46 protein-coding genes and 1 riboswitch (1 of these 47 running past the window's edge) are annotated in these 57671 nt (G+C 37.5%); of the genes, 19 read left to right on the forward strand and 27 right to left on the reverse strand.

The window, feature by feature from the left end; all coding sequences use genetic code 11:
* Positions 1-124 precede the first annotated feature (124 nt).
* Positions 125-1564, reverse strand: coding sequence for a pyruvate kinase (pyk, locus tag JP36_RS00005; protein ID WP_039170679.1), 1440 nt, complete (start codon positions 1562-1564; stop codon positions 125-127).
* Between the two features lie 182 nt (positions 1565-1746).
* On the opposite strand from pyk, the gene sixA reads away from it, so the two are divergent.
* Complete coding sequence (gene sixA / locus JP36_RS00010) at positions 1747-2205, forward strand: phosphohistidine phosphatase SixA (protein ID WP_039170683.1); 459 nt, start codon at positions 1747-1749, stop codon at positions 2203-2205.
* 33 nt (positions 2206-2238) lie between these two features.
* Here the strand turns inward: sixA and glnD are convergent, their stop codons facing one another.
* The gene (gene glnD / locus JP36_RS00015; protein ID WP_039170685.1) at positions 2239-4869 is read right to left on the reverse strand and encodes a bifunctional uridylyltransferase/uridylyl-removing protein GlnD; all 2631 of its coding nucleotides are present in this window, start codon (positions 4867-4869) and stop codon (positions 2239-2241) included.
* 102 nt (positions 4870-4971) lie between these two features.
* On the reverse strand, positions 4972-5769 hold the full coding sequence (gene map / locus JP36_RS00020) for a type I methionyl aminopeptidase (RefSeq protein WP_039170687.1): 798 nt from the start codon (positions 5767-5769) through the stop codon (positions 4972-4974).
* Between the two features lie 198 nt (positions 5770-5967).
* Between map and erpA the strand changes: the two genes are divergently transcribed.
* From erpA to JP36_RS00040, 4 genes are all read left to right on the forward strand, one after another.
* Entirely contained in the window at positions 5968-6312 is a 345-nt protein-coding gene (gene erpA, locus JP36_RS00025; protein WP_013744856.1) for an iron-sulfur cluster insertion protein ErpA, read from the forward strand.
* Between the two features lie 52 nt (positions 6313-6364).
* Positions 6365-6739 (forward strand): YacL family protein, encoded by a 375-nt coding sequence (locus tag JP36_RS00030; protein ID WP_039170689.1) that lies wholly within the window; start codon positions 6365-6367, stop codon positions 6737-6739.
* Positions 6740-6926: 187 nt separating this feature from the next.
* Positions 6927-8219: an HAAAP family serine/threonine permease gene (locus tag JP36_RS00035; RefSeq protein ID WP_039170690.1), complete on the forward strand. Its 1293-nt coding sequence runs from the start codon at positions 6927-6929 to the stop codon at positions 8217-8219.
* A gap of 91 nt (positions 8220-8310) precedes the next feature.
* Positions 8311-9675, forward strand: a complete 1365-nt coding sequence (locus JP36_RS00040; protein WP_039170692.1) for an L-serine ammonia-lyase — start codon at positions 8311-8313, stop codon at positions 9673-9675.
* A 203-nt stretch (positions 9676-9878) separates the two neighbouring features.
* Here JP36_RS00040 and JP36_RS00045 read toward each other — a convergent pair whose 3' ends face one another.
* Entirely contained in the window at positions 9879-10196 is a 318-nt protein-coding gene (locus tag JP36_RS00045; RefSeq protein WP_039170694.1) for a hypothetical protein, read from the reverse strand.
* A 79-nt stretch (positions 10197-10275) separates the two neighbouring features.
* On the opposite strand from JP36_RS00045, the gene JP36_RS11465 reads away from it, so the two are divergent.
* Together JP36_RS11465 and JP36_RS00055 are read left to right on the forward strand one after the other, a co-directional pair.
* Positions 10276-10542, forward strand: coding sequence for a hypothetical protein (locus JP36_RS11465; protein WP_039170697.1), 267 nt, complete (start codon positions 10276-10278; stop codon positions 10540-10542).
* A gap of 5 nt (positions 10543-10547) precedes the next feature.
* Positions 10548-10787, forward strand: coding sequence for a helix-turn-helix domain-containing protein (locus tag JP36_RS00055; RefSeq protein WP_039170701.1), 240 nt, complete (start codon positions 10548-10550; stop codon positions 10785-10787).
* Between the two features lie 84 nt (positions 10788-10871).
* On the opposite strand, the gene ilvN is transcribed toward JP36_RS00055, so the two are convergent.
* The 3 genes from ilvN to JP36_RS00070 form a co-directional block, all read right to left on the reverse strand.
* A complete protein-coding gene (gene ilvN, locus JP36_RS00060) occupies positions 10872-11369 on the reverse strand; it encodes an acetolactate synthase small subunit (RefSeq protein ID WP_021461667.1) in 498 nt (165 codons plus the stop codon).
* Complete coding sequence (locus tag JP36_RS00065; protein WP_039132855.1) at positions 11369-13087, reverse strand: acetolactate synthase 3 large subunit; 1719 nt, start codon at positions 13085-13087, stop codon at positions 11369-11371. The genes ilvN and JP36_RS00065 overlap by 1 nt, the downstream gene beginning before the upstream one ends.
* A 216-nt stretch (positions 13088-13303) precedes the next feature.
* Positions 13304-14839, reverse strand: a complete 1536-nt coding sequence (locus JP36_RS00070; RefSeq protein ID WP_039132853.1) for a Na+/H+ antiporter NhaC family protein — start codon at positions 14837-14839, stop codon at positions 13304-13306.
* Between the two features lie 86 nt (positions 14840-14925).
* A riboswitch (Lysine riboswitch) is annotated at positions 14926-15105 on the reverse strand.
* A gap of 168 nt (positions 15106-15273) precedes the next feature.
* Between JP36_RS00070 and JP36_RS00075 the strand changes: the two genes are divergently transcribed.
* The gene (locus tag JP36_RS00075; protein WP_039132848.1) at positions 15274-15687 is read left to right on the forward strand and encodes an H-NS family nucleoid-associated regulatory protein; all 414 of its coding nucleotides are present in this window, start codon (positions 15274-15276) and stop codon (positions 15685-15687) included.
* Between the two features lie 625 nt (positions 15688-16312).
* Here the strand turns inward: JP36_RS00075 and glgA are convergent.
* The 4 genes from glgA to glgB form a co-directional block, all read right to left on the reverse strand.
* Entirely contained in the window at positions 16313-17743 is a 1431-nt protein-coding gene (glgA, locus tag JP36_RS00080; RefSeq protein ID WP_039134923.1) for a glycogen synthase GlgA, read from the reverse strand.
* A gap of 92 nt (positions 17744-17835) precedes the next feature.
* Entirely contained in the window at positions 17836-19176 is a 1341-nt protein-coding gene (glgC, locus tag JP36_RS00085; RefSeq protein WP_039093181.1) for a glucose-1-phosphate adenylyltransferase, read from the reverse strand.
* Between the two features lie 15 nt (positions 19177-19191).
* Positions 19192-21225, reverse strand: coding sequence for a glycogen debranching protein GlgX (gene glgX, locus JP36_RS00090; protein ID WP_039170703.1), 2034 nt, complete (start codon positions 21223-21225; stop codon positions 19192-19194).
* 29 nt (positions 21226-21254) lie between these two features.
* Positions 21255-25796 carry a 1,4-alpha-glucan branching protein GlgB gene (glgB, locus tag JP36_RS11925; RefSeq protein WP_039170706.1) on the reverse strand — a complete coding sequence of 1514 codons (4542 nt, stop codon included), beginning with the start codon at positions 25794-25796 and terminating at the stop codon, positions 21255-21257.
* A 518-nt stretch (positions 25797-26314) separates the two neighbouring features.
* Here glgB and JP36_RS00100 point away from each other — a divergent pair.
* The gene (locus tag JP36_RS00100) at positions 26315-27061 is read left to right on the forward strand and encodes a hypothetical protein (protein WP_039170707.1); all 747 of its coding nucleotides are present in this window, start codon (positions 26315-26317) and stop codon (positions 27059-27061) included.
* A gap of 18 nt (positions 27062-27079) precedes the next feature.
* Here JP36_RS00100 and smrB read toward each other — a convergent pair whose 3' ends face one another.
* Complete coding sequence (smrB, locus tag JP36_RS00105; protein WP_039160916.1) at positions 27080-27604, reverse strand: endonuclease SmrB; 525 nt, start codon at positions 27602-27604, stop codon at positions 27080-27082.
* A 102-nt stretch (positions 27605-27706) separates the two neighbouring features.
* On the opposite strand from smrB, the gene prmB reads away from it, so the two are divergent.
* Positions 27707-28669: a 50S ribosomal protein L3 N(5)-glutamine methyltransferase gene (gene prmB, locus JP36_RS00110; RefSeq protein ID WP_039170900.1), complete on the forward strand. Its 963-nt coding sequence runs from the start codon at positions 27707-27709 to the stop codon at positions 28667-28669.
* A 253-nt stretch (positions 28670-28922) separates the two neighbouring features.
* Positions 28923-30014, forward strand: coding sequence for an ElyC/SanA/YdcF family protein (locus JP36_RS00115; RefSeq protein WP_039170710.1), 1092 nt, complete (start codon positions 28923-28925; stop codon positions 30012-30014).
* A gap of 38 nt (positions 30015-30052) precedes the next feature.
* Here JP36_RS00115 and gloB read toward each other — a convergent pair whose 3' ends face one another.
* The 6 genes from gloB to JP36_RS00145 all read right to left on the reverse strand — a co-directional run bounded on the left by gloB (position 30053) and on the right by JP36_RS00145 (position 39730).
* Positions 30053-30751 carry a hydroxyacylglutathione hydrolase gene (gene gloB / locus JP36_RS00120; protein WP_039170713.1) on the reverse strand — a complete coding sequence of 233 codons (699 nt, stop codon included), beginning with the start codon at positions 30749-30751 and terminating at the stop codon, positions 30053-30055.
* 4 nt (positions 30752-30755) lie between these two features.
* Positions 30756-32681 carry an exodeoxyribonuclease V subunit alpha gene (gene recD, locus JP36_RS00125; protein ID WP_039170716.1) on the reverse strand — a complete coding sequence of 642 codons (1926 nt, stop codon included), beginning with the start codon at positions 32679-32681 and terminating at the stop codon, positions 30756-30758.
* Positions 32681-36280: an exodeoxyribonuclease V subunit beta gene (gene recB / locus JP36_RS00130; protein ID WP_039170719.1), complete on the reverse strand. Its 3600-nt coding sequence runs from the start codon at positions 36278-36280 to the stop codon at positions 32681-32683. Before recB ends, recD begins: the two co-directional genes overlap by 1 nt.
* A gap of 90 nt (positions 36281-36370) precedes the next feature.
* Positions 36371-36727 carry a DsrE/DsrF/TusD sulfur relay family protein gene (locus JP36_RS00135; protein ID WP_039170721.1) on the reverse strand — a complete coding sequence of 119 codons (357 nt, stop codon included), beginning with the start codon at positions 36725-36727 and terminating at the stop codon, positions 36371-36373.
* A 9-nt stretch (positions 36728-36736) separates the two neighbouring features.
* Positions 36737-38044 (reverse strand): NCS2 family permease, encoded by a 1308-nt coding sequence (locus JP36_RS00140; protein WP_039170723.1) that lies wholly within the window; start codon positions 38042-38044, stop codon positions 36737-36739.
* A 111-nt stretch (positions 38045-38155) separates the two neighbouring features.
* The gene (locus JP36_RS00145) at positions 38156-39730 is read right to left on the reverse strand and encodes a DUF2813 domain-containing protein (RefSeq protein ID WP_039170726.1); all 1575 of its coding nucleotides are present in this window, start codon (positions 39728-39730) and stop codon (positions 38156-38158) included.
* Positions 39731-39859: 129 nt separating this feature from the next.
* Between JP36_RS00145 and JP36_RS00150 the strand changes: the two genes are divergently transcribed.
* Complete coding sequence (locus JP36_RS00150) at positions 39860-40768, forward strand: lysine exporter LysO family protein (RefSeq protein ID WP_039170727.1); 909 nt, start codon at positions 39860-39862, stop codon at positions 40766-40768.
* 114 nt (positions 40769-40882) lie between these two features.
* On the opposite strand, the gene JP36_RS00155 is transcribed toward JP36_RS00150, so the two are convergent.
* A complete protein-coding gene (locus JP36_RS00155) occupies positions 40883-41512 on the reverse strand; it encodes a LysE family translocator (protein WP_039170732.1) in 630 nt (209 codons plus the stop codon).
* A gap of 60 nt (positions 41513-41572) precedes the next feature.
* A complete protein-coding gene (locus JP36_RS00160; RefSeq protein WP_039170735.1) occupies positions 41573-42616 on the reverse strand; it encodes an AI-2E family transporter in 1044 nt (347 codons plus the stop codon).
* Positions 42617-42687: 71 nt separating this feature from the next.
* On the opposite strand from JP36_RS00160, the gene folX reads away from it, so the two are divergent.
* Positions 42688-43056, forward strand: a complete 369-nt coding sequence (folX, locus tag JP36_RS00165) for a dihydroneopterin triphosphate 2'-epimerase (protein ID WP_039136584.1) — start codon at positions 42688-42690, stop codon at positions 43054-43056.
* Positions 43057-43113: 57 nt separating this feature from the next.
* On the opposite strand, the gene JP36_RS00170 is transcribed toward folX, so the two are convergent.
* The 5 genes from JP36_RS00170 to JP36_RS00190 all read right to left on the reverse strand — a co-directional run bounded on the left by JP36_RS00170 (position 43114) and on the right by JP36_RS00190 (position 48457).
* Positions 43114-43542, reverse strand: coding sequence for a universal stress protein (locus JP36_RS00170; RefSeq protein WP_039136586.1), 429 nt, complete (start codon positions 43540-43542; stop codon positions 43114-43116).
* Complete coding sequence (locus JP36_RS00175; protein ID WP_039170738.1) at positions 43543-46194, reverse strand: TRAP transporter permease; 2652 nt, start codon at positions 46192-46194, stop codon at positions 43543-43545.
* A gap of 87 nt (positions 46195-46281) precedes the next feature.
* A complete protein-coding gene (locus JP36_RS00180; protein ID WP_039170741.1) occupies positions 46282-47241 on the reverse strand; it encodes a TAXI family TRAP transporter solute-binding subunit in 960 nt (319 codons plus the stop codon).
* 156 nt (positions 47242-47397) lie between these two features.
* Positions 47398-48129, reverse strand: coding sequence for a tRNA pseudouridine(65) synthase TruC (truC, locus tag JP36_RS00185; protein WP_039170743.1), 732 nt, complete (start codon positions 48127-48129; stop codon positions 47398-47400).
* Between the two features lie 7 nt (positions 48130-48136).
* Positions 48137-48457 (reverse strand): YqcC family protein, encoded by a 321-nt coding sequence (locus JP36_RS00190; protein WP_039170747.1) that lies wholly within the window; start codon positions 48455-48457, stop codon positions 48137-48139.
* Between the two features lie 85 nt (positions 48458-48542).
* On the opposite strand from JP36_RS00190, the gene JP36_RS00195 reads away from it, so the two are divergent.
* From JP36_RS00195 to ppnN, 3 genes are read left to right on the forward strand one after another with little or no spacing between them, the layout of a single operon-like run.
* On the forward strand, positions 48543-49334 hold the full coding sequence (locus tag JP36_RS00195; RefSeq protein ID WP_039170750.1) for a Zn-ribbon-containing protein: 792 nt from the start codon (positions 48543-48545) through the stop codon (positions 49332-49334).
* Between the two features lie 25 nt (positions 49335-49359).
* A complete protein-coding gene (gene queF / locus JP36_RS00200) occupies positions 49360-50205 on the forward strand; it encodes an NADPH-dependent 7-cyano-7-deazaguanine reductase QueF (protein WP_039170901.1) in 846 nt (281 codons plus the stop codon).
* Between the two features lie 17 nt (positions 50206-50222).
* Positions 50223-51593: a nucleotide 5'-monophosphate nucleosidase PpnN gene (gene ppnN, locus JP36_RS00205; protein ID WP_039140926.1), complete on the forward strand. Its 1371-nt coding sequence runs from the start codon at positions 50223-50225 to the stop codon at positions 51591-51593.
* Positions 51594-51669: 76 nt separating this feature from the next.
* On the opposite strand, the gene bioD is transcribed toward ppnN, so the two are convergent.
* Entirely contained in the window at positions 51670-52404 is a 735-nt protein-coding gene (gene bioD / locus JP36_RS00210) for a dethiobiotin synthase (protein ID WP_039170753.1), read from the reverse strand.
* A gap of 227 nt (positions 52405-52631) precedes the next feature.
* Positions 52632-53711, reverse strand: a complete 1080-nt coding sequence (ompA, locus tag JP36_RS00215) for a porin OmpA (protein WP_039170756.1) — start codon at positions 53709-53711, stop codon at positions 52632-52634.
* A gap of 351 nt (positions 53712-54062) precedes the next feature.
* Here ompA and JP36_RS00225 point away from each other — a divergent pair, with 351 nt between their 5' ends.
* The 3 genes in view from JP36_RS00225 to hemH are tightly spaced (at most 1 nt apart) and all read left to right on the forward strand, a layout consistent with a single transcriptional unit that may run on beyond the window.
* Positions 54063-57131, forward strand: coding sequence for an FAD-binding and (Fe-S)-binding domain-containing protein (locus tag JP36_RS00225; RefSeq protein WP_039170759.1), 3069 nt, complete (start codon positions 54063-54065; stop codon positions 57129-57131).
* Positions 57131-57562, forward strand: a complete 432-nt coding sequence (locus JP36_RS00230) for a PaaI family thioesterase (protein WP_039170762.1) — start codon at positions 57131-57133, stop codon at positions 57560-57562. The genes JP36_RS00225 and JP36_RS00230 overlap by 1 nt, the downstream gene beginning before the upstream one ends.
* A 1-nt stretch (position 57563) precedes the next feature.
* On the forward strand, positions 57564-57671 hold the start of the coding sequence (gene hemH, locus JP36_RS00235; RefSeq protein WP_039170765.1) for a ferrochelatase. 867 nt of this gene lie beyond the right edge of the window; only the first 108 of its 975 coding nucleotides appear in the window; the start codon lies at positions 57564-57566; the stop codon falls past the right edge of the window.

Raw genomic sequence — 57671 nt, forward strand, 5'->3', positions numbered from 1 at the left:
AAGGCTTTAAGCCACTTTTTAGCAACAATTTTGTCTACTATGCCAAAAAATCCGTATCCCTTTATGTTAGAATGATTCCAGCTTATGGGATACAGATTAATTGTTTGAAGTTTTTATTAAAAAATTAGTCTACAACCAGAGTACGGCAAGTGTTGGTGCCGCCAGAAACGAATTCATCCCCTTGTGTTAATAATACTAGATCACCAGACACTAAATAACCTTTTTCTTTTAATAATTTTATTGCTATTCGTGCACCTTCAACAGTACGGCTCATCTCTTCAAAATAAACCGGCACTACACCACGATATAATGCACAAAGATTTAATGCACTTTGATTACGGGAAAGTGCAAAAATAGGTAAGCCGGAACTAATACGTGACATTAAACGTGCAGTACGTCCTGTACTAGTCATTGCAATAATGGCAGCGGTTCCTTTCATATGATTCGCTGCGTACATTGCAGACATAGCAACTGCTTCTTCAATTGAACCAAATTCAACGTCCATACGATGACGAGAAACATTAATACTTGGCATTTTTTCTGCGCCTAGGCATACCTTAGCCATTGCTGCAACGGTTTCTGATGGGTATTGCCCAGCTGCTGTTTCTGCAGACAGCATTACTGCATCGGTTCCATCCAATACTGCATTAGCAACGTCCATTACTTCTGCACGAGTCGGCATAGGATTACTGATCATTGATTCCATCATTTGAGTCGCAGTAATAACCACTTTATTTAATTGACGAGAACGGCGAATTAATTTTTTCTGTACGCCTACTAATTCAGGATCACCAATTTCAACCCCTAAGTCACCACGAGCAACCATAATAACATCTGAAGCTTTGATAATATCATCAATTGATTCTGCTGTTGCAACTGTTTCTGCACGCTCTACCTTTGCTACAATTTTTGCATTTAATCCCGCTTCAATTGCTAATTTACGTGCATATTCAATATCTTCTCCAGAGCGAGGGAATGAAACTGCTAGATAGTCCACACCAATTTTTGCAGCAGTTAAAATATCCGCTTTATCTTTTTCGGTTAGTGCATCTGCAGATAATCCACCACCTAATTTATTGATGCCTTTATTATTAGAAAGAGGCCCACCTACAGTTACTTCAGTATACACTTTTTCGCCTTCAGTTGATAAAACCTTCAACTGAACTCGCCCATCATCCAATAATAAAATATCGCCTGGGACAACATCTTTCGGTAAATTTTTATAATCTAAGCCAACAGATTCCTGAGTACCCTCACCTCTCGGTAATTCAGCATCCAGTACAAATTTATCACCAACATTTAGAAAGATTTTACCATCTTTAAAAGTAGAAACTCGAATTTTTGGTCCTTGTAAATCACCAAGAATGGCAACCTGTTTTCCCAATTTTTTCGCAACTTCACGTACTTTTGCGGCACGGTTAATATGATCTTCTGCAGTACCATGAGAAAAGTTCATTCGCACCACATTTGCTCCGGCAGCAATAATTTTTTCTAAATTATTACCTTTATCAGTCGCCGGACCTAAGGTTGTAACAATTTTCGTTCTTCTTAGTCTTCTAGACATGAATTGCTCCATAAGATAACAACATTACTTAAAAAATATAAAAAACTAATTTATTGAGGAATGGTGCTTTTTTTGTCAAACACCTATAATAAAACGGTCGTGCATTATACGCTGATTTTCTGTGTAATGCGAGATCAGGCTAAGTAAATTTTTCTTAATCACTTGATATAGGTAGGAAATTTATGCATATATTTATTATGCGTCACGGAGAAGCTAGTTTTTATGCCACCAGCGATAAAGAACGCCCCTTAACTACCCGGGGTGAAGAACAGGCGAAACAACAGGGGAAATGGTTACTGCAACAAGGGTGGATGCCGGATTTTATGTTGGTTAGTCCATATCTCCGCGCACAACAAACACATAAACAAATTTGTAGTGCATTAAAAATTATAGAACATAGTGAATGTTGGGATAATTTAACACCTTACGGTAATGCTTATGTAGTTGCAGATTATTTAGATATGTTAGCTAAAGATGGCATAAAAAATGTATTGATTATTTCTCATTTACCATTAGTTGATGAAATTGTACAAGCTTTAGGTATTACTCAACCAATTGCTTTTCATACTGCTACTCTAGTTGAGATTGCCTACAATAATGGGAAAGGCGTTTTGTTGCAAATTAAACAACCGGATATTTAGTCAAAATGATGGGTTTATTACCCATCATTAATATTAATTAAGTCCAGCTTCTAATTTTAGCTGTAATAGTCTTCTCTCCTCTACAGACAAAGCAACGCCTTTTTCATTGGTGAGAATAAAGAAATCTTCTACCCTTTCTCCATTTGTTGTAATTTTGGCATTGGATAGTATTAATTGCTGTTGTGTAAAAATATCACTGATAATCGCAAGCAATCCTGCACTATCCTTAGTAATTAATTCCAACTCGGTCTGCTCAATTTTTTCAATATTTAAGAAACGTATTTCAAGTGGTACACTAAAGTGTTGTAATTTACTGCTTCGACGTGCAGCCGCAGTTGGCACACGCTTTTCGCCTTTTAATACCGCTTTTAAAACCTGAGCAATTTCATCTCTTCTTGGTTTGCGTAATGCACTACCATCGTTTTCTGTAACAATAAAACTATCGAATACTTCTCCACTTTTTGCAGTGATAATCTGTGCATCATGAATACTTAAATTTTTTGCATCCAATGTTCTCACCACTTTATTAAACAGTTGTGGTTGATCAGCGCAATAAATGAAAATTTCTGTTGCGCCACGTGAAAATCGGCTACTCACTAAAACCACAATTTCATTGCTTAAATCTTCAATTTGGCAAAGATGCTCTGCGTGCCACGCTAGCTGTTTTGAAGTATTGCGTAAAAAATATTCTTGAGGACAACGTTGCCATAATTGATTCACATCATTCACTTTAATTTGATATTTTTCCAGCATCGGTTGCATTATATCAAGTGCTTTAATTCTATTCTGCAAGATTTGAATACTATAATTTAGAGGTACGGAAATGCCTTGTTCTAACTGCTGTCTAGTGTAATGATAAAGCGTTGTTAATAATGTTTTCTTCCAACTATTCCACAGAGTTTCATTAGTTGCACAAATATCCGCTACCGTTAAACAAAGTAGATAATCCAATCGTGTTTTATTATTAACAATTTTAGCAAAATGACTAATTTCCGCTGGATCGTGAATATCTCTTCTTTGTGCAACAATTGACATTTGTAGATGTGATAATACCAACCACGCCATAAACTCTGCATCTTGCTCACTAAAATTATGCTTAATCGCAAAATCATACATATCAATAGCTCCCAATTCTGTATGATCTCCGGAACGCCCCTTAGCGATATCGTGAAATAGGGCAGCCAGATAAAGTTGTGGACGTTTTGTTAAGGTTAAAAATATTTTGTGGCATAAAGGATATGACTCAACACTCGTTTCGTTAGCAAAATTTTCCAATTTAAGTAATAAGCGAACGGTGTGTTCATCAACAGTATAAGAATGAAACAGATCAAATTGCATTAAACCTACAATATGCTTCCATTCCCGTAAATAAGCTTTCAATACGCCATAACGGTGCATCAGTGCGAATGCTCTGGTAATACAATGTGGCTGTTGTAGAATCTGAATAAAATAGGTTCTTGCCTGCGGTAACTCACTTAAATAGCCTTTGTAGTTCAATAATGCAAGACGCAATTGCCGCAATGTACTGGAATGGATATAACTTTGTGGATAATGACAGAGCTGTAAAAAAAGCTCTATCATTGTTTCAGGCTTGGATTGAAACATATCGTGACATTGTAACTGAATGCTATTATTGACTAAATAAAAGGCAGGGCTGATGGCAATTTTTTCTACCGATTTTGTACAGCTTGGGCATAAAAACTGCTCTTGATAATCCTGCATTAACACTTCACTTAACTGCATAATTTGTTGTGAATTGCGAAAATAAGCTTTCATCATTGTTTCTACTGCCTGATTACCAACACCTTGATAGCCCAGCATTTCACTAATTTTTAACTGTCGTTCAAATAATAAACGATTATCATAACGTTTAATTACTAAGTGCAAAGCATAACGAAGTTTAAATAGAAATGTTTGACAATCAAATAATACTTGATGCTCTTCTGGATAAATAAAACCTAAATGAAGTAAATCATCTAGGTTTTTCGCTTTGAAGTGCCGCCACGCTACCCAATAAAGTAAATGCAAATCACGTAGTCCGCCTGGGCTATATTTAAGATCAGGTTCCAAATTATATGCTGTATTATGATAACGTTGATAACGTTCATTTTTTTCCGCTACTTTTGCCGTAAAAAAATCACGCATTGACCAAAAATCATCCTGATAAATGTGTTGCATTAATTGTTCGAATAGAAGTTTATTTCCTATTAAAAATCGTGATTCTAATAAATTAGTCGCAATACTGATGTCGCTCCGCCCTTCTTCCAAACACTGCGACAAAGTACGAATACTATGACCAACCTCAAAATGACAATCCCAAAGAAACTGTACGAAACTGGCTATCTGCTGCTCTTGCTGATTATTCAAGTTTTGAGAAGATAAAATCAAAAAATCTAAGTCTGATAGGGGGAAGATTTCTCTTCTCCCATAACCACCTACAGCAATGAGTACCAATTCAGGATAACAATCCAGCTGAAAATGATGCCATAACATCAGTAATAGTTGATCACAAAAGTCACTACGCTGTTTAATCAAATGATAAATATCAATATTTTGGCTAAAATTTTCCGTTTCAGCCGCTTTTAAATCAGTAAAGAATCGACGAACATTGGCGGGAGTAAAGGGTATTTTGGTTAAATCTTGAGTAAATAATAGCTTTTGCATAAGATTCCTGTATAAAAATCATTTGTTATATTTATAACAATATTATTTTTTCAACAAAAAAGCGACTATTTTTAAAAAATAGTCGCTTTTTTTATAATTTTTTTAATTATTTATCATTATCCTTTGAATATCATTTAATTCCTCATCACGAATGGTCATCACTTCACAACCATTTTCCGTAACGACAATTTGATGTTCATACTGTGCGGAATGGCTGCGATCTTTGGTTTTGACAGTCCAACCATCACTCATCAAACGAATCTCTTTTCTACCAGCATTGACCATCGGTTCAATCGTAAATACCATTCCAGGTTGTAAAATCACTCCACCGTCATCGGCATAATAATGTAAAACTTGTGGATCACTGTGAAACTCAGTGCCAATACCATGACCGCAATATTCGCGAACTACAGAAAATCCCTGTTTTTCTACATATTGTTGAATAACACGACCAATTTCGTTTAAACGAATACCCGGTTTAACAGTACGCAATGCTAAATAGAGTGATTGTTGAGTAACTTCGCATAACTTTTTACTACGAATCGGTGGTTCGCCAACCATATACATTTTAGAATTATCACCGAAATAACCATCTTTAATCACAGTTACATCAATATTGAGAATATCACCATCTTTTAATTTCTTTTCATCATTCGGAATACCGTGACATACTACCTCATTAATTGAAATACATACTGATTTTGGAAAACCGTGATAATTTAAACAGGCTGGAATCACTTTTTGCTCATTTATCATATAATCGTGACAAATACGATCCAATTCGCCAGTAGTAACACCTGCTTTAACATAGGGTTCGATCATTACTAATACGTCTGAAGCGAGCTTACAGGCTATACGCAATTTTTCGATTTCTTCTGCTGTCCTTAATGGAATTGTCATTTTTTTCTCCAATTTGAAACTCTTAATTTTTCGATGGCTATAATACCATTATTTCAACGTTATCAATAACCTTTCAATGAAATTGTTGAACGATTTACTAGGTTATTAGATAATAGCCATACTATTAAGATAATTTACACTTCATCATAACTATTTAGTTTGTAACTATATGATGAAAAAACAATGAGGAGTTCAAGAATGAGTGATGATGTTTCCATTCCGCTAACTTTTACCGATGCGGCAGCACGTAAAGTAAAATTTTTAATTGAAGGCGAAGATAATCCAAATCTCAAATTACGTGTTTATATTACCGGTGGCGGTTGCAGCGGTTTCCAATATGGATTTACTTTTGATGAAAATGTGAATGAAGGCGATCTTACTATTGAAAATTCAGGCGTGACTTTGGTGGTTGACCCAATGAGCTTACAATACTTAATTGGGGGAACAGTAGATTATACTGAAGGATTGGAAGGTTCACGTTTTGTTGTTGATAATCCAAATGCGACAACAACCTGTGGTTGCGGTTCATCTTTCAGCATCTAATTTAAAAAGGCTATCAGAGCATAGCCTTCTTTTCTTATTAAGGGGGCATAAAATGGAATTTCAATTCTATCGCATTGATCGCAATACAATTAATGTCAGTTGTTCAATGGAACACGAAGCGGTTGCACGTTGGGCAAACAGTGAAATTCGTGGTGATTTGAAAAAAATTGCTGAATTAATGGCAGTAATAAAAGCGTGTCATTCCACTCCTTACGGCATCGACAAAATTATTCCGGGCAAAGAATTTTCCGTCCATATTAATCACGATGAAGTGATGGTTAAAGCCAATATTCTCTTTTCAGAAGAAAATTCCGATGAAATTTTAGAAGATGATCTTCAATTTTATGATGAAGAAAATATGGCGATTTGTGGATTGGAGGATTTTGAACACTTTTTATCTGAATATCAACAATTTGCCAAAGAGTAATTTTTAATCATTATCTGATTGATTTATCAACACAATGTTTCAAAAATGTAATTCATCGAAACGTTTTTTTCGAAGTGGATCACATTCTTGAACATTTTTTTTATTAAGTTTTGAATTCAAAAAACACCTTATCTATTATAGCGCCGAAAAAATTATTATTAATCAATTAATAAATTAAGGTGTGTGTATGTTAAATGAGCAAACTTTAAATTCCTCAATAGAACAATCTTGTCCAAAATCCCATATTTGGAATAAATTTGATCTGGCGTGGGTTTTAAATTTATTCGGTACTGCTGTAGGCGCAGGCGTCTTATTTTTACCTATTAATGCCGGTGCAGGTGGCTTTTGGCCATTAGTTATTATGACAATAATAGTTGGACCAATGACTTATTTTGCTCATCGTGGACTAGCTCGATTTGTTCTATCTTCTAGTAAGCCGGGCAGTGATATAACTGAAGTAGTGGAGGAACATTTTGGTAAAACGGCTGGCAAATTAATCACCCTCCTCTATTTCTTTGCAATTTTCCCTATTCTTCTAATTTATGGTAATGGCATTACCAATACGGTTGATTCATTTATAGTAAATCAATTAGGAATGGCTTCACCATCAAGAGTTTTACTTTCATTGATTTTGATCGGCAGCCTAATCGGTATTTTCTTATTAGGTGAAAAAGTAGTATTGAAAGTCACCGAATGGTTGGTTTATCCTCTTGTATTTATTCTTTTTGCTTTATCAATCTATCTTATTCCGGAATGGAACACCAGTATGTTGCAAGAAATACCTAGTGGTAAGCAATTTTTGTTAACGTTATGGATTACCATTCCAGTATTGGTTTTTTCATTTAATCACTCTCCAGCCATTTCTTCCTTTGTTCTTTCACAACAGCGTCAATATAAATCTTTCATTACTACAGAACAACACGCTAGCAAGACATTAAAAGGCACAGCTACCATTTTATTAGTTTTTGTAATGTTCTTTGTTTTTAGTTGTGTTTTAACATTGACTCCGGAAGATTTACTATTAGCCAAAGAACAAAATATTGCGATTCTTTCTTTCCTTGCCAATAAATTTGATAATCCTTATATCTCCTATCTTGGACCTTTGGTTGCTTTTTTAGCAATTACCAGTTCGTTTTTCGGTCATTATATGGGAGCAAGAGAGGGTTTACAGGGGCTATTTCTCAAAATGAAAGGAGAGAATCAACATTCCACCAATATTAATCATCGCCGTTTGAACCTTATTTCAGCACTCTTTTTCTTATTGTCATTGTGGGGTGTAGCTATTATCAATCCAAGTATATTAGGTTTAATTGAATCTCTAGGTGGTCCTATTATTGCAATGATTTTATTCATTATGCCGATGTATGCGATTAAACATATTCCGGCAATGAAGCGTTACAGTGGTAAATTAAGTAATGTTTTTGTGGTAGTGATGGGATTAATCGCTATTTCAAATATTATCTATAATCTCGTGGCATAGTTCTCACTTTTTCATTAAAATTTGCATCCTTTGCCTTAGGTTAATGACCTAAGGCTATATTTATCAGAATAATAAAAAATTAGAGCGTATTATGATTAGTGTGTTTGATATGTATAAAATCGGCATAGGGCCATCAAGTTCTCATACTGTCGGTCCAATGAAAGCCGGTAAAGAATTTATTGATCATTTAGTAAAACAACAGCAATTAGAGCAAGTTACCCGGTTGCATATTGATGTCTATGGTTCGCTTTCTATGACCGGTCGCGGACATAATACTGACATAGCCATTATTCTCGGTTTAGCAGGATATTTGCCTGATAATGTGGATATTGATCACATTCCTCTCTTTATTGATCAGATTAAAAAACAAAAACGGTTTCCACTGGCATTAGGCCAGCACGAAATTGCTTTTGATTTTTATCAAGATATGCAATTTCATTCTACTTTTTTGCCATTGCATGAAAATGGTATGACAATCAGTGCCTATCATCAAGATGAATGCCTTTACAGCAATACATATTACTCTATTGGCGGTGGCTTTATTGTTGATGAAGCACATTTTCACCAAGAACAATCTTCTGAGCAACAAGTCCCCTTCCCTTATCAAAGTGCTGCCGATTTAATTCATCACTGCCAAGAAAACGGACTAGCTATTTCCGGCATTATGTTACGTAATGAATTAGCATTACATAGAAAAACGGAATTAGAGGCACATCTTGCCAAAGTTTGGCAAACAATGCAGGAATGTATCCAACACGGATTACATACAGATGGTTTATTGCCCGGTCCATTAAAAGTACCACGCCGTGCTGCTGGATTACGTCGCTTATTGGAAGCTAATAATTCATTATCAAATGACCCAATGAAAGTGATTGACTGGATTAATATGTATGCTTTAGCGGTAAATGAGGAAAATGCTGCTGGCGGTCGTGTTGTTACAGCACCAACGAATGGTGCTTGCGGTATTGTACCTGCAGTACTTGCCTATTATCAAAAATTTATTGCACCAATTAGTGATGAAGTGCGTGATTGTTATTTATTAACAACCAGTGCTATCGGTTCACTTTATAAAATGAATGCTTCAATTTCGGGGGCTGAAGTAGGATGCCAAGGTGAGGTTGGTGTTGCTTGTTCAATGGCGGCAGCCGGCTTAACAGAGATTTTAGGTGGGACACCGGAACAAGTCTGTATGGCAGCGGAAATTGCAATGGAACATAACCTTGGACTAACCTGTGATCCGGTCGGTGGTCAGGTACAAGTACCTTGTATTGAGCGTAATGCAATTGCTTCCGTAAAAGCAATAAATGCCAGCAGAATGGCGTTACGTCGTAACACACAGCCACGAGTAACATTAGATAAAGTAATAGAAACAATGTATGAAACGGGCAAAGATATGAATGCCAAATATCGAGAAACTTCTCAAGGTGGTTTAGCAGTTAAAGTGATTTGTGATTAATTGCTAAAACTGAAAAAAGGGAAACATCACCGTTTCCCTTTTTTTATCAGCTGATTTATCAATAAAAAACAGCAGATAAGGTGATTAATTAAAAGAAAAAATTGAGAAGTTCGGATAACGAAACTGATTGACGATAATAGCAATAATAGAATTAGACATTTATTGAAAGGATCGAATTTATTTATTCAATCCTTTATGCCGTATCAGCAGCGATTTGCCGCTTTTTCTAACGCATTACAAGAGCGTTTTTTATTTCCTGTTGTTCTGGAACAAACAGCATCAGAAGAAATTACTCCGGCAACCGTTGTAATATAACATTGATACTGTTTTTTCCCGATATTGGCAGTAAAGCGAATATCATCTAAACCCGCTTGACGATGACTGATTGTTACCTTATCTGCCGTTGTATTGAGTGCAAAAGCCGCTTTGCTTTGTAGTGAAGCATCAGAAATCACTGTATTGCCGACCATACCACAGCCACTTAATACTAAAATAGAAAAAAAAGAATAACATTTACGCATTATTCTTCCTCCTTACTATTGCAATCCTGCGCCGCCCAATCCGATCAATGCCAATAACATCGGCGAAGTGATTAAGCCAATGAAAACTAAAACCCACGCTAGGATATTTAGACATATCCCTTTCGTATTTCTACTTTTTATCGCAAAAATAGTGCCGATTATCGCAATAATGGCAGCTAAAGGAACAAACACCATTCCCAAAAAGAGAATGCCTAAAACGGCAAAAATACAGGCAATAATTGCCGCAGTTACCCAGTCTTTGTTTTTTGCGATAGTGCATCAGTCATATTTCCTCCTAATTTTTGATTTTGCACCTAAAACAGGTTCATTAGCGAACCTAAAATAGGTGCAATGGAAAAATTAAGATCATCTATTTATTCTCAGGAACAGGTGTTTTTACGTGAACTTTTTATTAAAAAACGTAAAACATTAGGTTTATCGCAACGGGTTTTATCCGACAGGCTCGGTGTTATTTATTCGCTGATAGGAAAGATTGAAACCGGCGACAGACGTTTGGATATTGTTGAATTTATTCAATATTGTATTGCTCTGGAATTAGAACCAACTGAAGTGTTGGCACAACTGCAATAGCAAATTCTATCGGCGAAGGAAGAAAAAGAGGAATAAAAAATGTCGAGTTTTAATTATACTCGACATTTTTCTTCTTGAGGTATTTTACAATAGTAGACAATTTTTCTCGCCACGCGAAAGCGTAATTAAACCGGAACGTACAATTTCAATGACGGAAGTTTCCTCTTTTAAGGCTTTAATAAAAGCGTTCAATTTTTCACTATCACCATTTAACTGAACGGTATAAGTTTTTGGCGTAACGTCGACAATCTGTCCACGATAAATATCTGCCATCCGTTTTACCTCTTCTCTCACCTGTCCTTGAGCTTTAACTTTAATCAGCAATACTTCTCTCTCCACGTGCTCGACATCACTTAGATTAATTACGCGATAGACATCGATTAATTTATGTAATTGCTTTTCAATCTGTTCCAACACCTGTTCATCGCCATAAGCTTCAATCGTCATACGGGAAAGTGTCGGATCATCTGTCGGCGCAACGGTTAAACTTTCGATATTAAAAGCACGTTGTGAGAACAATCCAACTACACGAGATAACGCACCTGACTCATTTTCTAATAATACTGATAAAATTCTACGCATTATGATCTCTCCGTTTTGCTTAAATACATTTCATTCATTGCACCACCACGCATTTGCATCGGATAAACGTGTTCTGTTTCATCAACACGAATATCGACAAAGACCACTTTATCCTTAATTGCCAATGCTTCCGCTAATTTCGTTTCCAATTCGTCAGGATGTTCAATTCGCATTCCGATATGTCCATAAGCCTCAGCCAATTTAACAAAATCCGGTAATGAATCCATATAGGATTGTGAATGACGTCCGGCATAAATAATATCTTGCCACTGTTTTACCATTCCCAAGAAACGGTTATTTAAACTAACAATCACTATTGGTATTCCGTACTGTTTTGCCGTTGAAAGTTCTTGAATATTCATTTGAATACTGCCATCACCGGTCACACAGACAACGCTTGCTTCAGGATGCGCCAATTTCACTCCTAATGCTGCCGGCAAACCAAAGCCCATTGTTCCCAATCCTCCTGAATTGATCCAACGACGCGGTTTAGCAAAAGGATAATGCAATGCTGCAAACATTTGATGTTGCCCTACATCTGAAGCAATATAAGCCTCTCCTTTAGTTAATTTATAAAGTGTTTCAATAACCTGCTGCGGTTTAATTACTTCACTATTTTTTTCATAATTTAAGCAATGTTTTTCTCGCCATTGTTCAATTTGTTGCCACCAATCAGATAACCATTGTTGTGCTTTTGCAATATCCTCTTCTGTCAACAAAGTTAAAAATTCATCTAATACCGTTTTCGCATCACCTACAATTGGAATATTAGCAATAACATTTTTTGAAATTGAAGTTGGATCAATATCAATATGAATCACTTGAGCATAAGGACAATATTTTGCCAAGTTATTGGTAGTTCGGTCATCAAAACGTACTCCGATACCAATAATTAGATCACTCTGATGCATTGCATTATTTGCTTCATATGTCCCGTGCATACCAAGCATTCCAAGGAATTGTTTATCATCACCTGGGAAACCACCTAATCCCATTAAAGATGCAGTCACAGGAAGGTTTAAATTATGAGCAAATTGGGTTACTTCTTCAGCACAATTTGAAGTGATCACGCCACCACCAATAAACAAAACAGGACGCTTGGCAATTTGAATAGCTTTAAGTGCTTTCTTAATTTGTCCTTTATGTCCTTGTAAAGTTGGATTATAGGAACGCAAGTGTACCTCTTCCGGATAACTGTAATTATATTTGACTGCCGGATTAAGCACATCTTTTGGTAAATCAATAACAACTGGGCCAGGCCTACCAGTTGAAGCAATATAAAATGCTTTTTTCATAATATAAGGAATATCTTCTGCTTTCTTCACTAAAAAGCTATGTTTCACGACTGGTCTAGAAATACCGACCATATCACACTCTTGGAATGCATCACTACCGATTAAATTCCCCATTACCTGACCGGATAGCACTACCAATGGAACAGAATCCATATAGGCTGTAGCAATTCCCGTAATAGTATTCGTTGCTCCAGGACCAGAAGTGATTAAAACACAACCAACTTTGCCTGTTGAACGTGCATAACCGTCTGCCATATGGACTGCCCCCTGCTCGTGACGTACTAAAATATGTTCAATACCGCCAAGTTGATGAATAGCATCATAAATATCTAGCACCGAACCACCGGGATAACCAAATAAATATTCCACACCCTGATCTCGTAATGATTGAACGACCATTTCCGCACCAGATAATTTTTTCATATCCTTCTCCATTTTCTTGTTTTATTGATGTTGTGATTTAGTTTTACTGCATATTTTTAACTTTGTCTATAGCAACACATATCGACAAATGAGAATAACTTTAGAAGTTAATGCTAAACAAGCAGCATTTTAAAGAAAAAAATAAAATAATTTTAGAAAAAATCAAAAAAAATACGGCATAAAGCCGTATTTTATAAAATATAATTTTTATTTAATTTATTTTGAAATTTTCCGTTGAGATCTAAAAATGAAAAGTAAAATCGTCAACGCAACGGCAGTTATTACAAAACCTAAAATGGCTGAATCTGTAAAACCTACCCCGATATAACCAGCAAATGAAGCAACTGCAACTACTGCTGCGTAAGGCAATTGTGTTGTAACATGGTCAATATGGTTACAAGCTGCGCCAGTAGAAGACAAGATTGTAGTGTCGGATACTGGTGAGCAGTGGTCACCACACACAGCGCCCGCCATTACAGCTGATAAACAAGGCAACATTAATGCAGGATCGGCATTTGCTGCCATTGCTGCTGCAATTGGTAGCATAATTCCGAATGTCCCCCAACTTGTTCCAGTAGAGAAAGCCATAATAATGGCAAGAAGGAATAATAATGCAGGCAATAATTGTGTCATCATATTGCCACTGACAAGGCTAGCCAAATATTTTCCAGTATTAACATCACCAACGATAGTATTAATTGTCCAAGCAAAAAAGAGAATAGTAATTGCACCGGACATTGATTTAAAACCAAGAAGAATAGCTTTAATATAGTCAGTAAAACTGATGGTATTGAATACAAATAACGAAGCAACGACAAAAGAAATTAAACTACCAACAACCAGCGAAATACCAACAGTCGTGTTTTCAAATGCCCCTAAAACTGAAAAAGAGTGTCCATTTTCCGCTAATGCTTGATATCCAGTATACATCATCATTGACACTGTACCGGCAATTAAAACTAAAATTGGTACGATTAAAGCACTAACTCGCCCTTTAACAACTTCTTCATCTTGTTGTTCACTGTTATGCTCTGCCTGTAATGCTTGATTTTCGTGGCGAGCCATTGAGCCGATATCAAAAGAGAAATAAGCAACGAAAAAGACAGTGATAATGGCAAATATTGCATAATAGTTCATCGCACTCATTGCCACAAATGCCCCCATCGGCGAATACTCCGTAATTGAATGTGTTGCTAATAATCCAGCAACAAGCGTCATAATATAAGCACCCCAACTTGAAATAGGCATCAATACACACATTGGTGCGGCGGTTGAATCCAAAATATAGGCCAATTTTGCACGAGAAACTTTAAATTTATCAGTTACCGGACGAGCAATTGCTCCCACAGCTAAACTATGGAAATAATCATCAATAAAAGTAAAAAATACCAAGCACGCAGTTAATAATTTTGCACCACGTCTATTTTTAATATGTCTTTGAGCCCAAGCAGCAAATGCCTGATTGCTTCCAGATACAGTTAGTAATGAAGTCAATGCACCCAACACTAATAAAAAAATAATAATATTCACATTATTATGATTAATACCGTCTTCACCATAGACTAATGATAAAACACTATTTTTAATATAAATTGCCGCATCAAGCGGATTGGCATTCGTCAACATTAATGCACCAACAACAATCCCTGTTGTTAATGATAAAAGCACACGCCTTGTTAGCATGGCTAATGTTAAAGCTAATAATGGCGGTACAATCGACCACACAGAAGAAGAAAAATCAGTAAGTTCCATAACGCTAACCTAATAAAAAGCAAAAGCGTCTAGCGAGTGTTCAAAAGGATTCACAAATAAGGAAGGATAAAAAAAGATTAACCACCTTAACTCGTAGCGCTCCATAGTTAAACCAAAATAATACTATGACAGTATCGTCCCTTTCGGCAACGATCCCAACCAATTAAGATGACGCTTAATTGATTTCGGCGGTTATTCCTTTCCCTTCTTCTCAAAGCTGTCAGCTCAAAGAAGCTACTTATAATAATCGCACCTCTACTTCAGGTGGCTAAAAGATACAACAAGTAACAAAAAAAGCAAGTTCTTTTAAATTATATTTATTATTTAATTATTCTTTTATTAATTTTTATATTTACCTTTTCTATTATTTTCTATAAAATCACTTTGTTCTTTTTTATTCCAATACTATTAACATATCCATAGGAGAATTATTAATGGAAGAGTTATTAAAAACATTAAATAATATTCGCTCATTGCGCCTTGTAGCTCGTGAATTATCTTTTGAACAATTAATGACAATTTTCAGTAAATTTGAACAAGTTGTTGAAGAAAGAAAAGCAGAAGAAGAATCTAAAAAACAGAGTATTGCTGCTCATCAAGAAAAAATTGAAAAATATAAAGAATTATTAAAATCAGAAGGTATTTCTCCGGAAGAATTGTTAGAAGTGATGAGCTTACAAAAATTCAATCCATCTCAACATAAAAAACGGGCTCCTCGTCCTGCAAAATATCAATATACAGATTTGGATGGTTCTAGAAAAACTTGGACTGGTCAAGGTAGAACTCCAAAAGCAATGCAAATTCAGATTGACAAAGGTGCAACTTTAGAAAGCTTTGAAATTAAGTAATATTTATTATCCATTTTTAAGGTCTATTTTTTGAATAATAGACCTTTCTTTTTTCTTTTTGGGTTGAAATATGTAGATTATTCAAAATTATCCATCATAATAAGCTCTTCTACCCTGTCACTTTTAATATAAAAGTTAATGCTACATTAATTTACAGTATATCCAAAAATGAATAATTCCTTCCCAAAATACACTTTTTGATAATCAGGTTTGCTCTTTATTATTGAATTTAGAGTTGTTAATTTTTCGATATAAAAAGCATTCTACTGATTTATTCCGAAAAGTTAAACTACAATTTTAAGGACTGAATCTGTATTTTTTCATTGCAGTCCGTCTTTTAGGTTGTAGTTGTAATCCTTCAATATCGAAATATAAACAGATTTAGTCAGATGTTACTTCTCTGTTTTGGAATGTTGAATTGAGCAATCAATGTTAGTCTAGAAACGGCAAACGTAAGATAGGTGAATAAAAAGGCTTCCGTAGTATTGAAAATAGCAATCAACGACTTGCTACTTACAAATTCGGCTATATTCAGTCATAAAAATCTGCACCCTATGTGTTGGATAATAAGACTAACTTTAGGGTGCAGATCACTCATTGGAAATGCTTTTTTAGTTTCGATCAATTATTTATTATACAATTCAAAATAACTTTTTGCTGCTTTTTGCCAACTGAAATCTTGGCTCATCGCAGTAGAACGTATTAAACTCCATTGTCGTGGTTTTTGCCAAATAGACAACATTTGATCAATAGCATAAAGAAAACCCTCCACATCTGCAAATTGGAACACAAAACCAGTTGCGATTTTTTGTTTTTGTGTTTCCGGTGTGGTGTCTACTACCGTATCAGCTAATCCACCGGTCGCACGCACTAGTGGCAAAGTACCATATTTTAAGCCGTATAATTGTGTTAACCCGCAAGGTTCAAAACGGCTCGGTACTAAAATAACATCACCACCAGCCACCATTTGGTGAGAAAGAGCTTCGTTATACGCAATCTTTACACCAATTTGTTGTGGGTATTTCGCTGCTAATTGACGTAAAGTTTCTTCAAAATGTGGTGCACCTGTTCCTAACACAGCCAATTGCACACCACGATTTATCAATGCTTCTGCAGCATTAATCACCAAATCTGCACCTTTTTGTTCCACTAAACGAGTAACCATTACTAACAAGGGTACAGTTTCTGTTTCTGTTAAACCGAATTCTGCCTGCAATACCTGTTTGTCTTTTTTCTTACCTTGCATTTTGCCGTGTTTATAGGTTTTAGCAATGTAGTTATCTGTTGCAGGATTCCAAACTTGATCGTCAACACCATTTAAGATACCGTGTAAGCGATTTTGGGCTGCTCGAGTTTGCAATAAACCATCAAAACCGTATGCCATACTAGGATCGGTAATCTCTTTAGCATAAGTTGGACTTACTGCTGTAATTTCATCGGCATAATACAAACCAGATTTAAGATAAGAAATTTGTCCGTAAAACTCCAAACCATCAACGTGGAAAAAGTGATATGGCAGCTGTAATTCCGCCATATGACGGGCATTAAACATACCTGCATAAGCTAAATTATGGATGGTAAAAATTTTCTTCAATGGTAATTGCCAAGCAGTAGCATAAGCTGCTGCCAAACCAGCTTGCCAATCGTGCATATGCATAACATCCGCCTCGCCCCACCACTGATCTGCTCCAGCGGCTAAGGAAGCTCCTACCCAACCAAGCGTTGCAAAGCGTAAATAGTTATCGGAATAATCCTGATAATATTCGTTATGATATGGATTACCACCGCGATCAAATAGATGTGGTGCATTAATTAAATAAATGCCAATGCCTTTATATTCTGCAAAACGAATTTCAATATGTCCGGCAAAACTGAATAAATGTAATGAATGTTGATGTTGCGGAAGTTTTTCTGCTACCGCCGGATACATTGGTAAAACGACCCTAACATTCATACCTTCTGCTTGTTGTGCAAATGGTAATGCACCCATTACATCAGCTAAACCGCCAGTTTTAATTAATGGGTATAATTCAGAACAAATATGAAGTACTTTCATTGATTTAACCTTAATTTTTTTAAGTAAAATATCCGCTTTTTAGATTCTGCTATCAATAAAAAGCGGATATTTATTAAGACAGGAATAACAGATTACTCTTCTTTATCTGTTTTTGTTGCATCAATCGCTGATTCTTCTTGATCAAAAAGTTTTTCCAGCATTGGCTCTGTTACCAATACAATATCCCCTTTACTACTTATCCTAAAACGTTGACGATCCAATTCAAGATCTACACCAATTTTCATACCATCCGGAATGTGGCAATTACGATCAATAATACAACGACGTAATACGCAGTTTTTGCCAATTTTTACTTGAGGCAAAATAACTGCATATTCAATTTTTGATCCCTCGTCTACCCTAACGTGGTCAAACAGCACCGAATTACTGATTTCCGCATCAGTAATTACACTACTACCCCCGATAAGTGAATTATCAATAGTTTGTTTATGTGGATGTTTATAGAAGAACTTTGTTGGTAGCGTTTGTTTAGGTACAGTACGAATCGGCCAGCTACTGTCAAACATATCCAGTTGAGGTTTTTCACTGACTAAATCAATATTTGCCGACCAGTAACTTTCCAAAGTACCTACATCACGCCAATAGATCAAACCTTGTGTATTTCTACCTTTGCTTGAACGTTCAAACGGATGGGCATAAAGCAATCCTTCTTTCACCATCGCCGGAATAATATCTTTACCGAAATCGTGAGAGGTATTTTCGTAACTAGCTTCACGTGCCAAAATATCATACAGATAATCAGCATCAAAAACATAAATTCCCATTGATGCCAAAGATGAATCAGGTTTATGTGGTAATGTTGGTGGATTTGACGGTTTTTCTACAAACTGTTCCACTTTTAATTTTTCATTTACCGCCATCACACCAAATGCCTTTGCATCCTCTTTCGGCACTTCAATACAACCTACAGTTGCCTTACCACCGAATTCAATATGATCTTCAATCATACGCATATAATCCATCTTATAAATATGGTCACCGGCAAGAATAAGCACATATTTAGGACGATAATGATCTTTCATAATTGGAACATTTTGCCATACCGCATCCGCCGTACCTCGATACCAAGTAGAATCATTTAATTGCTGACGAGCCGGCAACATATCCACGAAATGTCCTCGTTCTCGCGGTAAAAATGACCAACCGTGTTGTAAATGACGTAATAACGAATGTGCTTCGTATTGCGTAATTACCCCAATTTTTAATAAACCTGAATTAAGACAATTAGATAAGGCAAAGTCAATAATACGATGTGCCCCTCCAAAGTAAACAGCAGGTTTCGCTCGACGATCGGTCATTTCGTGCAAACGAGAACCTCGTCCCCCAGCTAAAATAAGAACTAACGTATCATTGGCAATGCTTTCACGCGTTGGGATAGCGTTTTTCGTTGTAGTGGCTGTTGCTGCGCTCATAATATTCTCCTGTGGTTATCGTTTTTCAATAAGTGATTGCATTAAAATAACAACTCCCAGATGTGCCACAATCGCTTGAGATTGTTCGATCCTGAGACCCTCGCCAAACCGTTTCTGCCAAATTCCGGCTGGAAGCTGAAAAATTTGCTCACCACGATTAGCATTAAAAAGTAATAGATACTTTCCTTGTAATAACAACGCTAAGGCTCGTCCCTGTTGCCAATCTTGTGTTTGCATCGGTTCGCCCTGAGGGGTAAACCATTGTGCATTTTCGGTATTCCACCAATCATCATAAATACCGGTTATCGCCATTTCTTTACGTAAAGCGATGAGATCTACCACATATTGTTGCAATTCTGTATCTGTTTCTTGCCAATTTAACCACGTCAATTCATTATCTTGACAATAACAATTATTATTGCCCTGCTGGCTATGACCAATTTCATCTCCTGCCAATAACATAGGCGTTCCTAATGCCAATAACTCTGTTGCCAACAATGCTTTTTTACTGAATATACGTTGTTGTTTAATATCAATATCGTCAGTTTCTCCCTCTACACCGTGATTAAAAGAAAAATTATGATTATCTCCATCACGATTATCTTCGCCGTTATCCCAATTATGCTTTTCGTTATAACTGACCAAATCCTGTAAATTAAAGCCATCATGTGCGGTAACAAAATTTATTGAACAATGAGGAGAACGATATTGATGTTGAAAAGTGTCCGCACTACCGGCAAAGCGTTGTGCTAATACACCAAGCTGTTGACTATCTCTTAACCAGAAACGGCGAATATCACCACGGAAACGATCATTCCATTCAGCAAAAAAATCAGGGAAAGATCCTAATTGATAACCACCTGAACCAATATCCCAAGGTTCAGCGATCAGCTTACAATTTGCTAAAACAGGATCTTGTTGTAGTGCAGTAAAAAAAGCAGCTTTTGCATTGAATTGTGGCGTTCTACCCAATACGGCTGCCAAATCAAAGCGAAAACCATCAATATGAAATTCTTTGACCCAATAACGCAGACAATCCATTACCCACTGTAATACACGAGGTTCTGATAGATTTAAACTATTTCCACAACCAGTCCAATTTTCATATTGCTGTTGGTGATGCCAATAATAAAGGTAATTATCAATGCCTCGCTGACAAAGCGTTGGTCCGAAAATATCGTTTTCCGCTGTATGATTAAATACTACATCCAAAATCACTTCAATCCCCATTCGGTGCAAGGCTCTTACTACAGATTTCAACTCTAATGATACAGCTTTTATTGATGATAACCTTTGATCTGGGGCAAAATGTGCTAACACATTGTAGCCCCAATAGTTTCTTTTATGTTTTTGCTGTAGATGAGGCTCATCTAAATGCAACATTATTGGTAATAATTCTACTGCAGTTACCCCTAAATTTTGCAAATATGCTAGATTTACTGGGTCAGCCAAACCGGCAAATGTTCCTCTTAATGCTACAGGAACAGCCTCATTTAATTTGGAAAAACCTTTAACGTGCAATTCATAGATAATGGTTTCAGACCAAGGTGTTCGTGGTGCTTTATCGTCCTGCCAATCAAAATCATCTTCTGTAATCACACTTTTCGGCGCAAGCCAAGCGTTGTCGTCCGGATTATCCCAATGAAACGGTTGTAACTGTTCAAAGGTTGCTAATGCAGGCAAATCGTCTACCGCACGACTGTAAGGATCGATCAATAGCTTAGTGACATTGTAACAATAAGGGAATTCCGCGTTACCGTTCAAACGAAAACCGTATTTCTGCCCGACATCAATATTAGCGACAAAGAGAGTGAAACAATCCTGTTGTCTGAACATTGAATAACGGGTTTCGTGGCTATGTTCATCAAACAGGCAAAGCCAAGCTTCACTAGCGTGAGGTGCAACCAACACAAAATTAAAGCCTTGTTTGCCGGCAAATTCGGAGCGATGACAGCCAATCGGATAACGATAACCGATAAACGTTTGCTTTTTCTTTATCTCAAATTCTCTGATTGAACCTGATTTCAGCCGTTTAAGATGATGAGCCATAACCACTTAATCCCTATGCTACATAATCATTATTTACTGGTTTTTCGTTTCACTGATTTTGCTTTTTTAGCCGGTTTTCTTTTGGAAGCAGTTTTGCTTACTTTGCTGTTATTCGTATCTGAAAGGGTTTCTTTTCCTTTGGTTGCTACGGTAACCGCTTGCTCTGCTTTTGTTGCTTCTGCCAGTTCCGCATCATCAGTTTCATCCTCCTCTGCATTTTCCAATACAAAATAGCTTGCACCTAGTGGCGGCACATCAATGCTGATTGAGTTAGCCTTGTCGTGGCTTTCGATTTTTTCACTCCAGACGCCTTCACCGTTATTCACACCGCTACCTTTATAGGACACATCATCGGAATTCAGCACCTCACGATAAAATCCTGCTTTACGCACACCAAAACGGTAATTATGACGAACTTCAGGAGTAAAATTACACACGACAACTACGGTATCACCGTTTTTCGCATAACGAGTAAATACTAAAACCGATTGTTCCGCATCATCCACAACTAACCATTCAAAACCATTAGGATGCTGATCCTGCTGCCACAATGCTGGATAACGTTGATAAAGATGATTTAAATCTCGCACCCATTTTTGAACACCATTATGCCAACCATCGTATTCTTCATTGAGCAAGAACCAATCCAAACTTTCTTGATAATTCCATTCTCTGCCTTGAGCAAACTCATTCCCCATAAAGAGCAGTTTTTTACCCGGAAAGCCCCACATATAACCGTAATAAACACGTAAATTAGCGAATTGTTTCCAGCAATCACCCGGCATTTTGCTTAACAAAGAGCCTTTGCCGTGGACCACCTCATCGTGCGATAATGGCAACACAAAATGTTCGCTATATTGATACATCATCCCGAATGTTAATAAATTATGGTGATACTTACGATAAATCGGATCTAATTTCATATAACGCAACGTATCATTCATCCAGCCCATATTCCACTTAAATTGGAAACCTAAACCGCCGCTTTTTGTATCGTGGCTAACGCCTGGAAATGCGGTACTCTCTTCCGCAATCGCCAATACACCGCGCTGTTCATCCTGCAATAACGCATTGGTGCGCTGTAAGAAATTGATCGCTTCCAAATTTTCACGCCCACCATATTGATTCGGAATCCACTCACCATTTGCACGGCTGTAATCTCGATAAATCATTGAGGCAACCGCATCAACCCGCAAACCGTCAAAACCGTAACGTTCTATCCAATACAATGCATTACCACTTAGATAGTTACGCACTTCATTACGTCCAAAGTTGTAAATCAATGTATTCCAGTCTTGGTGATAACCTTCTCGTGGATCAGCGTGTTCATATAATGCTGTGCCATCAAATTTACGCAAACCGTAATCATCTGTTGGGAAATGACCAACCACCCAATCCAACAGCACATAAATGCCGGCTTCGTGTGCTTTTTCAAGGAAATGGCATAATCCTGTTGCATCACCAAAACGACTGGTTGGAGCATATAATCCTAACGGTTGGTAACCCCACGAACCATCAAATGGAAATTCCGATAATGGCAATAATTCAATATGAGTGAAACCCATCTCTTTTACATAAGGAATCAATTCATCTGCGATTTGCTCATAGCTTAGCCAGTAATTATTTTCTAAATTGCGTCGCCAAGATCCCAAATGCACTTCATAAATACTTATTGGTGCATCAACCGCATTTGCTTTTACTCTTGTTTCATTATATGGTTGTTTTGGTGGCAATTTTGTAACAACTGAAGCTGTTTCCGGACGCAATTGTGCAGCAAAGGCATAAGGATCCGATTTCAAACGCAAATTACCATTTGCATCCAAAATTTCAAATTTATATAGACTGCCTTCATTAATATTAGGAATAAAGATTTCCCAGATGCCACTTTCCTGATAAAAGCGCATAACGTGACGGCGACCATCCCATTGGTTAAAATCACCGACCACAGAAACTCGGCGAGCATTTGGCGCCCAAACACTGAAATTTACGCCCGCAACATAGCTGTTTTCTGTTAAATGTGCGCCCATCGCTTCATACGGACGATGATGCGTTCCCTCTTTTAACAGCCAATTATCCAGTTCAAACAGGCAAGATGGGAAACGATAAGGATCTTCCTGATAGATCGCTTCTGCACTGTTTTCATATTGAATTTTAAATACATAATGCAGATTGACCTCAGAATGTGGCAATAATGCTACAAAAAATCCACGTTCATCGACAACTTTCATTGTGGCTAAACAATGATTTCTATCACGATTATAAATTTCTACCTGTTTTGCATTCGGCAATAAGGCTCGAATCATTAGCCCCTGCTCTGTCATATGTGGGCCTAAGAAAGAGAACGGATCAGCGTGTACCGCATTAAATAACTGTTCGATTTGGTTATAATCAAGGGTAACCATACTATTTTTTCCTAATAAAATAAATTTGAGACTATCTTGATAACATTCCGCCGCCACCTCTGTCGGCAAGGTTTGTCTTGTAGCAATAATTTGACGTAAATCACGATGCAATTCTTGAATAATTTTCGGATCAAGTAATGAATTCGGCAAACGATAACGCCAATTCGGATACGCTTTTGCTACTCCCGGAATATTGAATGATGAAGTAACTCCTAATAAATTTTCTGGCTGCAAGGCAAATAATTGACTTTCACTTACTGCACCTAACTGATGTATCGCCAAGTTCAGTTCATTCGTCAAAGAAAAGTCCCGTGGGAATGTTGGCAATAATTTTGCCTGTTTTAATGTTTGGATAAAGCGTAATTTATCATCAGATCGTTGTTGCAGTGCTTTTTCATATTTATCCTGTTGCAACACGCCGAGCTGATACATCGTTTCAATGTCGGTTGCTTGCCAAAAACCGCTCAATGGTGCTAAATCGTGAGTACTGACCACCGCTAACGCATTTTTCTTATATTGCTCCGGCAACAAATAGCCATCATAACTACGATTAAAATACATCACGGCATAGGAATAAACACCATAACGGTCTAACCATTGACGCACTTCCGGTGGCACAATCCCCAAATCTTCACCGACAATCAAACAGTGGCAACGCTGACTTTCAATCGCCAACACTGCCATCATTTCATCGATAGGATAATGTACATATGCACCGTTTGCTGCATTTTTGCCTGAAGTAATCCACCATAAACGGTATAACGCCATCACGTGATCAATACGCAAAATACCGTAATTCTGCATATTGGCTCGCCACAATTTAATCAAGGGTTGATAACCTTGCGCCCGTAATTGCTGTGGTTGCAACGGCGGTAATTGCCAGTTCTGCCCTGCCGGGCCGAGTTCATCCGGTGGTGCACCAACAGAGGCCTGTAAACAAAATAGCTGACGATCGCACCACGTATCTGAACCACCACGTGCCACACCAACGGCTAAATCACCGTAAAGTCCTAATTCTACACCAGACTGTGTTAAGGATTTTCGTACTGATGCAAGTTGATCATACATCAACCACTGCAACCACATATAAAATTCGATTTGTATCTTATTTTTTGCAGCGAATTGCTTTACCTCTTTACTATAAGGTGTTTGATAAGCGCTTTCCCAAGCAAACCAGCCTAAAAGCTGGTCATCTATTTCTTCTTTTTGCTGTTGAGAAAAAGTATGATCCAAAGCTTCAAAAAGACCGTGCAAATAAAGAGATTCACCTTGTTGGGCAACAAATTGAGCAAATTCTTGACGGCGAGCATCAAACTGCTTTTCACGTTTAAATGCTCGATAAGCAATACGCAATGCTTCCAATTTTATCTGCCAAATACCAGAATAATCTACCCAAGCACTCTCTTGCAGCTGGGTCAATTGTTGTTGAACAGAATCATCATTAAACCACGTAATAAACGCGTTTGAAGTTGTTTCAGGCAAAAGATCTACTGCTAAATAAATCGGATTTAACCATCGGCGAGATGACGGGCTATAAGGACTCGCCCATTCAGGATGTGCCGGAAACAGTGCATGCAACGGGTTAATCCCAATAAAATCAATACCATCCTTTGCATACTCTACCGCAATTGCCTCTAAATCGGCTAAATCACCAATTCCCCAATTTCGCGGTGAACGTAAACTATAAAGCTGAACATTTAAGCCACTGACTTTATTACCATTACTTAATAAGGTTGGCTGATAAATTTTCGCTGGTGCAACCAATAAACAGTAGCGAGCATAATTTGTTATCAAATAGTAATACCCCGTCGATAACGGCATAAACTTAATATATTCTCTGCTCTGAAAGTCCCAGCTATTTTCAATTTTTTCATTATTTTCATTTAAAAGCTGGTATGGTATTTCATCATCTACAAAATTAAGCTTTTGCCAGTCCAAATATTCTACTGTTTCTGCATTTAACACAAAGACATTTTTAAACTGTCCTACACTATTTTGCTCAGGTTTCAACCACGAAATTAATTGAGATAAGACAGCATCATCAACATCAATTTTCTGTCCTTCCAACGTATAATAGAAAGGCGAAACACCAACAGCACGAGCTTGCTGTTCCAGTTGAGATCTTCTTGAAATGAGTCCATTAGAGGAACCAGAAGTCGATAATTCCACGAGATTCTCCACAAAATACAACAGTATCTCCACGACATACTTCATCATACTGCTACAAGCATCGTTCCTATCAAGCACAAGCAATCGTTTGCTCTGTAGTAAATATGATAAAACGAATAAGTATTTTATACTCTCTTTTTAGTATAAAACCTACTGCAATATGTCAAAGTTATGATCTCGCCCACAATATTTTTGATTTTTTGCTTAATTTTTATGAAAAGAATTAAAAAAAGTCACTAAAAAATGAAAATGATATGGAAACACCACCCCATCATTTCTCTCAAATTATGTATTATTGTAAAACTGATAAGCTTCATCAATTGAAGAGAACTGTAGCTAAAAACATACAAATTGTAAAATGCTTGAATCAGTTATTATGTTATTACACATATTATCCGAGTATCGTCATCGTATTTAATCATCTTTTTAAACTATTTCTTCCAACAAGTCTGACCAGATTGATACCTCTTTTTAGTTAAAATAACTGTCTTTTACTATTTGAGAAAAAAGGATTATTCTTGAAAAGTTTAAATCATCTTATTAATTCTTCCATTTTAATGGCATATTTAATTTGTTTAGGTTGGTCTATTGCTTATGTCTGTGGTTGGGCTAGAGCATATTATTATGGTTATTCTTGGGAGTTGGTAGAAGTTGGCACTTCAAATATTGCTCGAAGTTTGGGATATGTTGTCTTTTTTTCAATTATTATCACTATTTTCTACTCTTGTGGTATGTATGTTTTGCATTTAGTTAAAAAATATTGTCCACAGGATATTGTACGATCAATAAGGTTATTTATTGTTCTAACAACCGTATTATCTCCAATTGCAGTTGTGTTGTTTCTCTTTATGAAAGAGATAGACTACACCCCAATTATTATTTATCTATTATTGTCTATCCCAACTTCTATCGTTTTTAATAAAACTGTTTCTACTTTTCGACTGCAAGATCTTATACAGATAATCAATAGGCAAAAAATAAATGCTATGCTTGTAATGTCAGCTGTCTATATTTATTTTATTCTTTCTGCCTTTTTGGTTGGATACGTCAGCCCAATTTTAATTTCAGAATATGCAACTATTTTATTTGAAGGGCAACCTTATTATGTTCTATCTACCAATAATAATATTTTAATATTATCAAAATCTCTTGAAAGAGATAATAAGCAATTTTTTGTCTTTCCTTGCCAACTAAGCCCTAACCGACTTTGTTCATTAAATATGATTGATACTGAAAAAACAGGTGTCACCCTTTGTAATAAATAGCCAATGAAAATTGGCTATTTACATTATTAGATCTACACCCACATCAATCAGTACAAAAATAGCAGCATCTCCGCCCCATTCTTTAGTAGCATAATGCAATGCGATGACTTTCGGATGCTGTACCAACCAGCGAGGTATTTGATTTTTTAAAGTATGATTGCCATACCCTGTCATAATACAAGCGCAGGGTAAATGTTCTCTTTCACAAGCTAATATTAATGAAGCCAGCTCTTGTTTCGCTTGTTCTTTGGTTAATCCGTGTAAATCTAAAAAAAGATCCGGAATAAAATCACCTCGACGTAAGCGTTTTAAAACATAGCTATCTTCACCTTCTCGTAAATAGCGCATTGTTTGCGTATCAAGCAATGGCTCATATTCATCAGAAAAATAAAATAGCGCATCTTCTTTTTCACGGATTTCTTTAATCTGTTGTTTTTGTTTTATAACTTGCTTACGTTTAGAGGTAAAGGTTATTTTATCCTGTTTAAAGGGTTTTATTCCTTTGACAAATTCACGAAACAGGACTTTATCTTCATTATCCATTAACTATCTCCTTTATAATGGTCAATTATTCTAACACATACACTTTAATACGAAAATGTGGTATAACTGCAATATCTTTTTTCAAGCAATACAATGATTTTTATGACTGAACAACCTCTTTTTAATCAAGATATTATTGAAGAAATTCAACTTCATTCGCCTTTATCCAGCTTGCATACTATTCAAGACTTTTTGCGTTGGACGTATAGCTATTTTAATGCTTCCGATATTTTTTACGGTCACGGTTTTGATAATGCGTGGGATGAAGCTATACAACTCGTACTTTCTACCCTTCATCTACCATTAGATATACCCACTGAACTATATCAATCACGTTTGACCGATATAGAAAAACAGAAATTACTATCGCTTATCACGGATAGAATTGAAACGAGAAAACCGGTAGCTTATCTTACACGTAGAGCTTGGTTCTGCGGTTTGCAGTTTTACGTTGATGAACGGGTAATTATTCCACGTTCGCCAATAGGCGAATTAATTCAAGACGGTTTCACTGGTGTATTGCGTAGCGAACCTAAACGCATTTTGGATATGTGTACTGGTAGTGGTTGTATTGCTATTGCCTGTGCAAACAAATTTCCAAATGCTGAAATTGACGCTGTCGATATTTCATTAGATGCATTGAATGTTGCCGAAATCAACATCGCCAACCACCACCTTGAACATCAAGTGTTCCCATTGCAATCTGATTTATTCAATAATTTGCCAAAAGAGGGGTATGATCTGATTGTCAGCAATCCGCCTTATGTTGATGCTGAAGACCTTGCAAATATGCCCGAAGAATTTTCACACGAACCGGTATTAGCACTTGAAGCTGGCAATGATGGTTTAATTTTAGCGAAAAGAATTATTGCTGCCGCGCCGGAATATTTAAATGATAACGGTGTATTAGTTTGCGAAGTAGGCAATAGTATGGTGCATTTAATTGAGCAATTTCCAACCGTACCATTTGAGTGGATTAAATTCAAACACGGTGGTGACGGCGTATTTATGTTAACTAAACAACAGTTACTCAGCATTCAAGATCAATTCAAACAGTATCTTTAATTCCTTCAATTTCAGTGGGGCATTTGCCCCACTTTTTTGGTTAAATAATTCAAGAGAAATAGTTAACTTATACCGATTCAAATAACGCAATGAATCACCTATCTGATGCTAGTTGCAGTATTCATTATATCAATCTGAATATAATTCTCTTTTTACTTTTAGCTTTACATTTCGTGACTATCATCACATCTTTTCTTTATGATTTTATTATAATAAAAACTTTATCAAACTAATATTTAGAAGGAACTTGAATATGAAGAAAGTATTTAAACTCACTGTAACTACTCTTTCTGTATTTATAGCCTGTAATGTTTATTCATCAGCACCAACAGTTGAAGTTTTACAGCCACAAATACAATACCAAAACCTTATCTCACAACGCCAAACAGTTGATAATTTATTGGAACAAGCACTTGAAATACAAAAATCTCCTGCAAGAGTTTCAAACTCAGGCTTTACCGCTAAGCTACCAAGTAATATGGAACAAATTTCCAATATTTTATTAACAGCCCATAAATTAGAACCATATAGAATAGACTTTGTTCTTGGTGCTGCAAATGCGAATATCTATAACGGGAATGTAGATAAAGCTATTGAATTATATAAAGAAGCATTAAATATTGCGCCGGATGATGTCAAAACAAATATGTATTTATCCAGTTGGTATCGTTATCAAAATGATCCTCAAAATAGTGAAAAATATTTAAAACATTTAGAACAAATTGCACCAGAAAAAGCCTCTTTATTGAAACAAATGTTTGCAACTATTGATAAAGTAACTAAATTACCGATTACAGATAAATTAGATCGAAAATTAACGCAAAATGATGCCATTATAACTTTAGGTTATGCGCTAGATCCTGATGGAAGTATGAATGATGTTCTCATTCAGCGATTACAAAAAACATTAGAACTTGCTAAACAAAATCCTGAATCTCTCATTATCGTGACCGGTGGCGTTCCCAAAAATAATCAAACTGAAGGTAACTTAATGAAAGATTGGTTAATTAAGCAAGGTATTGAAGGTAAAAGAATTTTTGCAGAAAATTATGCTCGTTCTACAGTCGAAAATACCTTATTCTCCCGTTATGCTTTAGCTCACCATAATATTAAACATACCGTTTTAATTAGTTCAGGTAGCCACGTCAGACGAGGTCAAACTTTGCTTGAACTTGCTGTTAAAGAATCGGGCCCGCAAGGTATAACTATTGAAACTGTTGCAGCACTGGATAAGCCTATTGCTGATTTACAAAAAGTTTCAGACAAGGAACTTTTAGGTATTTATCGCGATAGTTTAATCATTTTGGGATTACCAATGTTTAATAGCGGCGTACTTCACGATTAATTCAAAAATAATGGCGGAATGTTAATACCGCCATTCTTCTAAAACTTATCTTTTGCTTTACGTAATGCAATAAATTCTTCGACACTCTTACAACGTAAAAAAGGATTTAATGCTTTTTCTAAAGCTAATGTTGTCGGTAGTGTAGGCTTTTGCTCCTTGCGTAATTTCTCTATCTGTTGCGCATAATCTTGAAGAGCATCGCTATTTTCTACCGTTTGCGCGAAGCGTAAATTACTCAACGTGTATTCGTGAGCGGCACAAATTATCGTATCATCCGGCAGCTGTTTAATTTTCTGTAAGGAAGCAAACATTTGCTGATAATCCTCTGTAAAAACCCTGCCACAACCCAAAGAAAATAAGGTATCACCACAAAAGAGATAATTATCCACCAGATAACTTAAATGACCTGCTGTATGTCCTCCGGTTTCCAAAATACGAATGGAATAATAAGGCGTATGTTGCATACCGGCACTGACAATATGTGTGGCTAAATTTCCCACTTCTGCTGGAGCATAAATCGGTGCAAACGGATAATATTTACGCAATTCAGCTACACCACCAGTATGATCACTATGATTATGAGTAATTAAAATTGCTTCAATTTTAAGTTGGTGTTGCTGTAAAAAATCTTCAACCATCTCAGCTTCTGATGGATCAACAATTAATGCGTGCTGATTATCTCTGCTGTAACACCAAATATAGTTATCACTCAATGCCGGAATTGCCTTTAATAGCATCCTCTTACTCCTTTTCCTTAAAAATCTGTTTAATTTGCTGTGCCAAACCGCTGTAACGCTGGGTTTGTGTTCGCACTGCCGTTTTCCAAATCGTTTCCCGACTAAATACCGTAAACTCCTGTTTCGCTCGGGTAATTGCGGTATAGATAAGTTCTTTACTCAACAGCGGATTATATTCTGCCGGCAATACCAGCACGGTACGCGTAAATTCAGAACCTTGCGATTTATGTACGGTCATCACATAAGCCGGCTCAACACTAGGCACTCGGCTTGATAACACTTCACGGAATCCTTGCTCTGCTTCAAACCAAACTTTTAAATCTCCGTTTTTATCAGGTAATACTAAACCTATATCGCCATTAAACAAGCGACTGTTGTTATCATTTTGCAAAACAATCACCGGCTTACCGAGATACCATTCGTGTGTGTGTTGAAAACGGATATATTTCTTACGCCGTAACTGTTCTGCAATGCGTTGATTTAACTGCTCCACACCGAATTGCCCGTTACGCAATGCACTTAACAAACGTGCTTGTTTAAATAACATAAACGCCTTTGCAATCTCTGCCGGCTGCCAATTATTTTCACTTTGTACAAATTGAAAATAATCGGAATAAAGTTGAACTGCAAAATCCACCACCTGTTGATTGCTTGCTTCACCTTGTCGAAATAACGGCAGCACACGAATATCGTTATATTCAGAAAAAAGTTGCCAGCTTTCTTCAGCTTGACGTTGATTAACCGCCTTTGCCAACTGCCCAATTCCGGTATTTTGATTAAAACGATAGCTATGTTGCAAATGACAAAGCGTGTCACGAATAAAGTTCAGTTCATTACTAAATGCAAGCTGCTGTTCACAAACTGTTGCTAAAAAAGTCGCTTGTCGCTGGCTGTAATCAAATGATAAAAATTGCCCCAATTCCGCCATAATTGCACCGCTTTCCACCGAAGCCAATTGATCTTTATCACCTAAAAAGATCAATTTCGTACTCGGTTTTATGCTACGCAACAGTGTTGCCATCAATGCTAAATTAATCATTGAGGCTTCATCAATCACTAACACATCAATATTGAGCGGCTGTTGCTGATGATAACGTGGTTGGCTGTTGGGACGCATCCCCAATAAACGGTGAATGGTGGCTGCTTCCTGTGGCAACGTTTGTGATAAATCAAGCGGTAAATGAATGTTTTGAATCGCCTGATGTAATGATTCCGTTAATCGTGTTGCTGCTTTTCCGGTCGGTGCGGCTAATCGAATATTGAGCCAAGACTGGTTGCGTATTTTCTGCAACCATTGCAAACCAAGCAACAATTTGGCAACCGTTGTCGTTTTTCCTGTACCTGGGCCACCAGAAATAAAACTGATTGTTGATGAAAATGCCGTCGCTACCGCAATTTTCTGCCAGTCTGGCGATTGCTGAGAATGTGGAAATAATATTTGCAAAATTCGTTTCAAATCCATCAATTCATTCTGTTGATAGTGAATTAATCGACTATCGCTTAAACGTGCTGCAACATAGTGTTCATCTTGCCAAATTCGATGAAAATAGAGTGCATCAATTTCACCAATTTTTTTGCATACAATCGGTGTATTTTGCTGATCATTCACCGAAAAAGCCGGATGTTGTACTAAATTTGCTAACAATGCTTTCACATCATAAGGCACAAGCACATTCTCAATTTGTTGCAACAATGCCTGCTGTTCCGGCTGATATTTCAACTCGAACGGATTTTCTAATACACTTTTTGTCAAAAACAGACAACTATGCCCTTGTTGATTAGCAAAACTTAATAATGCAGCAAATAATGCAGCCAAATCATTAATCTCTTTTGTTTGCAACCGCCCTTGCCGTGCGATGTAATCGGCAAAATAGTAATCAATATTTTCAATCAATTTTTGATCACGTAATTGTTGTAATAATGCCAACATCATTCACCCCACAATTGATCCAATTTTTCAATCAATTCAACAGACGGCTTCGTAAAATAAACCCCTGTTTGCGCATTATTCTGCACCGCCATTCCACGTAAAAACAGATAAAACACGCCACCGAAATGTGTTTCATAGCGATAATTCGGATCACGCCATTTCAGATAACGATGTAATGCCAAACTGTAAATCAAATATTGCAAATCGTAACGTTGCGATGAGATCGCTTTTGCCAATTTATCCGGCTGATAATATTCGATACCATCTCCTAAAAAATTACTTTTATAATCAATTAGATAATATTTTCCATTCTGTCTAACAACCAGATCAACAAACCCTCGAATAACACCTTGAATCTCTTCAATCTGCACCGGATGTTGTTGATCATACAAAGGATGGTATTGTCTTAATATTTGGTTGAACTGTTGTTGATTAAATAAATTACCCAATTTGAGATAGAACTGCATTTCCATTAATTTATCTGTCGAAGCAACATTTGCCAAACAGCCCATTTCCGGCAATGGCTGTTGCAAAATATTGCTAAACCAAAGGTGTAATGGCTCAAGCCACTGTTCATCCAAACCAAGATACTGGCATAAGATTTGCAATGATTGCGTTTTTAGCAGCTGAGTAAAATCCAATTTTTCTAAAAAGGTGTGCAGCACTGAACCAACACCTGCTCCTTTCGGGAGATCAAACGGGGTAAAATGTTGAGGATAAATGGAAAGCGGCTTTGCTGAAGGCACTGTTTCTTCATCATCTACTTCAATTGCATTATCGGTATAATCTTGCGCATTATCGCTTAAATGTTCACCATACAATGCTTGCAATTTCGCCTGTAAAGCGGAAAAACTGGTTACTCGCCAATTTTTTTCAATGTTTTGATGAAATTGCCGTGCTGATAAGTGACTTGGTGTTGCCGCCTTCATTTGAAATCTCATATCATCTACTTCAGTCACCTTTTGTATTTCATAATTATCTGCCAATGCTTGTGTCAATAATGTGGCATAACTCACCTCTTTTTGCTCAACGTTCTGTTGTCCGCCCAACAACAGATAATCCAACGCAGTTAACTTTTTGCTATCCCATTTGCTAAATTTATTATTGATTGCATTAAAGGTTGCTGGTACGCCCACAATTAATTGATATTTCGCCCGTGTCAACGCCACATAAAGCAAACGCATCTCTTCCGCTTTAACTTCTCTTTCCACTTTTTCCGGTTGCTGATTGTGTAGATCCCAAATTAATTGTTTCTGCTCATCGTGATAAAAACCAAACGCCTCTTTGCGGTTTGAAGCCGGATTTAAAATAAATGGCAAACAAACGAGTGGATATTCCAAGCCTTTCGATTTATGAATAGTAATGATGCTAACAACATTTTGCTCCCGTTCCAAACGCAAACGGTTCTCTTCGCTATCACTATTTCCGCTCAATTGTAATTCAAACCAATTAAGCAATGCCTCTTCATTCTGTTGTTGATTCATCGCTTGTTGCAATAATTCACTTAAATGCAATAAATCAACCAAATAACGCTCGCTGAAATCAAATTGTTGCAACCGTAACGGAATCTGTTCCGCTTGGAAAAGTTGATACAGCATTGGTAACACACCTTGTGTCTGCCACACCGTTTGATAATGCAGTAAACGTTCAATCAACGCTGCCCACTCTGTTTCATTCTGTTTCAACTGATAAATTTGATCCGCTGTCAGTCCCCATAAGGTACAGCCTACAGCTGCCAACACCGCCCTTTCGTTAAACGGCGTTAAACAAGCACATAAAATACGATAAAGATCTTTTGCCGCCATACTGGTAAACACATTGGAACGCTCCGATAAATAAACCGAAGCAATACCTTTTTGTGCCAAAGCGCGTCTGATAATGTCGCTCTCTTTACCATTACGCACCAAAATCGCAATATCCTTTGCGGTAATTGCCTGTTTCTCTTGTCCATCAGCACCAAAATAGGCGTTTCCTTGTTGTGAAATCGTCAATAACTGTTGCAAATGGGAAGCAAACGCCTGTGCCATTATCTCCATTGTGAGACCGTTGTTTTCATCCTGTGTTAATTGCAATAGTTGCCACGCTTTTTGCACCTGCCCCTGAACATAAAAAGCACTCGTTTGTTGTGCCGCTTCAACAGGAATAAATTCAATTTCATCCAAATAAAACGGATTTTTTGCGTTTAAAAACAAATTGTTAATGCTTTCAATCAATTTGGTACTTGAGCGATAATTACGTTGTAACGTATAAATATGTTCTATCGCTTGGTGCTGTTCACTGCTATCTTTTATCGATAAATAGGTGAAAATATCCGCACCTCGAAAGCGATAAATCGCCTGTTTAGGATCGCCGATTACGGTAAATCCGGTGGTGGTTTCATTTGTTACAGCTTGTAGATAAATTTTTGAAAAAATGGCTAACTGTACAGGATCAGTATCCTGAAACTCATCAATCATAGCAAACGGATATTGTTGGCGAATCAAAGCGATTAATTTGTGGGCTGACGGTTTTTGAAGAACATCACGCAACATCCGCAGCAAATCATCAAATTGCTTTTCATTATGGCTATCTTGATAGTCAAAAATGCGTTGCCGTAATTCTGCCACATAAAGATAGTGCATTTTTTGGCAAAAATCATTTTGCGAAAACTGTTGCAAAAAATTTTTAAACTCAATCACAAAAGCTGGCAGTTCAACTTCTTTATTTTTCTTAAAATAGATCGGCAACAATTTTTCCGCTAAGGAAATTCTCTGCTCAATCGTTGTTGTTGCCGAAAGTACTGCATCGAAATAATCAGTAAATTTTTTGGATTTTGAACGTTGCTGATTCAAGTTTTCTTCATACTGTTTGAACCAATCGATAAACTCTGCTAAATATTGTTGTTCAAGCCGTTGAAACTGTTGTAGTTGGTGCTGATAATAATCCAATCCGGCACTTATATCGGTAAACGGTAACGTTTGATTGATTTTTGGCAGTTCCCCCTTTAACAGACGTTCATTCTGTTGAAACAATTTATCCGGAGTAACAAAAACCTGACGCACAATTTGAGCCTGTTCTGCCGAAATGGAATAAAATTTGTCTCGCCACAGCTGATAATTAACTTGCCGTAATTGCTCTCGATTCTGTTCTAACAACTCAAATTTAAAACCTAAACCTGAATCAAAAGCATATTGACGCAAAATACGTTGGCAAAAACCGTGAATCGTAAAAATTGCTGCTTTATCAATATATTCACAAGCAAAAGATAAACGTTGGATTGCAAGTGGTAATTGTGCTTCGATATAAGGTAACAATGCTAGTAGCTCATTATCCTTAATTTCACTTTTATCACGATTTTGTTGATAACTCTCCAATAATTTTAACCACAATTGGGTTCTTTCACGAATGCGTTGACGCAATTCCCGTGTCGCATCCCGAGTGAACGTTACCACTAAAATCTGCTCAATATCCAGCGGCGTAGGAAAATTATTCTCTCCCACCTGTAACAATAAACGCAAATAGAGCGTAACCATCGTATAAGTTTTACCTGTGCCGGCAGAAGCTTCAATAATATTATTCTGTGCTAAAGGTAATGTAATCACATTCAGTGGCGTATTCATTCTGTTCAAATTTACTTTAATAGAAATTAAAAGATTGGCTTGTTTAAATGAGAAGGTTGCCGAGCAACTGCTACGACAACCTTAATAATATTAGAAAGTTAATACTTTATCCGCCCATAAAGTCCATTCGGCAACATCTGCTAATGTGCCTAATGACACCCCTTCAATCAGCGGCTGTTTAGAGATCGCTCGTGCATTTGTGCAAGTGGTACATAATTTTACCTCTACCCCTAAACCGGTCAAAATGGCTAATACTTCCTGAACATTTGCACCTTCTTTAGGACTTTGCCCTTTTAAACCGGACAATACGGCATCAGAAAAACAGAAAATTTTCATTTCTACATCTTGGTTGTGTTCTTCTTTTAATGCCAATGCAAAACGCAACGCATTGAAAGTTTTTTCACCGCCATAAGGTGAATCATTTAAAATATAAAGTAGCTTTTGCATAGTAACCCCTTAATTTACAAAAATAATTTTAAGTAAAAATAATACAGCGATTAACCAGACCGGAATAGAAACCTCTTTGGCTTTTCCGGTAAAGAATTTCATCACACAGTAACTGATAAAACCAAGTGCAATCCCTTCGGTAATTGAGTAGGTAAATGGCATCATCGCCGCAGTAATAAACGCTGGTGTTGCCTCGGTTAAATCATCCCAACGCACTTTGATTAAACTGGAAGACATCAAAATACCAACATAGATCAATGCTCCAGCAGTTGCATATGGCGGCACAATAGACGCCAATGGCGAAATAAACATCACTATTAAGAACAAAATACCGACAACTACTGCAGTTAAACCGGTACGTCCTCCGACCGACACGCCGGCACTGCTTTCAATATAAGCGGTAACAGAAGAAGTCCCCAGATAAGCGCCTGTTACAGAACTGATACTATCGACATAAAGTGCCTGTTTCATTTTCGGGAAAGTGCCTTGAGCATTGCTGATGCCGGCTTTATCGGTTACCCCCAACAAGGTGCCTGAAGAGTCAAACAAATTCACTAACATAAAAGAGAAAATAATACCTAATAAATCACCTTGTAATGCACCGCCGATATCTACCTGACCGACAACGGAAGTAATGCTTGGTGGCATAGAGAAAATACCGTTAAATTCAGTTTTACCCAAAAGCAATGAAAGCACGGTAGTAACAATAATTGAAACCAACACCGAGGCGTGAATATTCTTAGATGAGAGAATGACAATAATGAAAAAGCCTAAAATGCCAAGTAAAACAGTCGATGAATGAAGATCACCCAAAGACATTAACGTCGCTTCATTCGGCACGATAATGCCGGCGTTATGAAAGCCCATTAAAGCAATGAATAAGCCGATTCCGGCAGTAATTCCGACACGCAAGCTGAGTGGAATTGAAGCGATGAGCCAATAACGGATTTGAAACAAGGTTAAAGTCAATAACCCAACTGCACCCCAAAAGATCGTTCCCATTCCGACCTGCCAAGATAAACCGATTTTGCTCACGACAACATAAGCAAAAAAGGCGTTTAACCCCATTGCCGGTGCTAAAGCAACCGGTAAATTGGCAAATAATCCCATAAAAATACTACCGAACGCCGCAATCAGACAGGTCGTAACAAACACGACTTGCGTATCCATCCCAGCCACACCGAGAATAGACGGATTAACGAACACAATATAGACCATTGTCAGAAAGGTGGTAATCCCAGCGATAATTTCAGTTTTAACATCTGTATTATGCTGTTCCAAATGGAAAAACTTCGCTAAAAAGCATTGATTTTGCATAAAAAAATACCTGTATGATAAACAAAAAAAGAAAGGAAAAGCGAGTAACAGGCTTTTCCTTTTAATTCTAGCAAAAAATGACTGACAGTTTTTGAGAAAAATTGAAATTTTTTACACGCCCTGCTCTTTTGCAATCAATAACACCTTTGAAAATAAACGGCGGAATAACAACGGGATAAATTGTGTTCCGTGTTTTTTAACCTCTCTTACAATCGCCAGTGCCAGATCCGGTTTGGAAGTATTTTGGATCGCACGCTGAATAATCTGTGATTTATTAAATTTATGATGTTGCGGCAGCCGAGCCAAACGCTTAAAAACATTATCAAAGCCATTATCAAAAAAATAATGCTCAATATCTTTTCGTGGCAACAGCGTTATTTTGTCCAAATAATGCTCATTTTCGCGCAATAACTCGGTCGCAATCGCCGCATATTTATGCCCGGCATCATCACCGTCTGTCAGCATATGCCACTCAATCCCCATTAAATTGGCATATTTTATCAACGGACGAATGCCGCATTGAGCAAATTCAACAATCCGTACACCCTCATTTTCAAGATTAAGATCCAAAATTCGTGCCAATTCATTTAAGATCCACACTTCGGTTTCGCCTTCAACAAAAATCCAAACCCGCGAAAACAACGCCAAACAGCGATTATAGTGAATATGAAAAGTCAAACGGCGGATATCCACTTTACCGAGATCGTGCCGATCCAGTTGATACGCCTGAATACGCTCAACACCTCTCTCTAATCGACAAATAGAGTGCAAAGGAACGTGTGCCAATAATTCCACTGAATTGGTCGTCATTAAACGTTGCAATGGAATATAGTTGACTAACTCCCACATAATTGACATTAAGCGCGGATGCAAGCGTGATTCCGGATCTTCAAACAGAATGATCGGATTGCTCATTTGCGAAAACAAACTTTTGTCATCCGGCAAAAAATGTTTCACCAGATAGACAAAAAAATAACGTTTTAAGTTCTCATCGCCGACTCGCAACTGTTCCGCCAATTTTTTTGCCTTTTGCCATAAAATGCTGGTATCTCCGACCACTGCCAGCCGTTCATTTTCGGGAATAAAGTAATAACGCAACAAAGACATCACTGCCGCAAATTGATCCAAAATTTCCGGCGCTAATTTTTTGCTTACTTTTACCGCCTGTAATTGCAATGGATGTTGTTGCAAACGCGCATCGCGGAAACGGTAAATCGTATGTCGTTGAATTAAACGACAGACCAATTTTTGTTGTTGCGCCATTTCTAACGGTAAGATATTTCCCTGGCCATCAATAAATGTATAACTAGTAGCAATTTCACCACTTTCTTGTGGTTCCGCAAAAACACGCAAGTAAATTCTGTAATAGCCATCTTCGTGAGATACTGCTACCGGATGCAAAAAATGGTGCATTTGTTGGTTTAATTCTTGCTGTTGCGATTCGCTAAAAGTAAATAACAAATTAATGGAAGTAGCGGATTTAATTTCAGCTTGATTTGATTGAAAAAAATCTTGCGGCTGAAATTGATAAAGTTGAGCCTCTTTATTAAAAACCAGACTTAATAGATCCAATAAACTCGATTTTCCCCACGCATTCTCACCAATTAACACCATATTAGAACGTAATTGGAAAGAGAGGCGATGAATACCGCGAAAGCCGACAATTTCAATCTGTTTAAGATACATAACGGATCCTACATCCTGATAAATATGCAATGTATCTTAGCACATTCCATCGCCTTTTATTTGACATTCCCCATTAATCTCCGATAATTATCGACTTTTACTTAATATCAAGACTGAATTATCATTTTTATGTTAGAAAGCTTATCCATTGTATTAGTGCCTCTTTTCTTAGGTTATTTAATTAAAAGTCACAACGTCACATTTATTCATTGGGTGAATAAATCAATAATGTGGTTGCTGTTTTTAATTCTGTTTGTGATGGGATGCTCGTTAGGTCAATTAGATGATTTAGCGAGAACCTTGCCTAATATAGCGTTCAAAGCCGCCGTATTCAGCCTTGTTATCCACGGTTTAAATATTCTCTGTTTAATGCTGTACGATAAACGCTATCCTGTATCAACTTTAAACTCACAAAAGCAAATGCCTTCCCGTTTGAAGATGATTTTAGACTCAGCAAAAATGTGCAGTATGGTCGTTTTAGGATTTATTATTGGTTTCTTAGGAAAAAACTATTTTAGTATTCCACACGGTTCAAGCACCTATGTGTTAATTGTTTTAATTTTTTTGGTTGGCATTCAACTTAGGAACAGTGGCATCAATCTACGCCAGGTTTTCTTTAATAAACACGGCATTGCTGTTTCAATTTTGTTGACTATTAGTTCTCTATGCGGTGGTATTTTAGCGGCATTGACATTACAACTATCTATTGTTCAAGGATTAGCGATTGCTTCCGGTATGGGATGGTATTCATTATCGAGTGTACTATTAAATGATGCTTGGGGACCTATTTGGGGAAGCATCGCTTTCTTCAATGATTTATCACGAGAAATCGCAAGCCTCTTTCTAATCCCGTTGTTTATGCATCATTTTAGAGCGACCGCTATCGGAATTGCAGGAGCAACCGCACTGGACTGCACGCTGCCGATTATTCAACGCAGTGGTGGTATTGAAGCCGTACCATTGGCAATCAGTTTCGGCTTTATTATTAATCTTGTAGTGCCAATGTTATTGAGCATTTTTATCAGCATTCCGCTTTAATACTTTTCGTCTATCACGCTAAAATAGCTTTTCTTAAACATTCTTATTAACGAGGAAAAAACAATTTTTCCTCGTTTCACTTATTTTATTCATCATTAAATTTACTGTTTCTCATTAATTTATAAATGTTTCATAACCGACATAAAAAGCCAACAACGCAAGAATAATTCCCATTATTCGATTAAAATAGTGTGCTTTTGATAAAAATGCCTGCCGTATTGCCGGTTTAGTAAAAAATAATGCCACAAATGTAAACCATAAAGCATTAACACTACACATCCATAAGCCATACCCAATTTTTAAAAACAAAGGTGTAGCCGGTGAAATTAATGAAGTAAAAATTGCTACAAAGAATAATACCGCTTTAGGATTTAGGACATTGGTTAAAAAACCGTTCAAAAACGCGCTATAAGAAGTTATTTCTTCGGCTTCAGCAGAAAAACTTTTATCACTCTCTTTGCCACTACGAATTAATAAATAGGCTAAATAGAGTAAATATAATGCCCCTAAAATGCGTATAACATTAAATAATGTACTCTGTTCGTGTAAAAATGATAAACCGATCAGAGAATAAATAACGTGAATAGAAATACCAAAACCTATCCCTATTGCAGTCATTGTTCCTATTTTTCTCCCGTAGCGAACACTATTTGCGGTGGTAACGGCAAGATCTGGTCCTGGCGACACTACAGCAAGAAAATGCACCAACACAAGCGTTAAAAATTCAGATAAATAACCATTCATTACTTAATTCCACATAATTTCTACCGTTAGTGGCAGATTTTTTCTAAATTTAAAGCGAGTTTACTCTCGTCCATCACCTAATAAATAAGCATATTTTTTAGTATTTTCGCTTGATTCCAACGCAATTTTCACTGCCATTGTCAGTGGCACTGAGAGTAACATTCCCACCGATCCCAACAACCAACCCCAAAAAATCAATGAGATAAAAACAACCAAAGTGGACAAGCCTAATGTTCTTCCCATCAAACGTGGTTCAATAATATTACCTATAATCATATTAATAACCAAAAAAGCTATCGCCACTAGCAAACTGTCACTATAACCATTTAGAATTAATGCTTGTACAACAACCGGAATAGCAGCTAAAACTGAACCGATATTAGGAATATAGTTAAGCAAAAAAGCAACCGTTCCCCAAAGCACCGCATACTGTATCCCTAATATTGCCAACGCTGCCCACACCAACACACCGGTTAACAAACTCACAAAAGTTTTAATTGCCAAATAACTAATGACACTATTTAACACTCGTTGAATATTCTCCAGCTCTTTTTTCTCCTGTTTATTTTGGAAAAAAATTGCCAATTTTTGTTTCATACTCGGTGCTTCAAACAGCATAAACACCACAATTAACAACAACACAAAACCATTGGTAATCACACCAGATATTCCAGTCAAAAGACGGCGGATCAGTCCCATAATAATATTCGGATCAAGATGTTCTTCAACAATAGTTTTTGGTAAAAAACGATATAAATCAAAACGATCCATAATTGCTGCCAAACCGGAAATACGTTGTGCTAATAACTGTTTGTAAGTTGGAATGGATGCGGAAAACTCATTCACAGCAGTACCAACCAAGCCGGCGAAAAAAGTCAATGCAATCACAATTAAGCCCAATAATGCGATAACCGCCAACCATAACGGCACTTTTAATTTAACTAAGAAATTAATAAGTGGCGTACAAACAATGGCCAAGAAAAGTGCTAGCAAAAACGGTACAATAATTTCAACAGCAGATTTAATTCCCGCTAAAATAATCACAAGACAGGCCAATATAATAATGACATTTTTAATATTGCTCTTAGCAACATTTGTTTCCATAGGATTTCCTGTTCAATCTTAATTTTAAACTAGGCTATAATAGCAAAAAAGCGATGCTATAAGGAGGTATAATGCCAATTATTAATTCAGCCGTGATTACAATCAGCGATCTACGTTTACGCACTTTTATTGGAATTAAAGAGGAAGAAATTAACAATAAACAGGATGTTGTTCTGCAAATTCAACTCGGTTATAACTGCGAAAAAGCCAGTTTAAGTGACAATGTAGAAGATGCATTGAATTATCGAACTATTACCAAAAAAGTGATTCATTATGTTGAAACACATAAATTCGCATTGTTAGAACGAATGGTGCGAGAAGTGTTAGAAATTATTGCTGAACCAGAAGCGGTAGAATGGGCGGAAGTAGAAATTGCCAAACCGTTTGCATTACGCTATGCCGATTCAGTGTCATTACGTTTACGTTATGAACGAAATTAATCATTAACACAGATAAAAATCCTCCAATATTGCAGATTGGAGGACTTCTCATCACAACTACCGCAAAATTAAAATTGGTTTTTCACTGAAACGTGCGACTTTCACGGTATTGGAACTTAATCCCGGCTTTCCCGGTTTTGTTGCCATCATAATGATTAAATCAACATCCTTTTCTTGTGCAATAGTATTTATTTCTTCATAAACCGTACCGTGTGCCACGATATGTTGCACTTTACGATCTGCCGGAAAGTTTTCCTGAGTAAAGTCGTGCAAACGTTTATTGGCTTCCGCCAACACATCCTTATCAAAGTTTCGAGGTAACAATGAAGAAACAAAGCTGTTTCCCAACGGTGGCACAATGCTGACAATCCGCAACACGGCATCAGGATTGCCTTCCGTCATTGCTAAGGCGGTTCTCACCGCCTTTTTTGCTCCCTCTAAATGCCCCAAATCCACTGCGATTAAAATTTTATTAAATAACTGCATCTATTTTCCCCTTGTAAATTTACGACGACGTTGATTCCACGCTAAAACAGCCAAAATCGATAATGCCGGAATAAACATCCATTCCTTATTAAACGCACCTTTCAACGGCAAAGATACATCTAAAATCACCTGATCCCAATTAAGGTTAGCTTTTGCTGCCGGCGAGTCAATTTCAACGTTATCAATTAAGATTTTCTTAATCTGCTCACCATTCACTTCAACCTGTTCATCTGTTGACAATAAAGTCAAGCCCATATTTTGTATACGTTCTTCACCGCTATCCCCTGCCGGTACTTTTAATTCAGCAAAGAATTCTATCTGTTTGCCATAAGGATTCACGCCAGAAACTTTCAGTGTCAATGGCTCACCAACCGGTGCGTGTGCCACTTCTTCAATTAAATGTTCCGGTTGAATATGACGCTGGCTTGGCGATACATATTCCATAAAGAAGCCCGGTCTGAACAACATAAAGGCAATCAACAGCAGTGCAATGGTTTCCCACCATTTATTTTTGGTCATAAACCAGCCCATTGTTGCCGCAGTAAACACCATCATTGCAATCATTGCTACGAAGAAAATAAGCACAGCGTGGAAAAAATCAACATTCAACAATAACAAATCAGTATTGAAAATAAACAGGAACGGCAACAACGCAGTACGCATACTGTAGAAGAACGCCACCATACCGGTTTTAATCGGATTACCGCCGGAAACTGCGGCTGCGGCAAATGATGCCAACCCGACCGGTGGAGTCACATCCGCCATAATCCCGAAGTAAAACACGAATAAGTGGATGGCGATCAATGGCACAATTAATCCATTTTGGCGGCCGACTTCCAAAATAACGCCAGCCATTAAGGAAGAAACCACAATATAGTTTGCTGTGGTCGGTAATCCCATTCCAAGAATCAAGCTGAAACCGGCAACCAAAATCAACATCAATAGGATATTTCCCATTGATAACACCTCGATAATGCCGGATAACTGCACACCGAAACCGGTTAATGCCACTACGCCCACGATAATACCGGCAGTTGCGGTGGCAATACCGATACCGATCATATTTCTTGCGCCGGTTTCCAAACCGTTAATTAATTCTTGCCAGCCCTGTTTGAAACTTTTTACTAAATCGCCCTGTTTACGGAAATAAGCCAATAATGGACGCTGTGTTAATAAAATCACAGTTAACGCCATTGTGCCCCAGAAAGCGGATAAGCCCGGTGACAAACGTTCCACCATCAAACACCAAATTAAAATCACAACAGGTAGTAGGAAATGCAGCCCAGCATTAACGGTAGGTTTAACTCTTGGTAACACTACAACTTCCTGATTCGGCTCATCAATTTCTAGATCTGGAAAAGTAGAAACACGGTATAGCAATAACATATAGATAATTGCCAACAATAAGCAAACAATGACAAAAGCAAAATCAGGCGTTACCACTTTTAACCAACCCAAACCGAAATCTACAGCAAAATAGAGCAGGCAGATAATAATGAAAGTAGATAATGCTCTTAAAACGGTAACTACCCACGGTTTTGCTACATCTTGACGTGGTAAACCCTGCAAATTCAATTTACACGCTTCCAAATGTACGATATAAACTAATGCAATGTAAGAGATTACAGCCGGCAAGAAAGCGTGGGTAATTAACTCGTTATATGGCATATTGATATATTCAATCATCAAAAATGCTGCTGCACCCATTACCGGCGGCATAATCTGTCCATTTACTGAAGAAGCCACTTCAACCGCACCAGCTTTCTCTGCTGAAAACCCAACACGTTTCATCATCGGAATTGTAAAAGTGCCGGTCGTAACCACATTGGCAATTGATGAACCAGAAATCAACCCAGTTAAACCGGAAGCCACAACCGCTGCTTTAGCCGGGCCACCACGTAAATGCCCTAAATAAGCAAAGGCAGTTTTAATAAAATAGTTACCTGCTCCGGCTTTATCTAACAATGCACCGAATAAAACAAATAGGAACACATATTTAGTCGATACGCCAAGTGCCACCCCAAACACACCCTCAGTAGTTACCCATTGTTGATTAATAATGTGAGATAGCGTTCCAGTTCTATGGCTTATTAGCCAACTGCTCGGAAAGAATTGACCGAAATAGTTATAAAGCAGAAATACAACAGCAATCACCACTAGTGGTAATCCTAAACTACGCCGTGTGCCTTCCAGCAATAACAAAATACCGACAATACCTACAACAATATCTTGTAGATTAGGCGCACCAAAACGAGTAACCAATTCATTGTAAAAAATTATCGGGTAAAGGCATAAAACAGCTCCTACAACAGCAAAGATCCAGTCAATCACGGGAATATGCTGCTTTGGAGAGCGTTTAAATGCCGGATAAGATAAATAAGCCAAGAAAATAGCAAATGCCAAATGGATTGAACGTGCTTTGGTGTCATCTACCACTACATTCAAATTCCAACCTAAACTTTTAATTCCCTCTTGTAACAAAAACGGCAACGGCGAAGCATAATAAATTTGAAATAATGACCAAGCAATTGCCGTCCAAATAATCACATATTTAGAGATACCATATGGATTGCGACCACCGCTATCATTTGAGGCGACCATATCCTGTAGATCTTCAATATCTACAGCTTGTTTTTTTATTGTTGAGGTCATTCAAGCTCTCCTAAAATCAAAACTCAAAACCGAAAAAAGGCAGGAAAACTTCCTGCCTTCAATAATCCAATAAATGATGAGAGGCGCTTACATCCAGCCACGCTCTTTATAATATTTTACTGCACCTTCGTGCAACGGTGCTGATAATGCATTTTTGATCATATCCTGTTCTTTCAAGTTAGCAAATGCAGGATGTAAACGTTTGAAACGATCAAAATTATCAAACACCGCTTTCACGACATCATAAACCACTTCAGGTGAAACATCGGTTGATGAAACCAAAGTTGCATAAACCCCGAAAGTATCTACCGGCTGATCAGAACCTTTATAAAGCCCACCCGGAATAACCGCTTTCGCATAATATGGATTATCTGCAACCAACTTATCAATCGCAGGACCTGTTACCGGCACTAAATGTGCATCACAAGACGCAGCAGCTTCTTTTAATGCACCGTTCGGATGACCAACATTATAGGTGATAGCATCTAAGTTATTATCACACATTACAGAAGCCATTTCTGCTGGTTTTAACTCAGATGCAACTTTAAATACAGAATCATCCCAACCTTTTGCTTTAAGAATAACATTCATTGTAGCACGAGTACCTGATCCTGGATCACCAACATTTACACGTTTACCTTTCAAATCATCAAAACTTTTAATACCTGAATCATCACGAGCCATTACAGTAAACGGTTCTGGATGAATTGAGAATACGGCTCTTAGTTTTTCATTCTTCTTGCCTTCAAATGAACTTGTGCCGTTATAAGCGTGATATTGCCAGTCAGACTGCGCAATTCCCATATCCAATTGTTTATTGGCAATACCATTGAGGTTTGCAACAGAAGCACCGGTTGATGGTGCATTACATTTTAAACCAGTTTTTGCGGTATCACGATTCACTAATTGACAAATAGATTGACCGACAACGTAATAAACACCAGTTTGTCCGCCGGTACCGATAGTAACGAACTTATCATCCGCTATTACGGATGCGGAAGTCATCATTAAACAGGCAACCATCCCTAATTTAAATAATTTTTTCATTGTTGTTCCTCTTTAGTAAAAGGGTGAGATATTATGTTTGCTCATTCAGGTCTTTGACTGAAGACCCATAAGATATACAAGACATCTCAAAGATTTGCAATAATCAATATTAATTTTTTGTGAAAAATTGAAGAAATATCACAAAATTTTCACGATTTATTTGCTTATAAAGTGGTATTTCGTATCAAAAAGTTGTCTGATTTTTGCAAAAGATTGATCTAGCGGCGCATAAATACGCAATACCTGCTGTGTTTTAGGGTGCAATAATTCCAAGCTTTCTGCGTGTAGCATCAATCGATTTACTGAAAAATAAGCACTAAATGCTCGATTTTGATGCAAATCGCCATATTGTGTATCGCCGATAATTGGATGAAAAATATGCTTTAAATGTCGACGCAACTGGTGTTTGCGTCCAGTTTGTGGCGTTAAACGTACCAAACTATAACGTGATGTGGCATAACGTCCAACCGCAACAGGAATTTCAAGCGTTGCCAAACCTTGATAATCAGTAACTGCTTCTTGTGGCGTTTTATCTTGCTGCGAAAATTTATCAGCAATTTTGTCCCATTTCAACTTTAATGGGTAATCTATTCTTTCCTGTCCTGTAAGATAGCCTCGTACAACTGCAAGATACTGTTTTTTCACCTGTTTTTGTTCAAACTGGCGACAAACCGCATTGGCGATTTCACTGTTTAACGCAAACAGCAGCACCCCGGAAGTCGGGCGATCTAAACGATGAATCGGGAATACATATTGCCCGATTTGATCACGCAACTTCTGCATCACAAACTCCGTTTCGTGTTTATCTAACCAGCTGCGATGTACCAACATTCCTGCTGGTTTATTAACCGCGATTAATGCTTGATCTTGATATAAAATTTCCAACATTTGCTAATCAGACATTAGTCAACAATACCTCAATTTTTTGAATCGGTTCTAATAATTGCGGTAAATGTGGATGCTCTTTTAATGCCTCTTCCAAATAAGGGGAAATGGCAATTACTGTTGGCAATGATGCCTGCTCTTCAATTAATGCCAACATACGCGGAATAAAAATCCATTGTAGCCATTCCGTCGCCTCCATAGTATCAAGTGCAAACGGCTGCTGACTTTCAAATGCTGAAGCCGGTGGCGGTTGTCGTTGCCATAATTGATGCTGTTGCATAATTTGTTGTAATTCAGATAAGTATTCCGCTAATAAATTTTCTTTTTTCATCACTACTCTCTTTTTTTGATTACAATAGCATTTTTTTAAAACACCATAGTATATCCATTTTGTTATTTTGTATAAGAGTGAATTTATGTTTTTAACCCAAATTAACCTTGTCGCTAAAAATCATTCTGCTTACCACATCAATGAAAGCGTAATGCTCTGCAATCAATTAATTGATGCTTGGCGTTATAATGGACAAATTATTGGTCGTGAAATCCCGATTACTTATTACTTTTCTAATGAAAATCTGCTCACATTCGAAATTAACGTGAACTGTCCAGAACAGGATTCTCTAGATTCTCGCCATAATAGTGCTTTTGTCATAGCTGCTTTAGATAAATTAGCAAAATACGGGCTTTTTTTAACAAACAAAGAGATTCAAGCAATGGATTTCAATTCTGATGAAACCTGTACTCACTTAACAAAAGATGCCGATCTGGTGCTTTACACCAATTATCTGAAAAGCAGCTCACCAATTTGCACACTTGATCAATTATTACCTGTTCCACTCTATCATTTTTGTTACAATAATGCTCAACTTGGTATGAATTGTATTCGTTGGGAAGAAGATTGGCAGGCTTGCGATCAATTGCAAATGAATGGCAATGTTCTGGTCAATGAGGCAACTTATCAAATCAGTGATTTTACCAGTCTGCTCTCACGCCAAGGCTATGCTTTACGGCAGCAGTTGGAGAGCCACTTACAACGCCCGGTTTATTACTATCTTTATCGTGTAGGTGAAAAGGATAAGCAACGAGAATTAGCTAGGCGTTGCCCTTGTTGTGGCAGAGAATGGTTGTTAACTGAGGCAATAAACCTTTTCCAATTCAAATGCGATCATTGCCGCTTAGTCTCTAATTTATCTTGGGACATACAATAATAACAAAATCAAAGGATTACATATGATAGATTATCAGGACGAAAGCCTTATAAAACTCACTTTAGGAAAAAAAACAACATACGCTACAGATTACCGCCCCTCATTACTGCAAGCTGTGCCTCGCAAACTCAACCGTGAACAGCTCGGTATCTTATCACAACAACCTTTTACACAAGGTGCTGATATTTGGACACTTTATGAAATTTCGTGGCTTAATAAAAATGGCGTGCCACAAGTAGCGATTGCTGATGTGGTGTTGGATTGCAACAGTGAAAATTTGATTGAATCAAAAAGTTTTAAACTTTATCTCAATAGTTTCAATCAAACACATTTTGACAACAAACAACAGGTCGAAACCACAATTCAACAGGATTTACAACAATGTGCCAATGGCAAAGTTAAAGTTACACTGCACGATTTGCAATATTACCAACAACAAAAGATTGCATATCTTGAAGGAATTTGCATCGATCAGCTGGATATTGTGATCGATAATTACCAATTTAATGCCGATTTATTGCAAAACTGCGTTGATAATAACAGTGAAAAAGTAGAACAAACTTTAGTCAGCCATTTACTGAAATCCAACTGTTTAATCACACAACAGCCCGATTGGGGTAGCATTCAAATTCACTATGTCGGGCGTGAGATTAATCAAGAAAAACTTTTACGCTATTTGATCTCTTTCCGCCAACATAACGAGTTTCACGAACAGTGTGTGGAGCGTATTTTTTGCGATTTAATGTATTATGCAAAACCAGAAAAATTAACGGTATACGCTCGTTATACCCGCCGTGGCGGTTTGGATATCAATCCATTTCGTTCTAATTTTGAACAAATCCCTGCCAATCTTCGTTTGGCTCGCCAATAACAATAATAAGGAGAAATATGAGCATTTATTACATTAATCCGCGTGGCAGTATGGATCAACTCTCTCATTTGGAAGTTGCTCGGTTAAAACAAGGTGCTGAAGGCGATCTTTATCCGCTTTATCGAAACTGTTCTTTGGCAGTATTGAATTCCGGTGCAATAACAGACGACAGCCGAGCTTTACTTGGTAAATATCCCGATTTTGCGATCAACCTATTGACGCGTGAACGAGGAATCGCTTTAGAATTACTCAATCCACCAGAAAGTGCATTTGTCGATGATAAAATTATTCGTAATATTCAATATCATCTATTTGCTGTGCTACGTGACATTATTTTTGTTCAAATTAACCAAGATCGTTTTCTTGGCAATCATTTAAGCCAAGCAGATATGAGTGCTAAAATTACCAATCAAGTCTTTTCTATTTTAAGGAATGCAAAAGCATTACGCACTGGAGAAGATCCTAATTTAGTCGTTTGTTGGGGTGGGCATTCTATTAATGAAACAGAATATCAATACTGTCGTGCTGTTGGTTTAGAATTAGGATATCGTGAATTAAACATTGTAACCGGTTGTGGGCCTGGTGTAATGGAAGCACCAATGAAAGGTGCTGCTATTGGGCATTTCAATCAACGCTATAAAGACAGTCGCTTTATTGGTATTACCGAACCTTCAATTATTGCCTCTGAGCCACCAAATCCAATTGTAAATGAGTTAATCATTATGCCGGATATTGAAAAACGTTTGGAAGCATTTACTCGATTGGGACATACTTTCCTTATTTTCCCTGGTGGCCCAGGAACATTTGAAGAATTTTTATTCTTGCTCGGTATTAAATTACATCCTGACAATCGCAATCAAACAATCCCGTTGATTTTAACTGGCCCATCTTCCTGTGCAGATTATTTTGCAACTATCGACCGTTTTGTCAGCAAAGTATTAGGTGAAGAAGCACGTAAACAATATGAAATTATCATTGATGATCCAGTTGCAGTCGCACGTTATGCAAAACAGGCAATGGATAACATTAAACAACAACGTTTTGAAAAAGGCGATGCTTACAGTTTTAATTGGATGCTAAAAATTGATCCGATACTACAAGCACCATTTGAACCAAATCATCAATCAATGGCAGCATTAAATCTCCATTTAGATCAACCATTAATGGATTTGGTTTCTAATTTAAGACGCGCATTCTCTGGGATTGTTGCCGGAAATATCAAACCTAATACTAAAGACGCAATTGCAAAATATGGTGCTTTTAAACTACACGGTGATGCGATGGTGTTGGAAAATATGGAAAATCTATTAAAAGATTTTATTGCGCAACATCGAATGAAATTGCCAAGTACGGAAGCCTATGTGCCTTGCTATGAAATTGTAAAATAGGATAAAAAATCTGCACCTCTGTGTGTTGGGTAATAAGTCCAACTTTTGGGGTGCAGATCATACTGTAGCCGCTTTTTTATTTGCAAAGTTCAGTTTGTAAACAAGTTAGGCGATCAAGATTAGTAATAAAATGCCCTAATTGCTGCTGTTCTGGGCGATGAATATAAGGAATTTCTCCCAACAATGGTGCATCAATCACTTCGTGTAATAATTTGATGATTTCAGCATAATGGCGCAAACAAGGGTTAATACGATTTGCCACCCAGCCTAATAGCGGCACACCAGAAGTAATTATAGATTGTGCTGTTAATAATGCGTGATTGACGCAGCCCTCTTTAATACCAACAACTAATACCACCGGCATTTTATGCCCTTTAACCCAACGATCAAAGGTCATCTCTTTATTAATCGGCGTAAGCCATCCATAAGTCCCTTCAACCAATACTGATTGATAACGTGAAGTTAACTTGGCAAGATCCTGATCTATTTTTTTCACGTCGATGTTATCAATTTCATTCAGTGCAGCTAATACCGGTAAACTACTTTCTGTAAAAGTATAGCTATTTATATCTTTATATGTTACCGCTTCATTTGTACTATCCAATAATGTCTTAACATCTTTATTATCTTCTGTTTGTTGTTTAAGATCATCAATACGATTTTCAGTATAAATGCTATCTTCTTCCCCACAGGCAATAGGCTTAAAACCGACAATATGAATTCCCTGTGATTGCAACGCTTGAATAATAGCGCGACTCACTACCGTTTTACCAACATTTGTATCCGTACCCGTTACAAAAAAACAACTCATTATTTATTCCTTTTATCAAAAAACCGCAGAAAATTATAATAAAGTTATTTTTTCGAAAAATTGAGCTAACACAATATTTTGTAGATTTATTTTAAGAGCTAAAAAATTTTTGAACTCTTACTATCAAATGGAGTAGAAAAAAGAGAGAGTAATTCTCTGACAAAGAGATAAAAAAGAAAATCCCGGTAATCCGGGATTTTCAGCTAAGTTAATAAACAATAAATAAATTATTGTTCAATAGTTTGTTGCTGCTGACCACTTACAGAAACTTCAACACGACGGTCTGGTGCTAAACAAGCGATTAACGCTTTACGACCTTTAACTGCATCACAAGTGTTACCAGTTACTGGGTTAGCTTCACCGTAACCAACTGCTTTAATCACATCTGGAGAGATTGATTTAGAAACTAAGTAGTTAGCAACTGTGTTAGCACGTTCTTGTGAAAGTTTTTGGTTATATTTGTCAGAACCGATACGGTCTGTGTAACCTGCAACTTCAACAGAAGATAAAGTACCAACTTTAGAGATTTCTTGTTGTAAATTATCTAATGATTGCGCTGCTTCAGGTTTTAAGTTTGCTTTACCGAATGCGAACAATACATCAGAGCTTAATGCGAATTTTTTGTTGATTACTTCAACAACTGGTGCAGGAGCTGCTGACTGACCGAAACGGTAAGAAAGACCTAAAGATACAGAACCAATACTTGGACTGTAAGAATAGTTATTAGCGAACTGATCTACTTTACCTACTTTAGCAATCCATTGGTATTCTAAACGTGCTGCCAATTCAGGAAGAATTGCATATTCAACACCAGCTGCGAACACAGGAGATACTTTTAATTTATGTTCGGACAATGTTTTTTCGCCATTTGTGTGAACCGCATAATCAGAACGGATTAATGCTGCACCTAAACGACCATAAACGTCTAAACCGTCAACATAAGCTACTGGATAGCTTGCTTTTAAGCTAAGATTTAAACCGTGAGCAGTGTGACGTGCACGAACGCTGTCACCTTGGTGACCTTTTAATTGACCATAGAAGTCATAACCTGCTTCAACAGCGAAGTTATCAGTGATTTGGTAACCACCAAATACACCGTAAGTTACAGAATTACGATGTACACCAAATTTTGGTGTTGTACTATAAGTATTTTGACTATAGACATTGTCAAACTGATTTACATCATTGTGGAATGATGCCCAACCAGCTTTCGCACCAGCGTAGAAAGTGTTTGCTTGAGGAGCTGCTTGTGCTACTGATACGAATGCTAATCCTGAAATTGCTAATGCGATTGCAGTCTTTTTCATTATAAAATCCTCTTGAATTTATCATCTATATTTGGATTATTTGGATCGTCATTTACTTCCAATAACAGTAAATTCAATCCAGCCCCTAAATAAATGAAATTTTCTCATTTATTTGGTGCTGTTTATTATCGCTATTGCAAAACATAAAAGCAAACTTTTCTTTAATTTTTGCATAAAAAATAAACAAATTAAGACTAATTAATCGACAATTAAACATTGTTTTTTGATTTTTTAAAAATTTTTGAGACGATCCGATGTCTAATTGCGGATAAACCTCTTCTTTATAAGATTTTGTGCTAGTATAGTTGTCTTTCAAATGCACACACAACAATACAGTACAAGGTTTTAGTTATGGTTATCCCTTATTTAGCAAGTCATCAGCAATTTGATCCTTTAGTAAAGCAATACTTAGAACAACTCAAATATCAAGGCTTTAGTGGCGATATCGCCTATCACTATGCTGATCGGCTCTCTCTGGCGACAGATAATAGCGTTTATCAACAACTCCCTCAAGCCCTGCTCTTTCCGAAAGAGATTGCAGACATTGTCCGCCTGACCAAACTTGCACAACGTGATCAATTTAAAACCTTAAAATTCACACCACGAGGTGGAGGCACCGGCACTAACGGACAATCATTAAACAGCACTATCATCGTTGATCTCTCTCGTCATATGAATCAAATTTTGGAACTCAATGTGAAAGAACGTTGGGTGCGTGTACAAGCAGGCGTAGTTAAGGATCAACTGAATCGTTTTTTGAAACCGCACGGGCTTTTCTTTTCTCCGGAACTTTCCACCAGTAATCGTGCCACACTGGGCGGAATGATTAACACCGATGCGTCAGGGCAAGGTTCATTGCAATACGGCAAAACATCAGATCACGTGCTAAGTTTGCGTTCAGTGCTGATTAATGGGGATATTTTAGATACGGAAAGCATTGATTGCGATCAGTTTGAAGATAATATTGCTGCCGCAAATCTTTCTTCTACCGGCAAGCAAATTCACCAACAGGTAGCACAACTGTGTCGCCAATATCGTCCACAAATTCTTGCTGATTTGCCGCAGCTTAACCGTTTTATTACCGGTTATGATTTAAAACACGTCTTTAATGATGACCTATCTAAATTTAATTTAAGCCGAATTCTGACCGGCTCAGAGGGCTCACTCGCTTTTGTTTGTGAAGCCAAACTCAATTTACTGCCGATTCCTCAATATCGCACTTTGATCAATATTAAATATCGCTCCTTTGATGCAGCATTAAGGCACGCTCCGGCAATGGTTGCGGCAAAAGCGCTTTCGGTGGAAACGGTTGACTCAAAAGTACTGAATTTGGCAAAACAAGATATTATTTGGCATTCTGTTTCTGAATTATTAAAAGAAGAAGAAAATGCGCCGATTCTAGGCTTAAATATTGTCGAATATGCCGGTAATAATGAACATTATCAGCAACAGCAGGTGCAGCAATTGTGTCAACGCTTGGATCAAGCTATCGCTACGCAACAAAATGATGTTATCGGCTATCAAGTTTGCAGTGATTTAACTTCGATTGAAAAAATTTATGCGATGCGTAAAAAAGCAGTTGGATTATTAGGCAATGCTAAAGGACGTGCTAAGCCAATCCCATTTGTTGAAGATACTTGCGTGCCGCCGGAAAATCTTGCCGATTACATCACTGAATTCAGAGCCCTTTTAGATAAACATCATCTTGAATACGGTATGTTCGGTCACGTTGATGCAGGTGTTTTACACGTCCGGCCCGCACTTGATCTCTGCGACAGCGAACAGGTCAAATTATTTAAATCCATTTCAGACCAAGTTGCCGATCTTACTCAAAAATATGGCGGTTTAATTTGGGGGGAACACGGCAAAGGCGTGCGTGGTGAATATAGCCGTAAATTCTTCGGTGAACAGCTTTGGCAAGTTTTACAGCAGATAAAAACGCTATTTGATCCGGACAACCGCTTGAATCCGGGCAAAATTTGTAAACCGTTAAATTCAGATACTAAAATGTTTGAGGTCCTCTCTCCAATGCGCGCCGACTATGATCGCCAAATTCCGGTGGAAGTTAAAGATCAATTCCGAGGTGCAGTGAATTGTAACGGTAACGGACTTTGTTTTAATTTTGATGTTGACAGCGTAATGTGCCCTTCAATGAAGATTAGTCGCAACCGAGTGTTCTCACCGAAAGGGCGTGCCGCATTAGTGCGTGAATGGTTGCGATTGTTGACTCAAGCCGGGGTTTCCGCCGATCAACTCAATTTTGAGAAGAGTGAAATTAAATTAGCCGATTTTATTGCGAAAATTCGTCATCGTTTCAGTAAAGATCATCAGGATGACTTTTCTCACGAAGTCAAAGCGGCAATGGACACTTGTTTGTCCTGCAAAGCTTGTGCCAGCCAATGTCCGATTAAAATTGATGTGCCGGAATTTAAAGCGAAATTTTTACATCTCTATCATCAACGTTATATGCGTCCGCTTAAAGATTATGTGGTCGCAAATGTTGAAACTATCGCACCATTAATGGCGAAAGCACCGACCTTTTTTAATGCTGTTACAGCGCATCCGTTCAGTCAACGTATCGCACGTAAAATGATTGGAATGGTTGATTTGCCGCAGCTTTCTGTGCCGTCATTACAACAACAGTTGGTTGAAATCCATTACACCGATCGCTCATTGGAGCAACTAGAACAGCTATCACAAAAACAACATGAAAAAATGGTATTTATCGTTCAAGATCCGTTTACCTCTTTTTATGATGCCAAAGTAGTGGCGGATTTTGTGCGTTTAAGTAAAAAATTAGGTTTTGAAGCGGTCGTCTTGCCGTTCCGCCCTAACGGTAAAGCACAACACGTTAAAGGTTTTTTAACACGATTCAGTAAAACTGCACGTAAACAGTCGGAAATGCTTAATCGCGTGGCAAAATTAGGTGTGCCGTTGGTCGGGGTTGATGCTGCTGTTGTACTTTCTTATCGTGATGAATATAAGCAAATCTTAGGGGAAAAACGCGGCAATTTTGCGGTGTTGACTTCTCAAGAATGGCTTTCACAAATTATTGATCAATTAGAAATTCATTCAGATGATCGCGCCGAAAAACCAACGTGGTACCTTTTCCCACATTGCACCGAGAGCAGTTTATCGCCGAACAGTAGCAAACAGTGGCAGACAATTTTTGCTAAATTTGGTGAAAAACTGGAAATTGTACAAGTGGGCTGTTGCGGTATGGCAGGAACTTACGGGCACGAAACCGTTCACGAACAGACCTCCAAAGAGATTTATCAGCTATCGTGGGCGAAAAAAATTCAGGATAAAGCGTGGCAATATTGTCTGGTTCCAGGCTATTCTTGCCGCAGCCAAGTGAAACGTATTGAACATCAAATAACAAAACACCCATTACAAGGATTGTTGGAGATTTTAAATTAATGGCTATTTGGAAAAAATCCTTTTCATTGCACGATTTAAATCAGATTAATCAGAATACTGCTGTCAGTCAGCTTGGTATTGAGTTTACGGCTCAAGGCGATAATTGGTTGGAAGCCTCATTAACAGTGGATCAACGCCATTGTCAACCTATGGGCTTACTTCACGGTGGAATTTCTGTTGTATTAGCAGAAACTGTCGGTTCTTTGGCCGGATTTTGTGCTTGTGATGAAGATAAAGCCGTGGTTGGTGTTGAAATTAATGCCAGCCATTTAAAAACAATGCGGATGGGCGAGCGTATTACTGCGCGTGCTGTACCATTACGCATTGGGCGAACATTGCAAGTTTGGCAAATTGATATTACCAATTCACAACAAACACTTTGTTGTCAAAGTCGTTTAACACTTTCTGTGATAAATCGTGACAAGAGGTAATATGCAAACAAATCAGCGCAAAACAGGCGTGTTGTTAGTCAATTTAGGTACGCCTGATGCCCCGACTGTACCGGCAGTAAAACGCTATTTACGCCAGTTTTTAACTGAT

The organism is Gallibacterium genomosp. 1 (assembly GCF_000771875.1).
Taxonomy (GTDB): Bacteria; Pseudomonadota; Gammaproteobacteria; order Enterobacterales; family Pasteurellaceae; genus Gallibacterium.

What these genes read in the sequence shown, in the direction of transcription:
- glnD (WP_039170685.1), bottom strand. Translation starts at nt 4,869, where the DNA reads ATGCAAAAGCTATTATTTACTCAAGATTTAACCAAAATACCCTTTACT.
- ilvN (WP_021461667.1), bottom strand. Translation starts at nt 11,369, where the DNA reads ATGCGTAGAATTTTATCAGTATTATTAGAAAATGAGTCAGGTGCGTTA.
- map (WP_039170687.1), bottom strand. Translation starts at nt 5,769, where the DNA reads ATGACAATTCCATTAAGGACAGCAGAAGAAATCGAAAAATTGCGTATA.
- glgC (WP_039093181.1), bottom strand. Translation starts at nt 19,176, where the DNA reads ATGAGCGCAGCAACAGCCACTACAACGAAAAACGCTATCCCAACGCGT.
- ppnN (WP_039140926.1), top strand. Translation starts at nt 50,223, where the DNA reads ATGAGCATTTATTACATTAATCCGCGTGGCAGTATGGATCAACTCTCT.
- prmB (WP_039170900.1), top strand. Translation starts at nt 27,707, where the DNA reads ATGACTGAACAACCTCTTTTTAATCAAGATATTATTGAAGAAATTCAA.
- JP36_RS00195 (WP_039170750.1), top strand. Translation starts at nt 48,543, where the DNA reads ATGTTTTTAACCCAAATTAACCTTGTCGCTAAAAATCATTCTGCTTAC.
- recD (WP_039170716.1), bottom strand. Translation starts at nt 32,681, where the DNA reads ATGTTGGCATTATTACAACAATTACGTGATCAAAAATTGATTGAAAAT.
- glgA (WP_039134923.1), bottom strand. Translation starts at nt 17,743, where the DNA reads ATGAAAGTACTTCATATTTGTTCTGAATTATACCCATTAATTAAAACT.
- JP36_RS00045 (WP_039170694.1), bottom strand. Translation starts at nt 10,196, where the DNA reads ATGCGTAAATGTTATTCTTTTTTTTCTATTTTAGTATTAAGTGGCTGT.
- JP36_RS00040 (WP_039170692.1), top strand. Translation starts at nt 8,311, where the DNA reads ATGATTAGTGTGTTTGATATGTATAAAATCGGCATAGGGCCATCAAGT.
- JP36_RS00140 (WP_039170723.1), bottom strand. Translation starts at nt 38,044, where the DNA reads ATGCAAAATCAATGCTTTTTAGCGAAGTTTTTCCATTTGGAACAGCAT.
- JP36_RS00115 (WP_039170710.1), top strand. Translation starts at nt 28,923, where the DNA reads ATGAAGAAAGTATTTAAACTCACTGTAACTACTCTTTCTGTATTTATA.
- JP36_RS00065 (WP_039132855.1), bottom strand. Translation starts at nt 13,087, where the DNA reads ATGAAAAAATTATCTGGTGCGGAAATGGTCGTTCAATCATTACGAGAT.
- erpA (WP_013744856.1), top strand. Translation starts at nt 5,968, where the DNA reads ATGAGTGATGATGTTTCCATTCCGCTAACTTTTACCGATGCGGCAGCA.
- smrB (WP_039160916.1), bottom strand. Translation starts at nt 27,604, where the DNA reads ATGGATAATGAAGATAAAGTCCTGTTTCGTGAATTTGTCAAAGGAATA.
- JP36_RS00160 (WP_039170735.1), bottom strand. Translation starts at nt 42,616, where the DNA reads ATGGAAACAAATGTTGCTAAGAGCAATATTAAAAATGTCATTATTATA.
- ompA (WP_039170756.1), bottom strand. Translation starts at nt 53,711, where the DNA reads ATGAAAAAGACTGCAATCGCATTAGCAATTTCAGGATTAGCATTCGTA.
- folX (WP_039136584.1), top strand. Translation starts at nt 42,688, where the DNA reads ATGCCAATTATTAATTCAGCCGTGATTACAATCAGCGATCTACGTTTA.
- JP36_RS00075 (WP_039132848.1), top strand. Translation starts at nt 15,274, where the DNA reads ATGGAAGAGTTATTAAAAACATTAAATAATATTCGCTCATTGCGCCTT.
- JP36_RS00145 (WP_039170726.1), bottom strand. Translation starts at nt 39,730, where the DNA reads ATGTATCTTAAACAGATTGAAATTGTCGGCTTTCGCGGTATTCATCGC.
- truC (WP_039170743.1), bottom strand. Translation starts at nt 48,129, where the DNA reads ATGTTGGAAATTTTATATCAAGATCAAGCATTAATCGCGGTTAATAAA.
- glgX (WP_039170703.1), bottom strand. Translation starts at nt 21,225, where the DNA reads ATGGCTCATCATCTTAAACGGCTGAAATCAGGTTCAATCAGAGAATTT.
- JP36_RS00055 (WP_039170701.1), top strand. Translation starts at nt 10,548, where the DNA reads ATGGAAAAATTAAGATCATCTATTTATTCTCAGGAACAGGTGTTTTTA.
- JP36_RS00230 (WP_039170762.1), top strand. Translation starts at nt 57,131, where the DNA reads ATGGCTATTTGGAAAAAATCCTTTTCATTGCACGATTTAAATCAGATT.
- JP36_RS00150 (WP_039170727.1), top strand. Translation starts at nt 39,860, where the DNA reads ATGTTAGAAAGCTTATCCATTGTATTAGTGCCTCTTTTCTTAGGTTAT.
- JP36_RS00180 (WP_039170741.1), bottom strand. Translation starts at nt 47,241, where the DNA reads ATGAAAAAATTATTTAAATTAGGGATGGTTGCCTGTTTAATGATGACT.
- pyk (WP_039170679.1), bottom strand. Translation starts at nt 1,564, where the DNA reads ATGTCTAGAAGACTAAGAAGAACGAAAATTGTTACAACCTTAGGTCCG.
- gloB (WP_039170713.1), bottom strand. Translation starts at nt 30,751, where the DNA reads ATGCTATTAAAGGCAATTCCGGCATTGAGTGATAACTATATTTGGTGT.
- JP36_RS00190 (WP_039170747.1), bottom strand. Translation starts at nt 48,457, where the DNA reads ATGAAAAAAGAAAATTTATTAGCGGAATACTTATCTGAATTACAACAA.
- JP36_RS00175 (WP_039170738.1), bottom strand. Translation starts at nt 46,194, where the DNA reads ATGACCTCAACAATAAAAAAACAAGCTGTAGATATTGAAGATCTACAG.
- JP36_RS00225 (WP_039170759.1), top strand. Translation starts at nt 54,063, where the DNA reads ATGGTTATCCCTTATTTAGCAAGTCATCAGCAATTTGATCCTTTAGTA.
- JP36_RS11465 (WP_039170697.1), top strand. Translation starts at nt 10,276, where the DNA reads ATGAAAACTAAAACCCACGCTAGGATATTTAGACATATCCCTTTCGTA.
- JP36_RS00170 (WP_039136586.1), bottom strand. Translation starts at nt 43,542, where the DNA reads ATGCAGTTATTTAATAAAATTTTAATCGCAGTGGATTTGGGGCATTTA.
- JP36_RS00035 (WP_039170690.1), top strand. Translation starts at nt 6,927, where the DNA reads ATGTTAAATGAGCAAACTTTAAATTCCTCAATAGAACAATCTTGTCCA.
- JP36_RS00070 (WP_039132853.1), bottom strand. Translation starts at nt 14,839, where the DNA reads ATGGAACTTACTGATTTTTCTTCTTCTGTGTGGTCGATTGTACCGCCA.
- JP36_RS00030 (WP_039170689.1), top strand. Translation starts at nt 6,365, where the DNA reads ATGGAATTTCAATTCTATCGCATTGATCGCAATACAATTAATGTCAGT.
- bioD (WP_039170753.1), bottom strand. Translation starts at nt 52,404, where the DNA reads ATGAGTTGTTTTTTTGTAACGGGTACGGATACAAATGTTGGTAAAACG.
- JP36_RS00135 (WP_039170721.1), bottom strand. Translation starts at nt 36,727, where the DNA reads ATGCAAAAGCTACTTTATATTTTAAATGATTCACCTTATGGCGGTGAA.
- sixA (WP_039170683.1), top strand. Translation starts at nt 1,747, where the DNA reads ATGCATATATTTATTATGCGTCACGGAGAAGCTAGTTTTTATGCCACC.
- recB (WP_039170719.1), bottom strand. Translation starts at nt 36,280, where the DNA reads ATGAATACGCCACTGAATGTGATTACATTACCTTTAGCACAGAATAAT.
- JP36_RS00155 (WP_039170732.1), bottom strand. Translation starts at nt 41,512, where the DNA reads ATGAATGGTTATTTATCTGAATTTTTAACGCTTGTGTTGGTGCATTTT.